This window comes from Kiloniellales bacterium (assembly GCA_030066685.1).
Lineage (GTDB): Bacteria > Pseudomonadota > Alphaproteobacteria > Kiloniellales > JAKSBE01 > JAKSBE01.
The window spans coordinates 1-57,671 of record JASJBF010000013.1; the positions used below are offsets into that span (position 1 = coordinate 1).

Below are 57,671 nucleotides of genomic sequence, written 5' to 3' on the forward strand. Positions count from 1 at the left end.
GCTTTTGCTGTCCGTCTCCGGTGGGTGGCGCCCTTCCGCCACCCACCGGCTCTTCGCTGAAGGTCCATGCCAGGACGTCGGGTAGCAAGCCTGGCGAGAAGGGTAGGAAGAGATGAGCGATAGGTTTGGAGTGTCGTTGGGTCTGGGCATTGGGATCGCCGCCGTCGTCTTGGCGGTCGTTCCGGTCCAGGCCTTCGACGACCAGGATCCGGGATGGAAAGCCCTTTCCCCGGCGGAGCTCGAGGCCCAAAGAGCAAAGGGCCCTGACGAGCTGCTCGTGGGCCCGCTCACGATCCAGGACAACACGATTCAGGCCGACGGCTCGATGGGCCTGAACACGATCGACAATTCTGCGTTCAGCGGCGCGATGGGCATGTTCAACGTGCTGCAGAACAACGGGCACGGCGCCATCCTGAGCAACGCAGTCGCCGTTGAGATCACGATGAACCCCGGGCCGGCGCCTTGAGGCTCCCTCCCGCCTTCGGTCGGAGATCCGCACAGGCGCAGACGGGCCCAGCGAGCTTGGACATGAAGTCGAGCAGAGCTTTCCTCTACACCTTGGTCGCCGTGGCTCTTTGTACTGCTCTGGTCCCGGGCTCTGGGGCAAAGGCCGGTTCCGTTTCCATCGAATCGACCGGCGGCAGCTTCAACGTCAAGGTCGCGAGCGTGCGCGAGGCCCGTTTCAAGAATGTCGTCAAGCAGCAGTACGACTTCAGCTGCGGTGCGGCGGCGGTCGCCACGGTGATGACCTATCACTACGAGCGGCCGATCGAGGAGGCCGAGGTGTTCTCCGCCATGTTCGAGGCCGGGGACAAGGAGAAGATTCAGCAGGTGGGCTTCTCACTTCTGGACATGAAGAACTACCTGGAAACCCAGGGCTACCGCGCCAACGGCTACGAGGTTCCGCTCGACAAGCTGGTCGAGGCGCAGATCCCGGGGATCGCGTTGATCAACACCAGGGGCTATATGCATTTCGTCGTCGTCAAGGGCGTGACGGCGGATCACGTGCTGGTGGCGGATCCGGCCATGGGGAACCGTGTCTATCCCCGCGAGGACTTCGAGGCGATGTGGAACGGCATCGTTTTCGTGATCCTCGACGACGACGAGATCGCAGCCGCGCACTTCAACCAAGAGCGCGACTGGCGGGTGCGGGCCAAGCCGCCGGTGGACCTGGTTCGGCGGATGCGTGACGAAAGCGGCTACTTCTCCCTGACCTTGCCGAGGCAGAATTATTTTTGAGATTTGGCAGCCAGAGGTTCGCAAAATGGTTAGACCTCGTAATCGCAGAAGAGTTCTTTCGGCTGTTTGCTTTGCCTTGGTCTCCAGCGTGCTGGCGACGAGCGCTTGGGCCGAGGCCGGCACCGAGAGAGTCGGCCCACCCGTGTCGCTCCTTCCTCCGGCGTTCTTTGGGGGCGCCTTGCCCGTCCCCGATAATCGGCTCGATGACCTGCGAGGGGGCTTCAGGTTCGCCAGCGGTCTCGAAGTCCACTTCGGGCTCGCGTTCAGGACTCAGTTCAACAACGAAACGCCGGTCATCACCACCTTCACCGAGGCCGATTTGATGAACCATAGCGGGGTCATCAACAGGGTGGTCGACCGGACCGTCACGGTGGAGCTCACCAATGCCGCAAGCGGCCTGATGAACGTGATCCAGAACAACCTGGACGGCGCATCGATCTCAAACATGGCGACCCTGTCGATCGATCTCTACAATGTCACCCAAGCGGCCCGGACCATGAACATGGGTCGCTCGTTCGATGCAAGGTCGCTGCTTGGGTACTAGCATGCTCGGCAAGTGAAACCCACTTGCTTCACGCGACAAGGGGGAAGGTCAAACCCGACGCTGAGGTGAAAAGCCCGATGTCTTACCGGCGAACACAGCAAAGAATGGCTGCGGGTCTTCTGTGGCCAAGTGTTTTTGTCTGCCTGATCGCTACGATCGTATCACTCGTGGGAGGAAGGCTGGCGCTGGCCGAGGAACCCCTTCGTGTGGCGGCCGCTAAGACCTCCGCGGTTTTCGACATGCCGCCGGTGACGGCCCGAGAACTGGAAGAGTCCCGGGGCGAGGGTCTCGAAGGCTCTAACGCCGGCAACATGGATACGGCCGTCATTCTCTGGGACGAAGTAAGATCCGGGCGACGGACGGGCGTCTCATCTCAAAGTCAGGGCACGAGCACGAACGTGCACAGCACGGTGTCCGGACAGCTCTTCTGATCCCGGGTACTTGCGGGAAATCGATACCGTCAGCTCGTGTTCAATTCGGCCGCCGCTCAGGCGGAGGCTCCCCGAGAAGCCTCGGCCGTCAGCCTATCTTTGGAAGCTTGGCGCGGACGCGCCGAGAGATTGCGGGCTGCCAGAGCATTTGGCTCAGGACGAACAGCGGTCTCCCGCGGTGCAACGCCGAATGCCTCGAGCACCCTCGGCACCGGATCCTTCGTCCGCCGGCACGGGAAAGCGCCATTGTCCTATCGGCGTCATCGGACGCCTTCGAAAGCCGGCGAAGCGCCGAACCGCTGTGGTTCTCCGAAGACGCCATCGCTGACCCATAGCCAACCCGTCATCGTTTGCCGGGAAGAAACACATCTCGCGCCTTTCGGGCTTGCCAAGAAAAGGCGCCTTCCTCCGCGCTCACTCAGACAAGCCAGAAAGATCAGAACCACCCGCCGCTGAGCAGGGTCATCGACATGGGCATACGGAGTAGCACCCGGGCGTCTGGCGCATCATCGGTCAGGCCAGCATTCACTTGCAGGTTCAACGATGTCGAATCGTTGACGCGATAGGAACCGCTGAGCAAAAGCGAGCCGAGCTGAAGATCCGAGTTCTGGACCTTAGTTCCGTCCTGCTTCGTTTTGAGCACGTAGTCGTGCTGGTAGCCAAGGCCAAACGAGGTCTTCTCGTTGAGCGCAACACCCATGCCCACACTGAAGCGGAGCGCATCGCCTGGGTCGATGTCCACATTTTCGCCGGTGGACTTGATATTCTTGCTCTCCTCGATGTTCCAAAGGTAGCCCGCTGTCCCCCAGAGCACGACCGGATCCGTGGGGTAGAGCATCGTGAGACTGGGTTCGATGCCCCAGAATCCGGAACCGGTCGGCAACTCATTCTCAAGCCCAGTGTTTTCGTCCAAATCGACGTCGAAGGGATCCTTGCCGGTCGGTGCCCTGGCGCTTAGATTGCCAATGAAAAAAGGCCAGCCGCCGGCGCCGCTGTTGAGCTGTAGATGGCCGGCAAACTGGATATCCCCCAGACCGTTTCCGTCCAAGTTGTCCGTTCTTTCCTCTTCGCTCCCCGTCCCAACGGGCCGCGCCGTCGTGTCCTGCTCCCGGTAAACGAAGGGGACATTGACGTCCACCTCGAACCTGTCGGTTATGCCCAGCCGCGCAGTGGTCGACCCGATCAACGTATCCCGGTCAACCTGCCGTATATCGATGTTGCCTACCGAGATAGCTGGGATGACGGTGAAACCTTCCAGAAGGACCCGGTTGCGCTGATCGTTGACGTACTCGAAACGGGGTTCCAGCACGAAATTGCCTGCCGGGGTCAATGCCCCGCTTTGGTCTTCGATGGCCTGGACCGCCGGCTGCACTTGCTCCCGCTCTATCCGCTTGCGCTGCTCCTCTAGCGGCGTCGGCTCTTTTTGTGCTTGCTCCGGCTCGGTATCGCGTTCAGCGATTTCTCTCCGCGCCGGTCGTTTGGGCTCTTGGCTCGTTGGCACCGAATTGGCCCCGTCAGGCGGAGAATTCACCGTGTAGACGGCAGGCTGTGTCGACCTTTGCAGGCCCGACTCCAAGGCATCGAGGCGCTGCTGCAGCTTCTTGAGCAGTCTTGTCTGCTCCAGATAGGCAGCCCGCAGCTGTCGGATTTCCTCGGTCCTGGGGTCGGGCTCGTGCCCGGCAGTTGCCATGGCCATGGATTTGGACTCGAGCTTGGCGTAGGTCTGCGCGGCAGCCCCGGCGACGGCTGTGACGGCAGGTTTTGCCGCGCTACTCGAGACCTTGACCACAAAGCATTCGAGGCCGCGGTTCTTGAGTTCCGAGCAGAGCTTATCGCTTGCTGCGAAGCTGGCCAGGGGCCCGGCACGCAGTCGGTAGACGACATCCTTTTCTTGGCCAAAGCCCGCGCTGACCACTTCGTGCGACAGGTCGCCCAGCAAGTTCTTGGCTGATGCCTCTACCGCCTTCCACCCGTGCTCGGCATCCTTCTCGCTCGAAAATGCGCCAAACTGCACTCGATAGGTGTTGCCCGTGCTTGGGGAATTTTCGGCTTTCACTTGTCCTGTGCGAGACCGGTCCTCGGCGCTCGACGTCTGGGCCACGCTCACGATTGACGCGATAACAGCGGCGGCCACAGAGCCGAAAATGTTTGCCATTCTCATCGTCGTTCCCCCTTGTGAAGTTGGGCGCCAAGTCGTTTGAGCTGACATGACTTGTCACCCGAATGCAGATCGAGGCGATTTCCCTGTGATCTTTGGCTGTTTCAACGCTTTCCTGTTTCGAGCTTTGCTGTTTCGCATTGGACCGCTTACGTGTGCCGCGACGTGCGAATGTTGTGCTTGCGCAAGTGGCGGTACAGCGTGACCCTGGAAACGCCCAGGTGCTTGGCTGTGTGGCTGACGTTGTGGTGATTTTTCTCTAACGCTTCGCGAATCACGCCGGCGTCAAGGATCCGCCGAGCCCGCGACCCGGCCCGCGATAGTCGCAGCGGATCGCCGTTTGCAATCGTCTCAAGTGTCGCGTCCAAGGCCGGCACGGGCGTCTGAGACCCCGGTTCGCCGGTTTGCCTTGCAAGACCGAGGTCGGCGGCTGAGATCCGATCGTCCTCGGCCATGACCAAGGCGCGCCGGATACTGCTGATCAGTTCCCGAACGTTGCCCGGCCAGGTGTGATTGTTTATCGCCCGGAGCGCGTCCGGTTCGAACTGCAGAGGCGGCAGGTTCATTTCGCGGCTGAGCCTTTGGAGGAAGTACCGGCTTAGAAGCGCCAGGTCTTCACCCCGATCGCGTAGTGCCGGCATCTCGATCGACAGGACGTTGAGACGGTAGAAAAGATCGGCGCGAAACCGGTCGGCACCGATGAGTCTCTCCAAGTTCTCATGGGTTGCGGAGATGACCCGGACATCGAGCTTGAGCGACTGATGTCCCCCAACACGCTCGATAGTCTTCTCCTGGAGAAAGCGAAGAAGGTGGGGTTGCAGCTCCACAGGCAGGTCGCCGATCTCATCCAAGAAAAGGGTGCCACCGTGGGCCGCTTCGATCCGGCCGATTCGGCGCTGGTGCGCTCCAGTGAAGGCGCCCTTTTCGTGACCGAAGAGTTCGGAGGCTATGAGCGTTGGAGGGACACCTGCGCAGTTAATCGCTACGAAAGGGCCGGTCCCGTATTTGGAGCGCTCGTGAAGCGCCAGCGCCGCCAGTTCCTTTCCTGTACCGCTCTCTCCTGTGATCAGGACAGGCGCATCCGTTGCTGCAAACCGCCGTATCGACTCAAAAATCTCTTGCATTGGCGGGCTAGCGCCAACCATGTGGGGCTCATCACCATCGTCCTCGGTCTTGGCCCAGGTGGATTTTCCTGTCGGGATGGCCTGTTCCAAGCGCTTGCTCAGCGCTTTGTTCGTCTTACTTTCCTCAAAGAGAATGTCCGCCAGGTGCTCGGCGCCAAGAGCTACTAGCTGGCTGCGGCAAAGGCCTGTTTCGCTTGCTTTGAGTTGCCCGCTTCCACGCCCGCTCAATCGAATGCCTCCCAGCTCAATGCCAAGCGCTCGACCATCACCTTCGAATGCACGGCCTGATCAATCGAACTTGGTCCAAACGCTCTTATGTCATGCCAGTTATTCTTCTCTATCAGGTCCGATGACAGTACGAGCCGTGTGCTTTAACCGACCATTTAATCTCGACCCTCAACGCGGATGTCGTGGGCTGAAGTCGAGAGGCACAGCAAATTCGGGGAAAATTTCTCTGCTCACTCGTCCGACGCGGAGAGCGACTGCAATCTTCCGATTCCCCAATTCGACTTAAACTTTGCCCTTGAGCGTGCGACGCAGCTATTGCCGCGGGATTTCGAACTAGATTTCGCCTGCCGCCTTGGCGAGCAGAGACGGGATCTCATCAGCAGCTCAACGATCGTGAGCCGTCCATGACCTATTCAGATCGCGCTAAAGGGCCGTCTATGCTGTAAGCATCATGTCTTTTGGTCGTGCCTCCCCTTCTTGAAAAAGACTCTCAATTCCTTGCTTTGCACGGAATGATAAGAATCGATTTCACCGCCCCCAAGACCTTGGAGTCTTCACAGGAATCACTCATTGCCCGATCTTCAAGACCTTTACATTATGGCCAGCGGAGCGGGCTCGGCATTAAAGAATCTTAAGTTTTAGGAAAAAATTAGTTTTCGAAGCCTGCGACCTGGCGAGATCCCAATCGTCACCTGCGGCTACTGGAGAAGCGCGGACGCGGGGATGGGTGGAGCAATCACCATGGTGTCTGGCAACCGGGCGCTGGGAGGCCCGGATCAAACGGTCAATAGCGTTTCCGCCGCGTCGATTGCCGGTCTCGAATAGCGGTGCCGCAACACAGGGAAGAGGCGACGGCGCTTGAAGCACGACAAGGAGCAATAGGCAGATCCGGGCTTGGCATAGCGGACACGATCCACCGAACCGGGAATGCAAACCGCATGAGATGAGAGGTTTGGCGTAAGAGTCTGCACTGCACGGTGAGCTTGTACTTCGAAGCCTCGGACAATATTGTAAAGAAAATAAGAGCAACGGGGCAGCCATGACGAGCATAAAGGTACCCGGTTCCGAGGTGCGCCTTGACCCGGACAAAATCACACGTATCGAGATCTCAGCAAAGAACAGCCCGAATGCGTTCCTCAAGATATCACTTCGAGGCCGGGCAGGCTCCACGGTCGTGATGTTCGCCAGCAGAAAGGAGGCAATTGAGTTCTACGAAGCTATCTGGAAACAAAGGCACTCAAGTGCAGAGCAGATCGTCAAGGTCGGTGAGTTTGGCTAGGCCTTCGAAGTCGAGAATCCTGAGCCGGCCGCGCCTAAATAGAAGCAGCTCTTGCTCCCTGAGCTGCTTCAGCGTTTGACTAACGTAGACGCTGGTCAAACCCAACGCTTCGGCGATGTGGTGTTGGGTCAAGGGGATCTCGACCTCCCGGTCGCCGACCGCAGGGCCTGGGGGACGAAGGCGCAAGCTCAATTCGAGCAGCAGGTGGCAAATTTTGCCACTGGCGGTGCGGGACCCGACATTCGTCAAGTGATCACGCGCGATGGCAACGTCCTGCGCGATCATCCGAACCAGTCGGGCCGACAGACACGGGTTCTTCTCGACCAGCTCGCTGAACTGCTGGCGGGGGAAGACACACACCGCCACGTCGGTGACGCATTCCGCGCCATGGAGCATTGGCGCAAGCAATTGAGCCTGATAGCCGAGGAAAGAGCCCGGTAAGCAGAAATCGAGAATCTGGCGACGTCCAGATTCGGTGATTCGGTACAGGCTCACCCAGCCGTCTAGCAGATTAAAGAGCTCTGTGCAGATTTCGCCCGGGCGATAGAGGTGACTGCCCGCGGGGAGAACGCAATCCCCCTGCTTAAACCGCTCGACGATCTCCAGACGGTCGCCCTCGAGAGGCTGACAAATGGTCTTTGTCCTGATGTGACATTCCTGGCAACCCACCGGAACCGCAGGTGGGCGGATTCTCCGCTGTGCCACGACCCCCCCAATTTGGATAATCAATCAATGCCACCTTCGGTGGAAACCTAAGCATAGGAAGGGGCGAAGTCCCAAGGGCTTTCGCGACATTCAGCGCCTTCGCTTTGCTCCCGATTTCCTTTAGATTTCCCGGCGAAACGCTGGTCAGAAGGGGTTTTAAGGGGATGTTTGGCAGCTTTGGTGGCGGACTTGTGTGTTTTCTGTGACAGGCTGTCATCTGGCTGTGGTTCACGGCGCGATGATGGTTGCGCAGCGCCGGTTGTAGACGGTGGGCGAGACGACGAGGTCGGCGGCATTGCGCGACGGGCCGTAGCATAGGGCGCACGCTTGCCGTAGATGCATTTCATGGCGAACAACACCGCCTCGACCGGCGCGCGGCAGCGCGCGATAAGGTCGTTGCGGCGGTTCTGCCAACGCGGCAGCTTGGGCAGGCGCTTGTGGCGCCGATGCATGACGTGGTCCCTGATGCCGACTGCCCCTCGCGTTGCGCGCCGCTCCTTCCACTTGTTGGGCATGATCACCATGAGCCATGCTGTCGAGAATTGCATTCTGCGGGTCTGGAGCATGGGCGTGAAGTTGCAATTCTCATGGTCCAGCAACCCAAGCGCCAATGCGCTCGTGGGTCTCTCAACGGCAAGATCCAAGCGGAGTGCATGGATCAAACCAAGCGTTCGAATTCAGAAACGGGTTTAGCTTGGCGCCTTCATGGATAGGACGGAGCACTTCAGGACCTGGGTGCAGATCGGCCGACACAGACGCAGCTTCGGGCAATCGCGCTCCCAGGTTTGGAGTTGGCTAGTTCGCCCCGTATTCTGATCTGCTGTGCCCGATCAGAATACGGGGCGAACTAGCCATGATTGGACATTAGCGTTGTCTAGATACGTCAATCGGGATCATCGACAACGAATAGTGATTGGCCAAGACTGCCATCCTCGGAAACCTAGAAAACACTGAAGGAACTTGCGGCGAGATTTGCAAAAGATGGGAACATCCGAGACACCAACTCCAAGGCGGGCATGAAAGAATAAGGGACACCATCAAAGCGTCACTTCGTCCTTCCTAAGCTCATTTTATATCGATAGATTGCAGGGGTCGGTTGTGTGAGAAAGAACACCAATAGAAAGCGTGAACTAAGGACCTAAAGACCCTTGGTCCGAATAATAACTGACATTGCACCAGGCAAACTCCTATTTCAGGTGCCTACTACGTCAGTCATTCAAATTTAGAGAAGTCCAAAGTCAAAGTTGGTGACGGAAGTGCTCGGGTATAGGAGTTTTGGTGTATTCCTAGGTTATCTGTTCCCCACAAAAGGCCATAAATCAGGTTATTCTAAGCCGGATTGAACGATTCCAAACTTACCACGCCAGAGTCTGAATCTCCGAGCATAGCCTGAGTGCTTTGAGTGCCGTCGGACCACGGATCAAAACAATTTGCTCAATCATCCGCAGAGCTCCGCAGCAGAAGCCACCTTGCGCGGGGGCTTCAACCGTTGCGTTCACGAAAGTGACAGGACCAAATATCAGTCCGGTTGTTCGTCCTGAGGATCGAACGGGTTCCAAAGGCATCAGTGGAACACCTGGATCACCGGCCGCAGACGCCCCGGTTCTTTCAGTGCCAATATCTCGGTGACTTCCCGACGTTTCCTGTGGTGTGCTTTCAACTTTCGTCGCATCGACCGGATTTATTGGTGCTGTGCAGTTTGCTGCAGCGTGTCCCGATACTCATCCGTTTCCAGACTGCCGAGGATCGTCACCCAACCCTGGGTGCCACACAGCTTCACCAAGTGGGGCGAGGGCACAACCATCTGAGAATTGGGCACAATGCGAATTCGTCACAAACACTGAACCGCTCCGGATTTGCCGGAGGCTCCCACTCTTGAGAGGATGGAGCGATGGAGAAACGAGGCAACGCTGATCCACAGGCGAACTGGAAACCTTCGGGCGGTCCAGCTGCTGCTGGGGCATCCCAAAATCGATAGCACCGTCAGGTATCTCGTCATCGAGGTCGATAATACTCTCACCATCGCCGAGCAGATCGGCGTTTGATCCTGAGGGCAGAGCGGACATGTTCTGCCGGATGGATACTACGGACAAGACTAGCAAGCGACAGTCACCCGGCATTGTCGTCACCCCATTGAAACCGCCAGCCAGGTTCCAACCGGAACTGGGTTCGAACACAAGCTACTGGTCATAGCCAGTTGCTCGATGTGACCGCTTTGGCGCGATCACTCTATTGCGTGCCTGCCGAAGGTCATTTTGCTCGAGGATCCGAAGATCGCCCGTGGTCGAAGGTCAAGGCGCCCCGGCATGCTGCTCTGGCGCGCCCTATTTGCTGCTTTGTGGTCGTGCCTGACCCCGGGATTTGGTGCCCGAACTGATTCCGAAATGCAGGGAAGGGGCGTGAGAGAAGGTTGAGGCGCTGTTGCCGGCCAGGCTCAAAAGCGCAGATTTCCATATTCTTGATGACGGACAGTGGTCTTTCGTGAAGGCTCTGATCGGTTTAGCAAACCGCCGCCTTGAGCCACTCAGCAAACCAGCGAGAGAACAAGAAATGAAAATGACTGTGCTCACTTTTGTGCGCGCGCCTCCTCCGTTTGTTCGGCCTGATCCGGGCTTTTGAGGGGCTGAGACCCCCAGAAGTGCGAGAATCTTGGACTGCTGATGGTCGACGTGGGGAGGAATGATAATCCGCCTGTCGGGGGTTCGAGTCCCTCCCCCGCTACCAATATCCTCAAAAGCTTGGCAACAGAGCGCGGTTCCTCGGCTCAGCCGCGGCCAGCCTTGGAGTGCGAGAAGCCTGGACCTGATGTGGCGGTATGCCGTCCGGCGAGCGGCGGGCTCGGATCATCGGGTCCCGAGCCCTTGCTCGAGCCAGACCCCTTCAAGGTCCGAAGATCGCCGGTCCGCGCGGGTTTGGGACGGCAGGGCCATATCTGCAGGGAAAGGGCGCCTGGGAACCCTGTCATGCGCTGCGCCGCAGCGCCGCAGCGGGACGGTCTCGCCGGGCCCGGTATCCCTTCGGACGGAACGCCGGATTTCCTTCGGCGCATCGCCGCTTCGGATCGGCCCGCAGTCGCGGGAGTGCGATTCCTGCCCTCAGCCGCCTCGCGACCGGTAATCCGCTCGAGACGCCCTCGAGTCCTTTCCGAACCTCCTGGCGCCAAATGGCAGGCGTGTCCGAGCTATGTCGGCTAGCCATGCGGGAAGAAGGAACTCGGGAGGATGACCTATGCGAGCCGACGCTCCGATAGAAGCGCTGCCGCCCCACCTGCGCGATGCGGTCCGCTTCATTATGGCCAATCTGGCGGAACCCTTGTCCCTGGACAGCGTCGCCGCCGCGGCGGGAGTCAGCAAGAGAACGCTGAGCCTGTCGTTTCAGATGAACTTAGGCCAGGCCGTCATGGCCTTCGTCCGTCAACGTCGCCTCGAGCTGGCGAACCAGAAGCTGCTCGCCGCCGATGTGAAGGCGACGACCGTGACCAACATTGCCATGAACAGTGGGTTCCAGCACCTCGGCCGCTTCTCGTCGGTCTATCGGCAGTGCTTCGGCGAGTATCCCTCGGAATCCCTGCGCCGCCAGTGAAACGACGGCCGCCCGCCCTTCGACGGACGGCGGAGCGCCATCCTACCTGAGCGTCCGGGCGAAGGCGCGGATGTCCTCCACCAGGAGTTCCGGCTCCTCCATGGCGGCGAAGTGGCCGCCGCGCGGCATCTCGGTCCAGCGGGTCACGTTGTAGACCCGCTCGACGTAGCTGCGCGGCGGCCAGGACAGGAGCTCTTTCGGGAAGAGGGCGCAGCCGGTCGGCACCTCGACCCGCCGGCCCTCGGGCGAGAGGACGCGGCCGCCTTCCTCGCGCCGGCCGTAGTAGATCCAGCTCGCCGTGTTGAAGGTCCCGGTGACCAGATAGACCATGATGTTGGTCAGGATCTGGTCCTTGGAGTAGACGCTCTCGATGTCGTCGCCTTCGGTGTCGGACCAGGCGTTCCACTTCTCGACGATCCAGGCGGCGACGCCGACCGGGCTGTCCATCATCGCGTAGCTCAGGGTCTGTGGCTTGGTCGCCTGCTGGGTGCGGTAGCCCATCTCGGGCGCCTGCTCTCGCTCGAAGCGCGCGGCCCAGGCCTCTTCCTCCGCGCCACGGGGTCCCTCGGGGTGGCGCATGGTCATGATGTTGAGGTGGATGGCCCGGCAGGCCGGCGCGTGCTCGTAGCCCAGCCAGCTTGAGATGGCGCCGCCCCAGTCGCCGCCCTGGGCGAGGTAGCCGTCGTAGCCGAGCACCCCGGCCATCAGCTCGGCGAAAAGGCCGGCCATCGCGCGGGGGCCCAGGGGGCGTCGGGGCTTTCCCGAGAAGCCGAAGCCGGGCAGCGCCGGGGCGACCACGTCGAAGGCATCCTCCGCGCGGCCCCCGAAGCGCTCGGGATGGGCCAGCGGCTCGATGATCTCTGCGAACTCGAAGACCGATCCGGGCCAGCCGTGGCTGATGATCAGCGGCAGGGGCGACGGCCCGCTGCCCCTCTCGTGGATGAGGTGGATGTCGAGGCCTTCGACCGGCGCGGTGAACTGCGGCAGGCGGTTCAGCGCGGCCTCCTGCGCCCGCCAGTCGAAGCCTTCGAGCCAATAGGCGCAGAGTTCCTTCATGTAGTCGAGGTTGGTGCCGTAGGCCCAGCCGCCGTCTTCCGGCATCTCGTGCCAGGCGTAGCCGGCGACCTTGTCGCGGATCCGCGCCAGGGTCGCCTCGGGCACTTCGATGCGGAAGGGCCGAAGGCCCGTCATGTCGGTCTCCCGGTTTGTGTCGCCTCGCCCGGCAAGACTATCACGGTGCTCCGAAGCGGATGACGGGAGCGTGGTGTCGCCGCCTTCGCTCGGGCGCAGCGGAGATCCTTTTTCTACCGCCGGTTCGTTGTTCGTGTTTTGTTCTTATCATAGCCTCGTGACATGGTCGAGGTCGATGAGCGGAGATTCAGCCTTTCCTTCGCCGCTTGGAAGGCGAGCCGCTTCCTGCCGAGGGGCCGCGGCCGCGGCGAGGGCGTCGAGGCATACGACGTCTTCGTCCTGACCTTCGAGAAGGAGATCGAGCTGGCCGGCTATCGGATCGTCAAGGCAAAGCCGGCAGCGCGCCCGCATTCGAGCGGGGATTGAAATCCCACGACACGGAGCGCGACGGCAAGCTCGTCCGGCACCGACGGATCCGGTCTCCGAGATCACGTCGAGTGAAAAGGCCGGACGAAGGCTTATCGGTCCCGGCCGCCCCATCGCTGTTGAAAATCGATTCTGTGCTGTCTACGGTATTCACGCCAAGATGTTACGCCATAAAGTCAAAGACAGCACCGGCGGCCTTTGGGGGGAGAATGACTTGGGTTAGCTCTGATGGCCGGCGAAACTTGCCGACATCGGCGACCTTGCTTGCTTGCTCGTTGTTCTCTGCCGCCTCTGCGACGACCGCCCTTGAAGGCGTCCGTTCCACCGCCGAGATCGACTGTCCGTCGAGCCATCGACGGCCCTTCAGCCTGCCGGGAGGCGGCCTAAGGGCCGCTCGAAGACGCGGAGGGCCGCCTCGCCCTCGAAGCCGCCGGCCCGGGCAAGCCGAAGGCCGGACGCGTCTCGGCCGGGTTCCCATCCGAAGCGATCAGGAGCATTTGACTACGACCGGCGCGCCCGACGTTCTGGGCGCGTGACCAAAGAGACCGAGGGAGGAGAAGGAAATGTGGAGAATGCTGGCCGTCGTTCTGGCGGTCGTGGTGGCGCAGCCGGCTTTGGCCGATCCCGTCGCCAAGGAAATACAGTACTTCCGGGCGATCGACGTCGTCTTGATGGACAGCGCCAAGGACTGCGGCATCACCGACCCCAAGCTCTTTCAAGACCATCTCCGAACGAAGCTCGGGCAGTTGGGCATCAAGGAGAACGCCAACAGGTTCGCCCGCGTGAAGGTCGACGTGGCTGCGCAGACTATCCCCAACACCTCTCTCTGCGCCATCCATACGCTGGTCCGCATCAATGGTGCCCTCGGCAAGAAAAACATCGCAACGGAGGATCCCTTGATCAACGCGGCCATGTCGCGCCTGGAAGTTCTGCCGATCACGGTCTGGACCGGCTCTTCCCTCGTGGTGCGGCGGTACCAGCAGCCGGCGAGCGGAAAGATCACCGATCGTGCGACCAAAAGCGTGCTCGAGCAGCTCGACGCGATCACCGGCCGCTTGGCCGAAGCCCGGGCTCAGTAGCCGCCGCCTGCCGGCGATCCTTGTGGTACGAGGCTCGGACTCCGCCGCTCGCCTTGCCGGGCGCCGGGCCCCGAGCCCTCGGACCCTTAGCGGCCCGCTATATAGGTATTTGTTCCTGTATGCACTCGGGCGGCCGAGCCCTTCAGCTCCAGGAGCCTCCAGGTTTTCGCGGCCCCGGGAATCTTCGGCTTTTGCCAGCCCGTCCCCTTTGTTTCCGGCCGGCCAGCACCTATTATCCAGAGGTCGCCCGGGCGGCGGGGCGAGGGCGTGTCGAATGGCAGGGATCGAATGTCCGGAAGCATGACGCGACGGCTCGCCGCGGCCGTGATCGCGGTTCTGGCGATGACCGGCTCCGCCGGTGCACAGACCGCGCCCCGGCCCGAGCATCCCCTGTCGCTGGCCCTCGCGGCCGCGGCCCGGGGCGACGAGCGGCGGGCCGATCTCCTGGCCGCCAAGCTTGGCGATCCCCTCGCCCGCAAGCTGGTCACCTGGCGGTTTCTGACCCGCGACGACGCCGAAGGCCCCTTCGTGCTCGCCGACCGCTTCCTCGAGGACAACCCTGACTGGCCGAGCCGCGGGGCGGTGCAGTCCGCGGCCGAGCGGGACCTGCCCGCGGACTGGAGCGAGGCCCGGGTCCTGGCCTGGCTCGCGCGCCATCCGCCGGTGACCTACGAGGGCAAGCTGCGGCGGGTCCGGACGCTCTACACCCAGGGGCGCGGCGAAGAGCTGGTGGCGGCGGTGCGCCGGCTCTGGATCGACGACGATCTGCCCTACATCCAGCAGGGTCCCTTCCTCCAGCGCTTCGGCCGCTTCCTGCGTCCGGTCGACGAGAGGGCGCGCTTTGAGCGCCTGGTCCGGGCCCGGCGCTGGAGCGACGCGACTCGACAGGCGGTGCGCCTGGGCGGCGACTATCCGGCCTTCGTCCTGGCCCTGAACCGGCTGGCCGCCGGCCAGATCGACCTGGAGGCCGCGGTCGCCCAGGTGCCCGCGGCCTTCAAGACCGCGCCGGCGCTGCGCTACGAGGCGGCCCGCCGCCTGCGGCGGGAGAAGCGGCCCTGGGCGGTCTTCACCCTGCTCGACCACAGCGCCGCCGCGATCCCCCTGTCCAAGCGCTGGTGGCGGCTGCGCCACTGGACAGCGCGCCGGCTGCTCGAGGAGGACGCCCCGGACAAGGCCTATCGGCTCCTGCTCGCCCACGGCCAGGAGGACGGGCGGGGCTTCGCCGAGGCTGAATGGCTGGCCGGCTGGGTCGCGCTCAGGTCCCTGGAGCGGCCGGAGGTCGCGCTGGCGCACTTCCGGCGCATGTCGGCCAAGGTCTCGACCCCGGTCAGCGCGGCGCGCGGCGCCTATTGGTCGGCCCGGGCCGCCGCGGCCGCCGGCCGGCCCCAGGACGCCGAGGTCTACAACCGGGCCGCGGCGCGCCACGGCACGACCTTCTATGGCCAGCTCGCCGCCCGGCAGCTGGGCCGCACACCCGAGCTGGGGAGCCCGGCGCGCCGGCCGTCGCCGGTGCGCTCCGCCGCCTTCGAGCAGAGCGAGCTCGCGCGGGCGGCGCGCCTCCTGGCCGGGGCCGGCCAGCTCGAGCTGGCCCGGGCCTTCGTCGCCGCCCTGGAGCGCAAGGCCGAGGACCTGGAAGACAAGCTCCTGGTCGCCGACCTGGCACGCTCGATCGGCCGCCCCGACCTGGCGCTGCAGATCGCGCGGCGGCTGCGCAATCAGGGCGTGGTGCTGACCGACCGATTGTTCCCGCGTGGCGGCGGCCTGCCGAAGGTCCGCCACCGCCTCGATCCCGACCTGGTGCACGCGGTGATCCGCCAGGAGAGTGGCTTCTACACCAGGGCGGTGAGCCATGCCGGCGCCCGCGGCCTGATGCAGCTGATGCCGGCCACGGCGCGCCAGACCGCGCGGCGCGAGGGTCTGTCCTTCGCGCGCAGCAAGCTGACCAGCCAGCCGGACTACAACATGCGCCTGGGCACCGCCTATCTGACCCAGATGCTCGAGCGCTTCGACGGCTCGCTGCCCCTGGCGCTCGCGGCCTACAACGGCGGGCCCCACAACGTCTCGAAATGGATCGACCGCTTCGGCCCCCCGGGGCCCACCGAGGCGGAGATGATCGACTGGATCGAAAGCATCCCCTTCGCCGAGACCCGCAACTACGTCCAGCGCATCATCGAGACCATCGAGGTCTACCGCCTCCTCGACGGCTCGACCCGCCGCAGCGACCTGCTCTCACCGCGCGCCAATTCGGTCAACTAGGGGAACTGCCTCTAGATTGCCGGAGCAATTGCGGCTTGCGATCACCGCGTTACGATGCCTGTGGCCGCTGGGCAGCCTGGTCGGGCAGTCGTAGGCCGGATAGGGGTCACCGCGTTTGTTGTCGACACGCGTCAAGGAGTCGATCAAGACCGCCCTGGCGATGGTGATTGCCTATGCGATCGCCCTCTATCTCGGCTGGGAGAAGCCCTTCTGGGCCGGCTTCGCGGTGGCCATGATCAGCCTCGATACGGCGGGTGCGTCGCTCAACAAGGCCGCGATGCGGATGCTCGGCACCCTGGTGGCCGGGGCCGCCGCCCTGACTTTCATCGCCCTGTTTCCGCAGGAGCGCTGGGCCATGATCGCTGGCCTGTCGCTCTACGTCGGCTTCTGCGTCTACATGCTGACAGGCGATCGCTACAGCTACTTCTGGTTCGTCAGCGCCTTCACGACCCTGGTCATTATCATCGATACGACGCCGGCCGACTCGCTGCAGGCCTTCCGGATCACGGTCGCGCGCGTCGAGGAAACCGGCATGGGGATCCTGGTATACTCGCTGGTTTCCGCCTTTATCTGGCCGCAGGACAGCCGGGGCGCACTCGAAGCGGCCAGCCGCGATCTAGCCGCGGCCCAGGAGGAACTCTTCCGAAGCTATCGCGCCTTGATGGCCGGCCAGGGCGAGGCGGAGGACAGCCGGCCGCTGCGGCTGCGCGAGGTCCAGCTCGCGGCCCGCTTCAGACAGGCCCTCGATGCCGCCGAGACGGACAGCTACGAGGTCTGGGAGCTGCGCCGGCAATGGCGGCGCTTGCGGCAGTTGTCGAGCGAAGTCATGGAAACGCTCGAGCAATGGCGCGAGACCTTTCCCGAGCTTCAGGACGTCGAGCTGAACAGACCTCTGCCGAACCTGGAGGCATTCTGCGCCGAGCTGGAGGCGCGCTTCCTTGAGATCCGTCGCCTGCTGGCCGGAGAGACGCCGACGCGCTCGTTCGACGCCGTCACCCTGCAAGTTGACCGCGACGAGGCCCATGCCCTCGGCCATTTTCAAAGGGCAGCAGGGGCGCTCGCCAAGGCCCGCCTCGATCGCCTGGAGACGCTGTCCCGCCACCTGCTCGACACCGTGAGAGACATGAGGGGCCATGGCAGCCAGGCAAGGGAGCCCTCGGCGGAGGCTCTGCCAGGGAAAGGGATCCAGATCGATCCGGATCGGCTCGGCGCCGCAGCGACGGTCGTGGCGACGCTTTGGATCGGTTTTCTGATCTGGATCTACGTCGACCCGCCGCAAGGCGCGCTGTTTGTCTTCATGGCGACTCAGTGGACGATGATTGCCGCGCTCGCGCGCCAGAGAGTGACCGTGCTGCCGCCCGGTTTCCTTTTTGGCATCCTGTTCGGCGGCGCGCTCTACATCTTCGTCATGCCGCAGCTCTCGGGCTACACGCAGCTCGGCGCGATGATCTTCTGCGCGACCTTCGCGATCTTCTATCTCTGCTGGGCACCGCACCTGCGGCTCGTCCGCAGCGTCCTCTTGGCGCTGGTCAATGTCCTGATCGCCATCGACAATCAGCAGAGCTACGACTTCGCGAGCTATCTGAACACCTCGGCGACGATCCTGCTGTCGCTCACGCTGGCGATTGCGACGTCCTACTTTCCGACGTCGCCGCGACCGGAGAAGGCCTTCCTGCGCCTGTTCCGCCGTTTTCTCCGACAGGCGGACTTCATGCTGTCGCGCCTCGCCCTCGACAGGGACCAGGCAAGGGGCTGGGCGGTCCGTTGGAAGACGGCGCTCTACAGCCGCGACCTCCTGGCGCTGCCGAGAAAGCTGGAAGCCCTGGGTCGGCAGATCGACTACGCGCTGTTGCCCAATGACACGCCCGAGAAGGTCCAGGCCTTGGCCCTCAACATGCAGGCGGTCGCCTATCGGATCGAAGAGCTCTTGCAGGCCCGCGAGCTTCCGCATTCGGAGTCGCTGGTTCGGCAGTTCCAGGAAGAACTGCGGGCTTGGCGCCAAGTCGCCCAGGAGCAGCTGCGCCTCTGGGCCGACGATCCGGTGGCGGCGACGGCTCAGGAGCTCGACATGGAGGGACGCCTTGCCGCACGCATGGCCAGGCTAGACGCCCGGATCGACGAGGCCTACGGCCAGGCCGAGACCGCTGCGCTGAGCGCCCGCGACTTCGAGAACTTCTTCCGCTATCTCGGCGGACTTCGCGGCCTCTCGGAATCCGGCATCGGCTTCATCAGGGTCGCCGAGACGGTCGACTGGGCGCGGTGGCGCGAGGCCAGGTTCTGAAGCCGGAACCCGGGAGGCGCACTATGGTACCGTGGCGTGCGAGCCGAGAGAACGAGATGAGAGAGCAGGCATGACCTTCATACCCAGCGAGTTCGCCATCGGCGGCGTCTACTTCCCGCCCCTGCTGATCGCCGGCTTCCTCGGCGTGGTGGCGGCCGTGCTGACGGCCTACCTGCTCAATCGCTACCGCCTGTCCCGCTTCTTCTTCTATCCGCCCTTGGTCTTCCTCGCGCTGGCCGTCATATACACCGGCGTCATTGGCACCTATGTGATCCCGTCATGAAGGCGCTGAGCACCGTTGCGAAAGTTCTGCTCACGAGCGCCGTGGTCCTGGTCGCGGTCGCCGTGGTCGCCGTCAAGTACTGGGACTACATCGTCAACCCCTGGACCCGCGACGGCCAGGTCCGCGCCCAGGTCGTTCAGATCACCCCGCGGATCTCGGGTCCGATCGTCCGGCTGCCGATCGAGGACAACCAGTTCGTCAAGGCGGGCGACCTGCTGTTCGAGATCGACCCGCGGACCTTCGCGGCGGACCTGGCGCTGGCCAAGGCCAAGCTCGACCGGACGCGCGACCAGATTTCGGCCCTGGAGAAGAACGTCACGGCGGCCGAGGCGACGGTCGAGCAGTACGGCGCGCTCATCAAGGCGGCCGAGGCGACGATCCGGAAGAACGAGGCCGAAGTCGAACGCACCAAGATCGACGTCGACCGCGCCGAGATACTGCTCAAGCAGGGCAACGTCACCAAGCGCCGCCGGGACGAAGCGATCGCGGACTTCGATTCCGCCGTGGGGGCGCGGGACAACGCGGTGGAGAACAGGAACCAGGCGCGCGCCCAGAAGCTCCAGGCCGAAGCTGATCTCGCCGAGGCCCAGGCCGATCTCGGGGCGCCGGGCGAAGACAACGCGCGCCTGCGCGCGGCCAAGGCGGAGGTCGAGACCGCCGAGCTCAACCTGGAGTTCACCAAGGTCGTAGCCCCGGTCGACGGCTACGTCACCAACCTCGACCTGCGCCTCGGCGACCAGGCCGTCACGAACAAGCCGGCCCTGGCACTGGTCGACGTCGACAGCTTCTGGGTCCACGGCTTCTTCAAGGAGAACTACATCGAGGGCATCCGCGCGGGCGACCGCGCCATCGTCACCCTCATGAGCTATCCCGACAAGCCGCTGCAGGGCCGCGTCCACAGCCTCGGCTGGGGCATCGCCCAGGCCGACGGCAGCGCCGGCTACGAGCTGCTGCCCAACGTCAGCCCGACCTTCGAGTGGATCCGCCTGGCCCAGCGAGTGCCGGTGCGAGTCCACATCGACGAGCTGCCCGAGGGGGTCGACCTGCGGGTGGGCACCACAGCCTCCGTCCTGGTGATGACCGGGACGGCCGGAACCGACAGCGATGGCTCGGTGCCCGCCGCGCCCAGGCCGTTGCAGTAGGGCCGCGGTTCGAGGGGGAGGCCTGAGCCTGTGGATCTCTTCGTCACGCTTGCCGTCCTCCTGGGGCTGACCGCCCTGTTCAGCTTCGTCAACGAGAGGCTTCTCCGTCTGGAGACCACCATCGGGCTGATGGTCCTGGCGCTGGCGATGTCCTTGACGGTCTGGGTCCTCGACCTCGCCGGCGTCATCGATCTGCTCGACGAGCAACGCGCGCTGGTCTCGAAGCTCAAGCTCGACGAAACGCTCCTGAACGGCGTCCTCTGCTTCATGCTCTTCGCCGGCAGCGTCAACGTGAAGATAAGACTCCTCGCCGAGGAGAAATGGCTGATCGGATCGCTCGCGATCGGCGGCACCCTGATCGCCTGGATCCTGACCGGTCTGCTGCTCTGGGGCGTGACGCGCCTCTTCGGCCTCGAGATTTCGCCAATCTACGCCTTCCTCTTCGGCGCCCTGATCTCGCCGACCGACCCCATCGCCGCGCTGGCCATCCTCGGCAAGGTCGGTTTGCCCGAGCGGCTCGAGGCGATCATCGGCGGCGAGTCCCTCTTCAACGACGGCGTGGGGGTCGTGCTCTTCACCATGTGCCTGGCGATCGCCGTGAGCCCGGAACAGCCGACCTTCGCCGATGCGGTGGTCCTATTCCTGCGCGAGGTGCTGGGCGGCGTCGCGCTCGGCCTCGGCGCCGCCGGCCTGATGCGCTGGATGCTGGTGCGGTCCCGGGACTACGGCACCCATCTCCTGATCACCTTGGGCATCGTCGCCTTGAGCTATGCGCTGGCCGAGGCGGTCGAGGTCTCCGGACCCATCGCCGCGGTCGTGACCGGCCTGGTGATCGGCAACGTCAGCGAACCCGCCGAGGCCGGGGGCGTGCACCGGCTGGTCCGCGACTTCTGGCACGGCATCGACGAGACCTTGAACGCCCTGCTCTTCGTGCTCATCGGGCTGACCGTCGTGCTGGTCTATCCGGTCGAGAGCTTTCCAGCCGGTCTCTCCGCGATCCTGGTCTGCCTGATCGCGCGCCTGGTGAGCGTCTACCTGCCGGTCAGCATGCTGGCGCGCACCCCGGCACTCCAGGCCGACGCCTGGGGCCTGTCCAAGCTCCTGACCTGGGGCGGGCTGCGCGGCGGGCTGGCGCTGGCGCTGGCCCTGTCGATCCCGGCGGTGCCGCAGAAGGGTGCGATCGTCTACATGACCTTTGCGGTGGTCGCCTTCTCCGTCATCGTCCAAGGTCTGACGATCAGCAAGATCTTCAAGCCCGAGGCGCTGAAGCGCCTGATCACGTGACGGTGCGGTGAGGTCATGGACAGGATTCTCGTCAGCGCCTGCCTGCTGGGCCAGCCGGTCCGCTACGACGGCCGCGCGAAGGAGATCCGGGATGCGCTGCTGACGCGATGGAGAGGCGAGGGACGCCTGGTGCCGATCTGCCCGGAGGTCGGCGCCGGTTTCGGGACCCCGCGGCCGCCCGCCGAGATCATGGCCGGCTTCGACGGCCGGGACGTCCTGGAGGGCAAAGCCCGCGTCTTGGAGGCAGGCGGCGCGGACGCCACGGCGGCCTTCCTCGAGGGCGCGCGGCTGGCGCTCGAGACCGCGAGGAGAAACGACTGCCGTTTCGCCCTTCTGACGGATGGAAGCCCGTCCTGCGGTTCGACCTTTATCTACGACGGCGGCTTCGACGGCCGCGCCAAGCCGGGCCCTGGGGTGGTCGCCGCGCTGCTGTCGGCCGAGGGGATCGCCGTCTTCGCCGAGACGCGGATCGCGGAGCTCGCAAAGGCGCTCGAAGGCGGCGGCGGTTCATAACCGCGGCGTCCCTGCCTATACTCCCCGGCAAAGGGACAGGGACGGGACCATGGCGATCGACGCGGAGACCTTCGACCAGCTTCTGGAGACCGTCGGGCGCTTCGTCGAGGAGCGGCTGCGGCCGGCCGAGGCCGAGGTCGACGCCGAGGACCGGGTGCCCGAGGGCATCGTCGAGGAGATGAAGCGGCTTGGGCTCTTCGGCCTGACCATTCCCGAGGCCTACGGCGGCCTGGGCCTGGAGGCCGAGGAGGAGGTCCGGGTCGCCCTGCTGCTGGGCCGCAGTTCGCCGGCCTTCCGCTCGGTCTTCGGCACCAATATCGGGATCGGCAGCCAGGGCCTGGTGGTCGACGGCACCGAGGCGCAGAAGCGGCACTACCTGCCGGGCATGGCCTCGGGCGAGATCATCGGCTCCTTCTGCTTGACCGAGCCTGACGCCGGCTCCGACGCCGCGGCCCTGCGCACCACGGCGCTGCGCGACGGCAACGGCTACATCCTCAACGGCACCAAGCGCTACATCACCAACGCGCCGCGCGCCGATGTCTTCACCGTCATGGCGCGCAGCGATCCCGAGACGCCCGGCGCGCGCGGCGTCTCGGCCTTCATCGTCGAGGCCGACACGCCGGGCATCCGGCTCGGCAAGCCGGAGAAGAAGATGGGCCAGAAGGGCGCCCAGGTCTGCGACGTGGTCTTCGAGGACTGCCGGATTCCGGGCGACGCCCTGATCGGCGAGGTCGAGGGGCAGGGCTTCAAGACCGCCATGAAGGTGCTCGACCGTGGCCGCCTGCACATCTCGGCGGTCTGCGTCGGGGTCGCCAAGCGGCTGATCGAGGAAAGCTTGAGCTATGCGATGGAGCGCAAGCAGTTCGGCAAGGCGATCGCCGACTTCCAGCTGGTCCAGGCGATGCTCGCCGACAGCGAGACCGAGGCCGCCGCGGCCGAGGCCCTGGTGCTCGACGCCGCGCGCCGGCGCGACGCCGGGGCGGGCATCACCAAGCTGGCCGCCATGTGCAAGTACTTCGCCTCCGAGATGGTCGGCCGGGTCGCCGACCGGGCGGTGCAGATCCACGGCGGCGCGGGCTACATCGCCGACTATCCCGTGGAGCGCTTCTACCGCGACGTCCGGCTGTTCCGCATCTACGAGGGCACCTCGCAGATCCAGCAGCTGATCATCGCCCGGGAGATGATGAAGGGGGCCGGATGAACCCGGACGCCGATCCGCAGGCGGCGGCCCCCGCGCCGGCCCTGCCGCCGGACCGTTTCCGTTGGATCACCGATCCCCTGGACCACTGGGCGGCCGCGGCGCCGGAGCGGATCGCCGCCGCCGACCCGCTGGCCCTCCGCAGCTACGCCGGCCTGCGGGAAGAGGTCGAGGCCCTCGCGGCGCTGTTCCGGGCCGAGGGCGTCGAGCCCGGCGACCGGGTCCTGATCCTGCTGGAGAACAGCCTCGCCGGGGCGGCGGCGATCCTGGCCGCCGCCCGGCTCCGGGCCTGGGCGGTGCCGCTGAATGCTCGGCTCTCGGCGCGCGAGGTCGACGCCATCCGGGCCCACTGCCGGCCGCGGGTCTCGCTCTACACCGCCGGCGTCTCGCCCGAGGCCGCGGCGCACGCCCGCCGCCACGGGGCGGCGACGCGGCCGGCGCTAGAGCCCCTGGGCGCGGTGCTCGCGGCGGGCGGCGAGGCCGCGCCGGAGCCGGTCGCCGAGGACCCGGCGGCGCAGGTCGCGGCGCTGATCTACACCACCGGGACCACGGGCGCCCCAAAGGGCGTCATGCTGACCCACGACAACCTGATGTTCATCGCCGGGCGCTCCTCCCGGCAGCGCGGCGTGACCGCCGCCGACCGGGTCTACGACGTGCTGCCGATGAGTCACGTCTTCGGCCTGTCCTCGGTCCTGCTCGGCTCGCTCTACCAGGGCGCGCGGCTCGACCTCGTGCCCCGCTTCGATCCGGAGGCGGTGGCCCGCGCCCTGGCCGAGGACGGGGTGACGATCTTCCAGGGCGTGCCGCAGATGTACGCCCGGCTCCTGGCGCGGCTGGAGGCGGGCGCGGGCTTGCCGGCGCCGCGGCTGCGCTACATCTCGGCCGGCGGCGCGCCCCTGGAGCCCGACCTCAAGGCCCGGGTCGAGGCGCTCTGGTCCCTGCCGCTGCACAACGGCTACGGCCTGACCGAGACCTCGCCGACGATCTCGACCACCGAGCCCGACCGGCCGGCCGCCGACGACAGCACCGGGCCGCCGCTGCCCGACGTCGAGGTCCGCATCGCCGGGCCCGAGGGCGAGGCCCTGCCCACCGGGGAGGTCGGCGAGATCCGGATCCGCGGCCGCCTGGTCATGAAGGGCTACTACCGCGATCCGGAGCAGACCTCGGCGGCGGTGACGTCCGAGGGCTGGTTCCGGACCGGCGACCTCGGTCGGCTGTCGGCCGAGGGCGAGCTCTACGTGGTCGGCCGCCTCAAGGAGCTGATCATCCGCTCCGGCTTCAACGTCTATCCGCCGGAGGTCGAGGCGGTGGTCGCCAGCCATCCCCGGGTCGCCCTGGCCGCCGTCCTGGGCCGCAAGGTACCGGGCAACGAGGAGGTCGTGGCCTTCGTCCAGCCGCCGCCCGGCGGCGAGATCGATGTGACGGCCCTGCGCGCCTTCGTCGAGCCGCGCCTGGCGCCCTACAAGCGGCCCTCCGACTACGTCGTCATGGCCGAGCTGCCGGCCAGCGCCACCGGCAAGCTGCTCAAGCACAAGCTGCGCGACCTTCTCTAGAATTCGCTCGCACTTTTCGGAGAGTCACCCCCTCCCGACCCTCCCCCATCAAGGGGGAGGGCTTTGGTGGGCGGAGGCCGTGGCGTCCTCCCTCCCCCTCGATGGGGGAGGGTCGGGGAGGGGGTGAAACGCCGAAGTCTGCAGCAGATCGGGACTAGGCGGCCTGCGGCCGGGCGCCTTTGGCCCGGATGATCAGCAGGCCCGGCAGGGCCAGGGCCAGGCCGATGCCGGCCATGGCGAGATCGCCGAGGCCCGGCAGCACCCCGCCGGGGGCGGCGAAGAACAGTCCGCCGGCGACCAGCAGGGCGCGCGGCGCGATCCAGGCCGGGCCCTCGCGGCAACGGCCGAAGCCGGCGACGTAGCCCTGCAGGCCGCTGCCGATCAGCCAGATCCCGACCACCGCGCCGATCAAGGTGAGGACGATGTCCGGGGCCGGGCCCTCGCCGATCAGGGCCGGGTTGAGGACGAAGAAGAAGGGGACGAAGTAGATGATGCTGCCCAGGCGCATGGCCTCGAGCCCGGCGCCCAGCGCGCGGGTGCCGGCCAGGGAGGCGGCGGCGAAGGCGCCCAGCGCCACCGGCGGGGTGATGTAGGAGACCATGCCCCAGTAGAGGATGAAGAGGTGGACCGCCAGGACGTTGAGCCCGGCCTCGGTCAGCGCCGGCGCCAGAACCACCGCCAGGAAGATGTAGCAGGCGGTGACGGTCATCCCCATGCCGAAGACGAAGGCGGTGACCGCGCCCATGATCAATAGCATCACGGTCGAGCCGCCGGCCAGGAAGATCAGGTCGTTGACCAGGGTCCCGGCCAGCCCGGTCGCCGAGAAGGCGCCGACGATCAGGCCGATGCCGAGCAGCACCGCAACCAGCTCGGCGAGCGCCCGGCCGACCGCGAAGATCAGGCCGATGAAGCCGTCGAGGGAGAAGCGGTGGCTCGGCGAGAGCTGGTTGATGACCAGGAGCAGGCCGGTCGCGTAGAAGGGCGCCCAGGTCTCGCGCCGCAGGACCAGCATGAGGACGATCAGCAGGAGGAAGACGAAGAGGTAGTACCAGCCCTCCTTCAGGGTTCGGCGGAGCGAGGGCAGCTCGGCACGGGTCAGCCCCTTGAGGTCGTGGCGCGCGGCATAGGCGTCGATCTGCACGAAGAGGCCGAAGTAGTAGAGCACCGAGGGAATGGCCGCCGCGACGGCGATCTCGATGTAGGGCCGGCCCAGGAAGGAGGCCATGACGAAGGCGGTGGTGCCCATGACCGGCGGCATCAGGACCCCGCCGGTCGAGGCGCAGGCCTCGGTCCCGGCGGCGTAGCGGGCCGGGAAGCCGCTGCGCTTCATGGCCGGGATCGAGACCGCGCCGGTGGTCAGCACGTTGGAGATCACGCTGCCCGACATCGAGCCCATCAGGCCGCTGGCGAAGATCGCGACCTTGGCCGGGCCGCCGCGCAGGTGGCCGACCAGGGCCAGCGCCAGGTTGTTGAAGAAGGCCCCGCCGCCGGTGTGCTGCAGCGCCGCGCCGAAGACGATGAAGCCGATCACCAGGTTGCCGAAGGCCCGCATCGGGATGCCGAAGGAGCTCTCCGAGGAGATGATGTGATAGGGAATGGCGTCCCAGAAGGGCTGCGCAAAGCCGGAGATCGGGCCGGGCATACGGTCGGCGAAGACCGGGTAGAGCGAGAAGAAGACGACGATCGCGAAGATCACCGGCCCGCCGGCGCGCCGGGTCGCCTCGAGGATCAGCAGCCAGAGGACCAGCGAGGCCCAGCGCGCCGCCTCGGGCGGCGCGTACTCCCAGCCTTCCTCCAGGCTGAGGTCGGCGGTCCAGACGAAGTAGCCGCTGACCGCAAGGGCCAGGACCGCTAGGGCGCCGTCGAGCCCGAAGCTGGCCCGGCCGGCGCCGCGGTAGGGCGGAAACACGAGAAACCCGAGCGCGAGGAAGAGGCCGGCCAGGAGGAAGAGGTAGCGGCCCTCGAGGACGACCAGGCCAAAGGCCTGCAGGTTGAAGAGCTGGTTGATCGAGAGGGCGACGGCGAGCGTGGTTGCGATCACGAAGACCAGCCGCAGCCCGCCGGTCAGCTGGTTGCTCCGGGCGTTCTCCGGCCCGTCCTGGGTCTTGGTCATGGCGCGGCCCCTGTTCCGGCGCGGGGAAGCGGGGCGGCGCGCGCCGCCCCGCGGCTCGCGTCAGAACACCGGCTCGAAGCCGGCCGCCTCCAGGGCCGCGCGCCGGGCGGTGGCCCATTCCGTCTCCCAGGCGTCGTCGTCGACTCCCTTGGCGTCGAGCGCCGACCAGGCCTCGGCCAGGACGTCCTGCCGGCGGATCAGGTCGTCGTTGTGAGCCTGCAGCTCGTCGTTCCAGACGCCGATCTCCTTGTAGTAGGCGATGGCGCCGGGGTGAAAGGGCACCACCCACTTGAAGTTCTGGCGCTCCAGGGCCCAGCCGCCGATCCCCGGCGCCTTGCCGTCGTAGGCCGGGAAGAGCTCGTACATGGCCTTGGTCATGTTGAGGACCATGTCGTCCTTCTGGTCCTCGTAGGCGATCAGGATCGGGTAGGGATAGGCGCCGCCCTCGTAGGGCTGCGCCTCGCTGATCCCGGCGCCGACGGTGGCCTTGTTGGGCTGGAAGAAGGGGGCGATCTTGTTGAGCCGCGACCAGCCTTCGCTGTCGTCGGCGGGCAGCGGCGGCCAGACGATGCCCCGCGGCGAGGCCTCCAGCTCGTAGGCCTTGCCCGAGTTGGTCGAGGCGAAGGCGGCGTCGACCTGGCCGTTGACCATGCCCTTCCAGGAGTCGCCGAAGCCGCCGAACTCGACCTTCTCGACGTCGTCCCAGGTCAGCCCGGCGAAGGCCAGGTAGGCGGTGACGTTGACGTTGAGCGCCGGCGCGCCCTTGACCCAGGCGACCCGCTTGCCCTTGAGGTCCTTGTAGGCCTTGACCCCGGTGTCGGCGGCGACCGCGACGGCCAGGTTGATGCTGCCGTTATTGGCCATCAGCATGCGGACCCGCTGCGGCCCCCAGCGCTTCTTGCCGAACTCGAAGGCGCCCTCCTGGGCCATGAAGCTGGCGCCGACGCCGGTCGCCGAGAACTGCACCTTGCGTTGGCGCAGCGGCTCGGTCCGGGAGACGTCGTTCTTGCCCGGCAGCACCCGCAGGTCGATGCCCAGCTCGTTCTTGAGCGCGCCGCCGATCGCGACCGACTGGTTGTAGCCGGCCGAGCCTGTGCCGTAGGCGGTCCAGGCGAGCTGCTTCGGCAGCTTGATGTCCGCCGCCGCGGCACCGCCGGCAGCGAGGATTGCTGTCAGGGCGCCGAGCAGCGCCGCTCTCGTCGATCTCATAGGCCGTCCTCCCTTGAAGTTCCGATGCTTCTCTCCGGCACCTTCTTGTCGAAGCCTGCAACTCTCACTCTGCAGCGAGGCTAGTTTCTTCTCCTGCGGGCGACAAGGGTCGCTGGCCCGCACGGGCCGCCTGCGCCCCCTTGTCATCACCAGGAAGTCAGACCTTTGCCCCTCGCAGGCTGCCATACTTCTTGGGCTGCAGGGAGGTGCCGATGTTCCATCCCGACCAAAGCCGCCGGTTGCTCGCCCGGATCGCCATGATTGCCGTCGCCGGCCTCATTGCTGCCTGCCAGACCTCGGCCGCGCCGGAGAAGAGCGCCGCCGCCGACACGGAAGCCGAGACCTTCGAAGATCGCCGCGGCGACGCCATGGGCGACGGCTCAGGCGGCGGCATGGGCAACTACTGAGCCCCGGGGGGCCCTCGGTATTCGATTAGGCATTCTGGCCGGGCGGCCGCTCCGCTAGAATAGGCCCCTTGGACGCTGGGCCGGAGGGGGCTGCGATGGAGCGGAAGGAGGCGCGCGAAGCGGCGGTCGCCGAGACCGTCGCCAAGGTGCGACGAATCGAAAACGAGCAGGGCATCACCCGAGAGTCTCTGGCCGAGATCCGCGCGGAACTGCTGCGCCTGGCGGCGCGCCGCGAGCTCTTCCCGCCCGAGGACTTCCCGGGGCCGGCCGACGGCAAGGACAACCGGCTCTACACCCTCTCGATGGACCCGGACAAGCGCTTCGCGCTCTATCTCAACCGGGGCAGCGCCCAGAAGGACACGCCGCCGCACAACCACACCACCTGGGCCGTGGTCGTCGGCATCGCCGGCGAGGAACGCAACAAGATCTACCGGCCCGTCGACGACGAAGACGGCGGTCCCGCGCTCTTGGAGGTGGCGCAGGAAATCATCGTCCGGCCCGGCACCGGGGTCTGCCTGCTGCCCGACGACGTGCACTCGATCCACATGCGCGGCGAGGACCCGAAGCTGCACCTGCACATGTACGGCAAGGCGATCAGCGAAATGCGCGAGCGGATGAAGTTCGATCCGGACACCGGCCGGCGCGAGCACTATCCGCCGCATCCGGACGCCAGGTGACGACCGCGACCATCGCGCCGGCCGCCTTGCACGCGGCGCTGCGCGCGGAGGGCGAACTGGCCCTTCTGGACTTGCGCGAGCAGGGCGTCTTCGGCCGCAGCCACATTCTGCTGGCGACCAACCTGCCGCTCAGCCGACTGGAGCTGCGCCTGCGCGACCTGGTGCCGCGCCGGGCGACGCCGGTCGTGCTCTGCGACGGCGGCGAGGGCCTGGCGGTGCGGGCGGCGCCCCTGATGGCCGCGGCCGGCTACGGCGACGTCAGGATTCTCGAAGGTGGCGTTGCGGCCTGGGGCGCGGCGGGCTTCGAGCTCTTCTCGGGGATCAACGTGCCCTCCAAGGCCTTCGGCGAGGTGGTCGAGCTTCGCCACGACACGCCGAACATCGGCGCCGAGGAGTTGAAGGCCAGGCTCGACGCCGGCGAGGACCTCGTGATCCTCGACAGCCGGCCCGTCGAGGAATACCGGGTGATGAACATCCCCGGCGGCATCGACGTGCCCGGGGCGGAGCTGGTCTACCGGGTCCGCGACCTGGCGCCCGATCCCGAGACCTTGGTGGTGGTCAACTGCGCCGGCCGCACCCGCTCCATCATCGGCGCCCAGTCTCTGATCAACGCCGGCCTGCCCAACCCCGTGGTGGCACTGCGCAACGGCACCATGGGCTGGCACCTGGCCGGCTTCGAGCTGGAGCGCGGCGCCGGGCGGCGCTATGGGCCGGTCAGCGGCGATGCGCGCTCCTGGGCCCGGATGGCCGCGGCCCAGGTCGGCGCGCGCTTCGGCGTCAATTGGATCGATGCCGCGGACCTGCGCGCCTGGCAGGCCGAGGCCGGTGCGCGCAGCCTCTACCTGCTCGACGTGCGCGATCCCGAGGAATACGCCGCCGGCCACCTGCCCGGATCGCTCTCGGCACCGGGCGGCCAGTTGGTCCAGGCGACCGACCGGTGGGTCGCGGTGCGTGCGGGGCGCATCGTCCTGATCGATGACAGCGCGGTGCGCGCGACCATGACCGCCAGCTGGCTCAACCAGATGGGATTTCCCGGCGTCGCGGTGCTTGCGGAGGGCCTGGAGGGCTGGGAGCTGGAGACTGGACCCGGCGGCGCCGAGGTGCCGGAGCTGGCGGCTGCGGCTGTCGAGGCCGTCACGCCGAAGGCGCTCGACGCGGAGACCTTCGTCGTCGACCTTGGCAACAGCCTGGCCCACCGCGGCGGCCACATTCCCGGCGCGGCCTGGGCGATCCGTGCCCGGCTGGACGAGGTCACGGAGGCCCTGGGCCGTCGCCCGAAGCTGGTCTTCACCAGCGAGGACGGACGCCTGGCAAGGCTGGCCGCAGCCGAGCTGGCCGTGCGGTATCCGAAGCTGTCGCTTGCCGCGCTCGATGGCGGGACGGCGGCCTGGACCGCGGCCGGCCTGCCGCTGACACCAGGTATGGAGACCGCGCTTCATCCGGAAGAGGACGTCTACCACCGCCCCTACGACCGCGACAGCGGGGTCGAGGCGGCGATGCAGGCCTACCTCGACTGGGAGGTCGCCCTGGCCGAGCAGATCGAGCGCGACGGGACCCTGGGAATTCCAGACTTCCCGAGCTGACGACTTAAATCCGAAGCGAGCATCCCAGGCCGGCTCAGTAGATTTCCGGCACGCTGTGCGAGAAAAACAACCTCTCGGGCGCGTCCTTGCCGCGCTTGCGGCGCTTGGGCACGGGCGGCATCTCGAAAGGGATCTCCTTATAGGGGATCATGCTCAAGAGGTGCGAGATGCAGTTCAGACGGGCCGAGCGCTTGTCGTCGGCGGCGACCTTGTACCAGGGTGCGTAGTCCGTGTCGGTCGCCCGGATCATGGCGTCGTAGGCCTTGGTGTAGTCCCACCAGCGCGCCCAGGACTCCACGTCCATCGGGCTCAGCTTCCAGTGCTTGCGGGGGTCCTCGGCCCGGGCGAGGAAGCGCTGTTCCTGGATGTCCTGGCTGACGTCGAAGAAGTACTTGATCAGGATGATCCCGTCCTCGATCAGCTCGCGCTCGAACAACGGGCAGATCCGCATGAAGCGCTGGTATTCATCCTCGGTGCAAAAACCCATGACGTGCTCGACGCCGGCCCGGTTGTACCAGCTGCGGTCGAAGAGCATGATTTCGCCTGCGGCCGGGAAGTGGGGTATGTAGCGCTGCATGTAGATCTGCGTCTTCTGCCGTTCGGTCGGGGCTGGCAGAGCCACGACCCGGAAGACGCGCGGGCTCACGCGTTCGGTGATGCGTTTAATGACCCCGCCCTTCCCGGCGGCGTCTCGGCCCTCGAAGACCACCACCACCCTCAGGCCTTCCTTTACGACCCAGGACTGGAGCCGGCAGAGCTCGACCTGGAGCTTTTCGAGCCTCTTGTCGAACTCCTGCCTCGACATTTTCTTCTTCTTAGGCTGGCCCTTCTCAGTCGCTTCTTTGTTGGACTTCTTCTTCGCCATTGCGTCCGACCTCCCTCTGTCCAATCGGTTCGTTTCTTCTGCGCGAAACCCTTGGCCTGGGCGTTGCCAAGATCATTCGGCTTCGCGTTGGAAATGGCGGAAGAGATAGTCGTAGATCTCCTCCAGGTTCTTGTTGAAGTCCTTGGTGAGCGGGCTGGCCTCCTTGGCTTGCCAGGAGTCCGAGCGCGCCGAAAGCGCTTCGGCGAGCTGCCACTTGTGGTCGAAGTCTTGGCCGGCCAGCGCTTCGACGTCCGCCGTGCGCTCGGGCCCGAGGTAGTCGCGGTCCAGCGACGCGAGGCCCTCGTCGTTCACCGCCATCCGGAAGATCTCGGCCGAGGCGATGATCCGCGCCTCGTCGTCTGCCTCCAGCTCGGCGCGGTCCCGCAGAGCGTCTCGGAAGGCGGCCGCCGAGACGATCTGCCGGTCGCGCAGCTCCTCGAAGGCGTCCATCGCGATCCCGGCTTGGGACAGATGCTCGACCACGGCGCCGGACAGCTGGTACCGGACCTCCTTGAAGACCTGCTGCTGGAAGACGTTTTGCAGGAAGAACAGGAAGAAGAAGCTGATCGCCGCCGCGATCACCGGCGTCAGGACCCAGCCCGAGCCGATGTTCCCCAGCACCCGCCACTTGATCTGCCGCGCGCCGGCCAGGCCGTAGGTCAGGCCGATCCCGATCACCGCGCCGATGACCGCCTGGGAACTCGACACCGGGATCAGAGGATAGGGCGGCAGGCCGAGGCTCACCACGAAGCTCAGCAGCTCGTTCGAGGAGAAGATGAACAGCACCAGGGACTGCGCCAGGACCACGACCCAGGCGCCGATCGGGCTGACCGGCATGATGCTGTTGCCCACCGTCATCATGACCGGCTTGGAGTAGAAGACCCCGACCGCGATCGCCAGGCCGCCGACCAGGAAGAGCTGCTGGATCGAGGTCAGGGTGAAGAGCCCGAAGATGTCGGCGTCCTCGAAGGGCGAGGACGAGACGAAGACGCCCATCACGTTGCCGATGTTGTTGGCCCCGAGGCTGTAGGCCCCGAAGGCCCCGGTCACCAGAAGGGCGATGCGGGTCAGGGCGTCCAGGCGGACCATGTGGATCTTCGCCCAGTGCAGGAAGGCGAGGGTCGCCTTGTAGAGCAGGAAGGCGAAGATTGCGCCCAGCACCGGGCAGATCACCCAGGTGCCCACGATCTTCGAAAGGCTGCCCATGTCGGTGAGGAAGCCGCCGAAGAGGTTCCAGCCGATGATCCCGCCTACCACGGCCTGCGTGGTCGACACCGGCAGGCCCGCCTTGGTCATGCCGTAGACCGTGACGGCGGCGGCCAGGGCGACCATGAAGGACCCGGGCAGGGCGTTGACCGCCCCCAGCTTGCCCAGGCCGTGGGCCGCGCCGGCACCGCCGAGGACGGCGCCGAGGACGACGAAGACGGCGCAGATCACCGCCGCCGTGCCGAAGAGAATCATCCGGCTGCCGACGGCCGTGCCGAAGATGTTGGCGGCGTCGTTGGAGCCGAGGGACCAGCCCAGGAACAGACCGCTCGACAGGAAGATGAGAACGGTGATCTCCATGGTGACGCGGCTCTACCTCGCTCGGTCCGTCTTCGAATGACCCTACGGGCGTCAGAGCGCGCGCTTCACGGCGAAGATCGCCATGCGGTCCCCGGCGTCGTTGGCATGGGAGGCGATGTCCCTGAGCTTCACCACCCAGTCAAAGAGCTGGCGCTTTCGTTCCAGGGGTAGGTCGGACTCGAAGATCCGCCGACCCAGCTGAAGCCCGGTGGTCGTCGCCTCTTCCTCGTGGAAGTCGATCTTGTGAACGTGGTTCCGCACGGCCTGGGGGTCCTTGAAATAGCTACGCGCACCGTCGGCCATGGCCTGTCCGGATTTGGCCACCTCGGCGTTGATCTTCTTGAATTCCTCCCGTGCGTCCGCCGGCAGTTCAGGGCGCTCGACCGCAAGCCCGATGACCACGTACGCGCAAGCGTCGAGAACGTTGTCGACCTCGTCGAGCAGGCTGAGGATGTCGCCGCGCGCGTCCGGCATCAGCATTTCCGCATACATCACGTTGGCGATGCTGCGGCGCAGCTCGTCGCCGCGGGCCTCGATGCCCCGGATCTGCTGAACCCTATCGTCCAACTGCGACTCCGGCCCCTTGTCGACATAGTCCGCCATCGTCTGCTCGAGAACCATGATGGCCTCGGAGACCTTGTCGACGAACTCGTCGATCTCGCTGATCAACAGCCCGGTTCTTTGGAAGGGCAGAATATTGGCCATCGTCTCGCCCCCGTGTCGAATGCCCGCCGCTAGCTTCGGAAGGCGCTTTTGCCTCTGGCCGGGCACGCCCGTGCTTCGCGCTTAGGCACATGTGCTAAGCCAACTAATCAAGGTATTGCGGCTCGAGCCTTCGGTCTATCCGCTTCGCGCAATGGCTTCTTTGTTCGATCGCGACTGTCTATGAGCCGACGTTCCCTCACTGGAAACGCTCCAGTGCTTCTCGTTCTAAGACCTGCGCTCGAACTTGCGGAGTTGATCTGCGCGAATCGGATAGACGGACAGCTGAAGGATCGGTTCTACTCCACATAGTTGCCGCTCGGTCGCTTCCGACCGGTGGCGTGATGAGCGAAATGTCCGCTGGGTCGGTCGTGAGGCGAAGCGAACATGGGGAACTGAGGCATTGCCCCCTTCACGGATGTTTTGCCACTATGACCGGGATGCTATGCGTCGCAGGTGCGGAGGTTTGCGGGTGCAAAGCTTGGTCGGATCAGCAGGCTCACTCAATGAGCCGCTGTTTGAAGCAAATCAACAGGAGGTCGCCTCTGGCCCCACCGAGGCCAGCGTGCCACCGTCAAGGAGCGATAACATGACCCGAAAGATCCGCTGGTGTAATGCGGTGGTTCTGGCAGCAGTCTTCAGCCTCGCTTCGGCGTCCGCCTCGGCGCAGCAGCTGTCCCAGTCCAGCTTGACCGATGCCGAGATCGATCAGCGGCTGCGCTTCCTGGAGCAGCGCCTGGACGACAGCAAGCTGCACGGACAGATCTGGCACTGGTCCTGGCTGACCGTCAACGGCGGCAGCGCGGTGGCGAGCACCGCCATGGCGATAGGCACGAGTGACCACGACGACACCGTGTCGCAAAGCGTCCAGGCCGCGCGCGCCACGATCGGCACGGCAAACATGCTCCTTGATCCGCTCGAGGCGCGGCACGGCGCCGACAACATCCGCGATCTGCCGGAATCAACCCGTGAGCAAAAGCTGGCCAAGCTGCGTCTGGCCGAGGACCAGCTGAAGCGCAACGCGGACCGGACCGACACGCGCTACGATTGGAAGCGGTATGCCGGCAATGCCTTCATCAATGCTGCGGCCGGCGGCATCATCGCGGGCCTGGCTGAGGAGGGCGAGGCCTTTCAAGTCGGCATCAGCGGCTTCATCGGCGGCCTCGCCATGCTCTGGACCGAGCCTTGGAACCCGAACAACGACTGGGAGGACTACCAGAAGCTGTCGGGCGGCAAGACCAGCGCGATCGACGTCGATGTCATGGTGGCGGCTCGGCCGGACGGCGGCGGTCTTGCCGTCCGCTTGTCCTGGTGAGGGATCGGAACCCTCCAGCCGACAATGGCGGGGCACGATTCGGCCGCCATCGAGCGCTCTCTTGGCCTCGATGCGCGGACCCGCGCGCTTGCCTGTCGAGGTGATCGGACGCAGCGGACACATCCATCGCGCCGCTGAGTCGAGAGGCCGCGAAGCGAAGGCACTGGCGGCGTTTGATGCTGTGGACTGGCATTCAATCCCGGTGATCGATCGCAGTTGGACTGCGGTTTTGGGTGACTGGCTGGCGAGGACGGGCCCTGGGAAGGCCGGTAGCGGAGGCGGCAATCTGCCATTGACGAACACCCTCGGCCAGATGCGCCAACAGTGAGGATGGTATCCCTGCGCCCGAGGACATCGAGCCTGTGGCGCGGCGGTGCTTGGCGACAAGGATGATGGCGATGGCATTCGAATCCAACCTTTGGCGGTCTCTCGCGCTGCTCTGCCTGATTGGCACGGCAACGGCCGGTTGTGACGAGAAAGACCCGGACGAAGCGGCGAAACCGCTCCCGCGCCCGGTCTCCTTTGTGGAGCTGGAGCTCACCAATCCGCGGCTCGACACGCTGGTCGCCGGCTCGGTCGAATCCTGGAAGAAGGAGATGATCGGTCTCCGGGTGGCCGGCCGTGTGAATTTCGTTCGCGAACCGGGTGAAAACGTCGTCGGCCGCATGTTCGACGAAGACGGCGAGATTCTGGAGCCGGGCACGACGGTCGGCTCGATCGACAACGATCGCTACCTCCTGCGCGTCAGGGAAGCGGAGGCGCAGGTCAGGAGCGCCGAGGCCAAGGCCGAGTCGATCCGCGTCGAGTTCGAGAAGACCATCCCCAACCTGCTGAGGGAGGAACAGGCGGAATACGACCGTGCGAAGAAAGAAGACGCGCGGCAACAACAGCTGCTGAAGGATGGCGCCGGGACGCCGAAGCAGGCCGATGTGGCGCGCGCGCAACTCAGGGAATCCGAGGCCCGGCTCGCCCAGGTGCAGTCTCAGAAATCCGAAGTCGAGAGCCAACTCGCGTCGGCTGAGGCCGAAATGGTGCAGGCCATGGAGGTGCTGCAGCAGGCCAAGGTCGATCTTGCCGACACCCAGCTCCATGCGCCCTTCAACGGGCAGGTCTCGAAGGTTCATGTGATCCCGGGCGGCTACGTCGAAAAGGGACAGCCCGTGGCCACGGTGCAGATGATGGATCCGATCAAGGTCCAGGTTGCCGTCTCGCCGGACACCGACCGCAGGGTGAACTACAACGATATCCTGAAGGTCTACGCGGAGGGCTCGGAGGAGCCGCTCAGTGGCTGGGTCTGGAACAAGGACGCCGTCGCCGACGCCTCGACGCGGACCTTCATGATCACGCTGCTGGTCCGCAACCGCCAGATCGAGGTCGATCCGCCCGAGCAGCTCGGCGCCGCGGATGCCTATCCGACCAGCGACATCCTGCCCGTCGATTCCGAGCATGACGATGGGCGGCCGCCGTACTTCGTCGACGAGTTGACCTTGCACAAGGACGAGCAGGGTTACTTCGTGTGGAAAGTGGAAGGCCTGACCGTCGCCGACCTCAAGGGCTCCTTCAACCCCTTGTTCAAGGTGACGAAGCACCGGGTTTCGCCCGGCACCCGGCGGCTGCCGTTTCTTCAGACCTTCACCTATCGAGAGCTGACGGATATCGGCGAGCTCGAGCCGCATCTGGATCTCATCGCCTCGAACCTGCCGGCCAAGGTCCAGGACGGCGATTCGGTATATCTCTCGCGGAAGCGCTGGCTCTTGCGGCCGGGAGAGCTGGTCAAGGTCGACTTGCGAAGCGGGCAGATCCCGCCGGGGTTTTACGTGCCGGTGCAGGCCATCATCAAGGAAGGCGGCGACCACCACGTTTTCGTCGTGGCCGAACAGGCGAACGGCGAAGCGCAGGCGAAAAGAGTTGCCGTGCGCGCCGGCGACAGCATCGGAACCTTCCAGGGCATCGAGCCCGTCACCGACGGCGATCTCGCCGAAGGCATGAAGCTGATCGTCGACGGCGCCCACTACCTGCGTGACGGCGAGGCGGTCAACGCCTTCCTGGAAGTGGAGCAGGCGCTGTGAACCTTCCGAAGTTCGCGCTCGAGCACAAGCCGATCGTCCTCGGGTTTGCCCTCCTTCTGCTCATTTGGGGCTTGAACGTCTTTCTGACCGCGCCGCGCCGCGAAGACCCCGAGTTCCTGATCCGGGAAGCGGTGGTGAACACCGAATGGCCGGGTGCGACCGCACAACAGGTCGAAGAACTGGTGACCGACAAGGTCGAGGTTGCCGCCGCCAACATCAAGCAGGTGCGGCGGGTGCAGTCGACGAGCTCGGTCGGGAAGTCCACGGTCCAGGTCACCACCATCGACGACGTCACGGATACCGCGGCGATCTGGGCGAAGCTGCGCGCGGAAATGGCGCTGATCGTTCCGGACCTGCCGGAAGGCGCTTCGCACCCGGCGGTCGACGACAACTTCGGAGATACCGCCGCCTTGATCCTGGCCATGTATCAGGATCCGGAATCCGCCGAACGGCGGCGCTACACGCCGAAGGAAATGGAGATCCTGGCGAGGCGGCTGCGCGACCGCCTGATGGACATTCGGCCGACGGAGACGGATTCGGACGGACGCATCGTGCCCATCACCACGGCGCCGGCCTATGTTGCGCGTCTCGATCTCTATGGCGTACAGCGTGAAGTCATCTACCTGGAAACCGATGCCGGTGTCTGGAGCCAGCTCCAGCTGACGACCGACGAGCTGCAGCAGCTCCTCGCCCAGCGCAACGTGATCGCGCCCGCCGGAACCTTCAACACCGCCACCGATCGGGTTCACACCCGGCTCTCCGGCAACTTCGACGCGGCGCGCGAGATTGACAGCGTGGTCGTCGGCCGGGTTGCCTCGGGCGCCGAAACGCCCGGACGTCAGACCCTTGCCGAGCTGAAGCGGGACATCGAGGCCGGCGAAGGCGTCGATGCGGGCCGCCCATCGTCCTTCGAAGTGCCGGTCTATCTGGACGACCTGCGGATCAATGTGACCCGCGGCTACGCGGATCCACCCGAAACCCTGGTGCGCTTCGCCAATAGCGATATCTCGGCCGACGCCATCGCGCTGTCATTTACCATGAAGTCGGGCACCAACATCACCTGGCTGGGTGATGAGGTCGCACGACTCCTGGAGACTCAACGCGACACCTTTTTGCCGCCGGACATCGTGGTTCATGTGGTCTCGGATCCGCCCTTCTTCGTCGAGAAGAAGATCAGCGACGTGGTGAACAACCTGATCGAAGCCGTCGTTCTGGTCCTGCTGATACTGGGCTTGCTGGCCGGTCCGCGGGTCGCCCTGGTCACCGCCGCTTCGGTTCCCTTGATCATGCTGAGTTCGCTGGCATTGATGCGGATCTGGGATGTCGAGATCGAGCAGATCTCGCTCGCGGCGCTCATCGTTTCCTTGGGACTGCTGGTCGACAACGCCATCGTCACCTGTGAGAACACCACCCAGTTCCTCAACCGAGGCATGGACCGCGAGCAGGCGGTGATCGAAGGCTGCAACCAGGTGGGCACCTCGCTGCTGTGGTCCTCGCTGACGACGATCAGCGTCTTCATCCCCATGACCTTCGCGCTGCCTGCCGATATCGGAGAATACGTCTTCAGCCTGCCGGTGGTTGTGACCCTGACGCTGACCGTCAGTTGGCTCTGTGCCATGACGGTGACGCCCATCCTCAACTACTATGTGTTGAGGCCCACGGACGGCCGCATGCCTCTCGTCGCCCTTTTCGCTTGGATCCGGGGCAAACTGGGTGGCAGCGGCAGCCGAGAAGAAGAAGCGACGAGCGTCTCGGACGAGGGCGCCGCGAAGCCTGGTGCCTGGTACGTGCCTCTGTGCCGCTTCGCCATGGCCGGCCGCATTCCGACCATCGGCGTCGCCTTCGCCCTGCTGGTCGGGGCCCTCGCGCTGCCGGTGAAGCCCTCGTTCTTTCCCTTCTCGGACCGTAATCAGTTCACCGTCGACCTCTGGGTGCCGACCACGTCGCCGATCTATCGGACCAACGAGGTGGCCAAGCAGGTCGAGACCCTTCTGCAGCGGCTGAGCAGCACGACCTGGCAGGATGGGGAATGGGTTCCCCTCACGGATGAGGACGGCGAGCCGGTCCAGCGCCTCAACAACATGCTGGTCTACGTCGGCACCGGCGGCGCGCGTTTCTACACCGGCCTCGATCCTGGACCGCAGACGCCCCGCTTCGCGAACATCATCGTCAACGCCAGGAGCTACGACGATGTCGATCCCTTCGTGGCCGATATCCGCCGGGGGGCCTGGGCCGGCGTCGGGGAGCCGGGCAGCGAGGACTACCTGCCGCCGATCGCGGGCGCCCGAGTCGTTCCCCGGCAGCTGGTCATGGGCACGCCGGTTCCCTCGCCGATCGAATACCGCCTCCACGGGCCGCGCCTGGGCAGCGAGAAGGTGTTGCGCTACTACGGCAACCAGATGAAGGACGTGCTCCGTGACAGCGGTTACGTCTGGGACGTGCACGACAGCTGGGGCGAACTCGGATTTCAGTATGATGTGAACCTGAAGTCGGCCGAGGCGAATATGGCGGGCGTCACCAACGACACGGTGGCGCACACCTTGAACGCCTACTACAGCGGCTTCCACCTGACGACCTTTCGGGAGGGCGACCGGCAGCTCCCGGTCATGCTTCGCCTGCCTCCGGAGCAGCGGCGCAAGCTCGAGAACGTCGAGAGCGCCTTCGTGGAGGGCTACACCGGAAAGGTACCGCTGAACTCGGTGGCCGACTTCGAGCTGACGCGGGTCCCGGTCGAGATCACCCGCTATCAGCGCGAGCGCGCGATGCGCATCAGGGCGCGGCCGGAACCCGGGCTCCTGGCGCGGGACATTCTGTTGCAACTGAAGCCGCAGATGGACGCGATCGAAGCGGAGCTGCCGCCCGGCTATCGCATCGAGAACGGCGGAATCGAGGAGGAGGCGCTGAAGGGCGAACGCGGCAACGCGACCTCGCTCATGGTCGGCCTCGTGCTGGTGGTGTTCTGCCTGCTGCTGCAATACAACTCGGCGATCAAGCCGTTGCTGGTCCTCCTCACGGTGCCGCTCTCCATCATCGGCGCGATGCTCGGACTTTGGATCCGCGACATCCCGATGGGCTTCATGGAGACCCTCGGGTTCCTCGCCCTCTTCGGCACGGTTCTGAATGCGGCTATCTTGCTAATCGATTTCACGGAACAGCTGATCAGGCAGAAGCTTGCCGACCGCGACGGCATTGCGCCGCCCGGCGAACGCTCCTACTGCGGCCTGACCCGCGAGGCCTTCCGCGCCACCTTGGCCGAGGCTGGGCGGGCCCGATTGATGCCGATCTTCCTGACGACGGCGACGACCGTCGCGGGCTTGACCTCGCTCATGTTCGGCGGCGGGCCCTTGTTCAAGGGCCTGGCGACGGCCTTCGCCTCCGGTCTGATCGTGGGCAGCGCGATCACGCTCTTCGTTTTGCCCGCGCTGATGGCCCTCTTCGTCGAGAACTTCCGCTTCCAGCTGGTGAAGCCGCCGGAACCGGAGGACCTCTCGCCAGAGCCCGCCCCGGCCGCGGCCGAATAGGGAAGGCGGGGCGCGGCCTTCCCCCGCAATGGGGCTGGGCCCGGGCTGACGTTGGCGTTTGTGTCGGCCTTCCGGATCGTCGCCGCCGGTGCTCGAAAAGGGTCTCGGGCTCTCTCGTCGTGCTCAGAAGAGCGGGATCTCGCCGCTGTCGACCCGGGTGAGCAGGTTCTGGATGCGTTTCCAGATCGCCTCGATCTCGAACTTGGCGAGGCCGAGCTGCACGGTGTCGCCGGAGATCCGCACGCCTTCGTTGGGATTGAGGTTCTCGCCCGGCGGGACCGAGCGATAGATGCCGCGCCTCCCCTTCTCCAACTGCGCGACGACGCCGAGACGGTCGAGGTCTTCGCGGCGCAGCTCACGCAAGCGCTCGATCGAGTCCCGACGCAGGGCCGGCACGAAGATGACGTTCCAGCGATCGGCCAAGGGAAGGCGGAAGAGCTCTTCGAAAGCGATGTCGTTGTCGGGTGCGAAGACCTGCCGCCGCTCGAGCTCCTTCGAGACCAGGAAGTTGCTCGGCGTCGGATCGGCGTAGTCGATGAGATAGGTGAAAAGATTGAAGTTCGCGAGGTAGTAGGCGTAGGTCGGGTCCGAGACGAAGCGGGCCTCCTCGTAGAGGCTGTCGTCGAACCCGGTGTCGAGCAGCCAAATCTGTATCAGCCCGAGCACGCAGTTCGAGCCCGGCAAGGTCGGCTCGGAGGGACCGGCGCCGCCCTGCTCGTAGCGCGCGCGCGAAGCGCAGAAGGCGAGGGCCGTCGGCACCACGTAGTCCTCCGGGTCCAGAAAGAGCTTCTGGATCTGGTAGGCCGCAATCTGCCGGCGCGGGCTGTCGTTGTGGGCGTCCAGGGCCGTGGCGTCGAGGGTCGCCTTGCGCGGCATGTCCTTCCACTTGAAGCGAACGACCTTTCGTTCGCCCGGAGCGTCGGGGAACTTCAGCTCGATCGAACGCGCGCCGGAGCTTCCGTAGGCGGTGCGCTCGTCCGAAACGACCTCGAACTCCATGGCATCGAGGTCCTTGAGCAATTTGGCCTCGATGACATCCGGCGGGTAGGGCCAGTTCGGGAAGGACTTGGCCGCCGCCGGCCGCTCGGCCGATTCGAACTCGAGCGGCATACCGGTGTTCGCCGGGATGTTCACGCATCCGACGAGGCAGAGACCGAGCGCGGCACCCGCAGCGGCCGCCGTGAAGCCGGTCGCGCGATCGCGGGCGCTCCTCTGCCAGGATCTCAGCCCAGGGTCGGGTGCCGCGAAGGACCGCGCACTGTGGGTCGCGCGGCCTTTACAGCTCAGGTTCTCGGACCACATGGCTCCACCTTCCTTCCTGTTTCGTCCCTTTCCTCCGGTGAGACCGTCGCTCCCTTTCGGTGAAGGTCATTGAGGCATATGAAAGTCGCTCTCGAAGCCTGCCCTCGATCACACAGCCTAAGTCGTGCCTGACGCTCCATCTATCCGCTTTGCGCAGGTTTCGCTTGCGGCCCGCGGCCGCGGATTCCGGGTCACCATTGTGCTCTTCGCCACATTGCGGGCGCGCCACACAGGTTAACTTCGAGGGTCTATACCTGCGCGGAGAAGCTCGATGCGCTGGATCGCCTCGCTTTCGGTCTTCCTCATCCTCGGTGCCGTTTTCGGCACGCCGGTTGCCGCCCAGGACTGTGCACGTGATCCCGAGCTGGAGACGGCGGGTCGCCAGAGCTTCAGCCTGACGTTCTTGGCGCGAAACAAAATCGACGGGGTCACCCAGCCTTCGGGTCTGGCCCTTGCGGGCGACTGCGGTGGCCTCTGGACGATCAGCGACAAGAAGAACGAGATCTTCAAGCTCGATCTCGAGGGCGAAGTGATCGATGACGAGTCCTTTGAAGGCCCGGTCGAGGAATTGGAGGGGATCGCGCTCGATCACAGCGGGGGCTTCCTGCTGGTGGTGGACGAGGACAGCAACGAGATCGTCAAGTTCGCGCTCGCCGATCAGGCGGTTGCAGACCGGCGCCGTCTCGATCAGATGGCGGGCTTCGACCAGGTCGCCGCCGCCTTCGCCCAAGGCGATCCGAACAAGGGCCTGGAGGGCATCGCGTGGAACGGTGATACCGGCACGGTCTTTGTCCTGAAGGAGGGCGAGCCGGGCCTCCTGCTGGAGATCTCGGCGGACCTAAGGACGATCCGAAGCCACAGGACCCTGGACGGGCAGAACGGCTTTCGCGACCCCGGTCTGGACGACGACGAGATCGATTTCTCCGGGATCTTCTATGATCAGAGCCGGAGGGCCTTCTGGATCGTCAGCGACAAGGCTCAGCGGCTGTTCCTCTACGATTGGGCGGGCAACGCGGTGGTTCAGTCTGCGACCCTCGGCTACGGCAGGGAGGGCAAGTATCGAGAGATAGAGAAGGCGGAGGGCGTGGCCGTGGACCCGAAGTCGAAGCGTCTCTATGTCGTCAGTGACGACGAAGAGCGCCTTTACGTCTTCGATATCCGTCCGTGAGCGGACAACGGGACGACCGGAAGACGGCCTCGATCGCTTCTCCGGCCCCGCAAGACCTCCCGGCCGCAGCGAAGCGGGCCGCGGCCGGCCCGTCTCTGGGATGTGGCGCCCCGTGAGGCCGCCGCTATTCCCACAGCAGGAAGTAGCCGTAGGCGACCAGGAGTGCGGGTAGGGCGCTGTAGAGGGTCGCCAGCAGGGCGGCCTTGGGCGCCAGGGCCAGGGCCGGGAAGAGGGCGTCGCCATCGTTGCTGATCGCGTTGCCGAGCTGGGCGGAGAGCGGCAGGCTGCCGTTCAGGTAGAGGGTCGTGACCACGATCTGCGGCCCGCAGCCGGGCAGAAAGCCGACCAGGATCGCGGCCAGGGGCACCAGAGGCCCCCAGAGCGCGAAGGCCGCTGCCAGGTCGAGGCCGCTGAAGTGCACGCCCAGCTCGTAGGTCAGGAAGGCGAAGACCACCCAGGCGGTGATGAAGTTGGTGTCGGCGACGATCCGCTCGCCGAGTCCCTCGCGGCAGGTGTCGCCCTGAGCGGCCGACGGGGCCTCGCCGCGGGCCGCCCACATGCCCAGCGCCAGCAGGCTGCCGGCGAGGCCGATCCAAAGGCCCGGCTCGAAGCCCGCGGGCAGCGGGACCAGGACGCCGGGCTCGACCTGGAAGGCGTCCAGCAGGCCGAGCGTCAGCCCGGGGACCATCAGCAGCAGCCAGAAGGTGGCCAGGGGATTGCGTCGGGCTGGCTTGGTCGGCGGGGCATTGCAGCGGCCGGAGGCCGCCTGCTCGGGATGGCGGACCCGCAGGAAGTCCTGGCCGTGCAAGGCGTCGACGATCAGGCCGAAAAGCGTACCCACGACCAAGCCCAGGGCGGCCACGGCGAGGCCCGTGCGTGGCTCCATGGCCAGCAGCAGGAACATGGCGTCGCCAATGGTTGCGGTCAGGGTCGCGACCAGGGTGCCGAAGCTGACATGGCCCTTGGTGTACTGGGTGACGATCACGATCGCCCCGCCGCAGCCGGGAAACGCGCCCAGCAGGCCGCCGGCCGCCACCTGCCAGCGCCGCAGCCCGGCGAGGACTTGGCCGATATCGGCCTTGAAGGCCCGCTCCAGCCCGTAGACCAGGGCCAGGGTGCCGGCGACGAAGACCGCGACGGTGAGGTAGGCCTCGCTCAAGGCTTCGGCCGCGATCCGCAAGGTCTCCTGGGAGGAGAGCGCGACCGCGGCCAGGACGGCGAGCGCAAGATAGCGGGGCACGGCGCCGGCCGGCCGGGGGCCGAAGGCCTTGCGGCCCGAAGCACTCAGGTTCAGGGCGGCGACGAGCTGGGACATTCGTTGGCCTGCCTTTCCCTCCGGAAGTCATCGCGAATTAGAATTATTCTAGATATAGGGCCTTGCGTTTTTAAGACAATGTCGATTGTCTGTATTGAAACCATTGATAGCTTCTATCGAAGGCGGGCGTGAACCTCAGGGACCTCAGATATCTCGTGGCGGTGGCGGAGCAGCGGCATTTCGGCCGCGCCGCCGAGCTTTGCCATGTCAGCCAGCCGACCTTGAGCGCTCAGCTGAAGAAGCTCGAGGCGGAGCTCGGCGTGACGCTGCTGGAGCGGACCAACAAGTCGGTTGCCGTCACGCCCCTGGGGGCGGCCGTGGTGCAGCGCGCCCGGGCGGCCCTCGAGCAGGCCGACGCCATCCTCGAGGTCGCCAGAGCCGGCCGCGATCCCATGGCCGGGCCGCTGATCCTGGGCGTCATCCCGACCCTGGGGCCCTACCTGCTGCCCTGGATTCTGGCCCCGATCGGGCGCCGTTTTCCGGCGCTGGAGCTGGTGCTGCGCGAGGACCTGACCGACCGCCTTGTCAAACAACTGCGGGCCCACGAGATCGACGCTGCGCTGCTGGCGCTGCCGGTGACGGATCCGGAACTCGCCGCCCTGCCGCTCTTCGAGGAGCCCTTCTGGGTCGCCTTCCCGCCCGGCCACCGCTTCGCCGGCCAGGCCCGGATCGCCGAGAAGGACCTGCGGGCGGAGGATCTCTTGCTGCTCGCGGAGGGCCACTGCCTGCGCGACCAGGCGCTCTCGGTCTGCGGCCAGCGCGGGACGGCGCCGGCGGACCGGATCGGCAACCTGCAGGCGACCAGCCTGGAGACCCTGCGCCAGATGGTCGCCGCCGGCTACGGCTGCACCTTGCTGCCGGCCCTGGCGCTTCAGGCGCCACGGGCCCAGCGCAGTCCGGTCGACGCCAAGCAGCTGCGCGCCGCCGCGGCCTCGCGGCGCATCGCCATCGTGCATCGCCGCTCCTTCCCGCGCGTCGCCGGACTCGAGCAGCTCGCCACCTTCATCCGCGAAAAGCTCCCGAGCTCCGTCCGTGCCATCGACTGATCCGGCATCGGCCGTCGACCCGGCGGCCGCTCTTGCTCAATTACTAAAATTTTAGTATTTTAGAGCCGAAGGAGGTCCAGTGATGACCCGGCTCCTGATTCTCTGGCTGCTCGCCGAGGGCCCGCTGCACGGCTACCGGATCCAGAAGATCCTCGGCGATCCCGGCCTGGCCTTCTGGTTCCGGATCGAGGACGCCTCGATCTACGCCATGCTGCGCAGTCTGGTGAAGCAGGGCCTGGCCCGGATCCAGAGCCAGGAGCGGGAAGGCCAGCGCCCGAGCCGGACGGTCTATCGCATCACGCCGGCCGGCCGGACGGCGCTGCGCCGGGACCTGGAGGCCGGTTGGCGCGGGTTGGAGCCGAGCCGGGAACTCTTCGCCGCCGCCTTGGCCGCCGCCGACGAGCTGGAGGCCGAAGAGACCCGGCAGCTGCTGGCTGAGCGCCGGGAAGCGCTGGGCGAGCGGCGCGCCCGGCTCGGCCGGGTGGCGCGCAGTGCGCCTTCGGGCCTCCTTGCGCGCCGCGAGGCGGCGCTGCTCGACGCTGAGATCGCCTGGCTGGCGCAGGAGATCGAAGGCCCTTTACCGAACCAGGGAGAAACGCTGCCATGACTGACGACGCTAAGTCCAAGGACCGGGTCGACATCCAGATCATCGCCAACCTGGTGGTCCGCAACCCCGCGGGCGAGGTGCTTTTCGTCCGCTACGATCCGGAGAACGAGAAGTGGTGGCTGCCGGGCGGCGACGTCGCGCCCTTCACCCACCCCGACCAGACCCGCGACGAGACCCTGCAGGACTTCGCGACCCTGGAGGTCAGCGGGAGCCGCCTGAGCTTCGTGGAGTCCTTTCGCGGCCGTCGCGGATGGCACCTGGTCTTCCACTACGACGTGCGGGCCCAGGGCGAGCCGGTCGGCCTGCGGGAGGCCGCCTGGTTCCCGCCCGAAAGCCTGCCGCGCTCCGTGCACGGCCAGTGGGAGAAGAGCGTGGTCGCGCGGGTGTGCGGCGGTTAGGCGCGGCGGCAGGATCCAGGCTTGCGAGGCGGTGTTCGGGGCGCTAGCACGAAGGTCTGCCGGACCAGCGCGGGAGCCTTGCCTTGACCAGCGCCCTGATCGTCATCGACATGCAGCTCGGGTCCTTTACGCCCCGCAGCGTGAGGCATGACGTCCACAGCGTGGTCTCGCGGATCAACCTGCTGGCCGAAAGGGCGCGCTCCGGGAAAGGGCTGGTCGTCTTCGTGCAACACGATGGCCCGCCCGGCGATCCGCATCATCCCGATGCGCCGGGCTGGCACCTGTTGCCGGAGCTCAACGTGCAGGCCGGCGATCGCTTCGTCCGGAAGTCGGCTTGCGACGCCTTCCTCGGTAGCGGTCTCGAGGACCTCCTGCGGTCGGCTTCGGTCCGGCGGCTCGCGGTCACCGGCTGCGCCACCGACTTCTGCGTCGACACCACGGTCCGAAGCGCTCTGGCGCGCGGCTACCGGACGGTCGTGCCGAAAGACGGGCACACCACGGCCGACCGACCCTATCTCTCCGCCGAGAAGATCATCGAGCACCACAACGCGGTCTGGGCCGACTTCATTTCGCCGGCAGGTCCGGCAAGAGTCTGCGCGAGCCGGGAGGTCGCCTTCGACTGACGGCGGCCTCCGCCCGGCCTCCAGGCTCAGGTCACTTCCAGGTGATGCGGTACTTCACGATCCGGTCGTTGCCGCTGTCGGCGATCCAGGCGGTGTCGCCGCTCAGCTCGACGCCCTCGGGCGTCCGGAACCAGTTGACGCCCTTGCCCGAGGCGCCGTCGCCAAAGAGGCCGACGAGCGTGCCCTCTTCATTGCGCGCGCTGTCGCCCTGCCGCGCGGCGCCGACGAGCGCCCCGCCGGCACCGGGGCCCGTGGTGGCCCTGCCGTCGCCGATGACACCCAGAAGCCGGCCATCCTCGGCGATGACCTTGACGCTGTGGCTGTACTTGTCGGCCACGACCAGGGTGCCGTCGGGGGCGACGTCCAGGTAGCGCGGGCCGCTGAAGTCGTAGGGCGCGCCCTCGAGGACCGTCTTGGTCTCGAGGTCCGGGCTCATGCGGACCATCCGGTCGTTGGCCGCGTCGGCGATCCAGAGGTCGCCGTCGGGCGCGAACTCCAGGTCGTGCGGCGCCGAAAGGCCGCTGGTCTCCTTCTCGACAGCGCCGTCCCGGTAGACCACCAGGTTGCCGGTCCCGGCGCCGGTGACGTAGACCCGGCCGTCGCGCCCGACCAGCACGCCCTCCGGCTTGCGCAGGCCGCCGGCGATCTCACCGACCAGCTTGCCCTCGGTGCCCTCGAGCTCGTAGACGGTGACGCGGTGGTTGTGGGTGTCGGCGACGTAGAGCCGGCCCTCGGCGTCGAAGTCGACGTCGTGGGTGCCGTCCTGGTGGTCCGCCCCGAAGTGGCCGAGCAGTTCCAGGCTCTCGGCGTCGAGGACCACGACGCGGTCGTTGCCGACGTCGGAGACGAAGAGCCGCTTTCCGTCGGGCGAGAGCTTCACGTCGTGGGGATTGTCGAGCTCGACCGTGCTGGCCGAAAGGAAGGCCGCCTCGAAGGCGGCCGCGTTCCACGGCAGCGTCCAGAGGCAGAACGCGGCAGCCAAGACCGGCCATCTCATTCCCGGATCCTCCGTCGGTTTGGTCTTGCAGTCTGAATGTAGGGCCCTGGGTAGAGGATGGAAGGTCCCGAGGCGGCAGGGTTCGGCGCTATCCGGCGATCAGATAGGGGCCGAAGATGAGCCAGGCCATGACCACGGCGCCGAGGGCGCAGATCAGGACGGCGGCCGCGGCGACGTCCTTGGCGCGCTTGACCGAGGCGTGGAAGTCGGGCGAGACCACGTCGCAGAGGTGCTCGAAGGCCGTGTTCATGGTCTCGGCGAGCCAGACCATCGCGATGGTCAGAACCAGCCACTTCCAGTCGGCGCCGTCGAGCCCCAGCGCGATGCCGGCGGCGATCGCGAGGAGCGTCGCCACGGCGTGGAGCCAGGCGTTGTGCTGGGTCCGCAGCATGAAGCCGAGGCCGCTGAAGGCGTGACGGAAGCTGCCCGCCCGCTCCCTGAAGCTGAAGCCTGCCAAGGTCCTATCCCTCCCGCTTGTCGTCCAGTCGCCAGGCCGACGCGCCGTCCCGCGCCCGGCCGGTGAGCCGTCGTAGGACGCCGAAGCCGAGCGCCAGGACGCCGGCGGTCACGATACAGCACAGCATTCTAGAAGCGCACCCGGAGCTCCGAGCGTCCGGCGAGCCGGACCGCGATCTTGGCCCTGCCCTCTGCGTCGGCGCGGCCGGATCCGGAGGCGCAGCCCTCGCAACGGAAGGCGGCCCCGGGGGCAAAGCCGGCCAGGGGCAGGACGAAGGTCCCATCGCCCCGGCCGGGGTAGAGCACGGCCCGCAGGCTGCGGTCCTGCCAGTGCGCGGCGGCGACCAGGCAGTCGGGATAGGCCTCGGTGTCGATGACCGGACCCGGCGTCGCGGCGGGCGGCCTGTCGAGCAGCCTGGCCAGGCCCTCGGCACTGCCGAAGCGCGCCATCAGCTCGACCGCATGCGCCCAGACCGAGGCCTTCTCCCGGTGGATGACGCCGCCGTGGGATCGGCCGGGACAGGCTGCCTCCAGGGCTGCCAGCGCCAGCTCGGCGACCTCCTTGTCGCCCATCTGCACCGCGGCGGCGGCGACCCCGGCATAGCTGGTGGCGCGCGAAAACCGGTAGTCGCCGGTGTCGATCGTCCAGAAGCGGCGGGTCTTCAGGGCGCCCTCGGCGGTCAGCATGTCCCGCCGGGCCAGGATCCAGAGCCGCAGCGCCTCTTCCGGCAGGGCCGCGCCGTAGAAGACGCAAGGGAATGCCTCGGCGACCGCGCCGCCGATCTGCGGCGCGGCGATCCCGGTATAGGTCGAGCGGAAGGGCACCAGCCGGCCCGCGGGCGTCGTCAGCTCGCGGTGCAGCGCCGCCCGGAAGCGCGGCGCGATCGCCGGCCAGGCCGCACGACCGAACTGCCGGTCGTGGGCCATCACCGCCGTGGCGCCGATCCCGTTGCACAGCGGATAGACCCAGTTCGGCTCGCAGGCCATGAGGAGATAGGGCGAGCGGCGCCAGCCCGCCTTGAGGGCGGCGATCAGGCCGTGGAAGTCGTGGGCGAAGGTTCGGCCGTCGGGATGGCGCAAGGCGAAGGCCCCGGGCTCGGAGAACCGCAGGTCGCCGCTCGCCGCCTGGTAGTAAGCGATCTGGGCGGCGACGAAGCCGGCGTACATGATGTTGTCCCGCGGCACCGGGTCGGCGCCGGCCCGCAGGTTGCCCCAGAGGTTCTCCCGGCGCCAGTAGCGCCAGACCCGGTGGTCGCGCTGCTTGTCGATCAGGTTGTGCTGGGCCCGGGCGAGGTAGCCGCGGAAGGCCGGCAGGTACCTGGCCTGCGCGAATGCCAGGGCGTAGCCGGCAAAGCAGAGCTGATAGCGGACCGCCGAGGTCTGGAACTGCTCGATCCACTGGAAGCCCTCGAAGGCGTCGATGGGCTGGAGCGCCCGGTCGAGCAGGAAGCGCAGGCGCGCTAGCTCGGCCTGGCTCAGCTCGGCCGGTCCCGGCGCGCGTGCCGCAGCCTTCAGCCGCTCGACCTGGGCCGGCCGCTGCGCCGCGACGTCGCGCGCGTTCCGGCGTCCGGCCCGCTTTCCCGATGTGCGCAGGACCGCTGCGCCCAAGGTGCCCAGTAGGATGAAGCCGGCGATGCCGCCGGGCAGCCAGAGGAAGGCGCCGGCTTCGCCCGAAGGCCCGCAGATCGCGGGATGGTTCATGGCCAGGGCGGCCAGGGCGGCGGCCAGCCAGACCAGCGGCGCGACCATCACGTTCCCGGTCGCGAACCAGATAAACAGGCCGAGCCCGAAACCGACGAAAGTGCCCAGCGTCAAGGCGATGTGGAGGGCGCTCTCCACCGGACCGCTGCCGGTCCGGGCGAGGAGGCCGCCCCCGGGCAGCATGAGGCCAAGCCCGAAGGCGCGCCAACCCGGCGCCGCCGCGGTCTGGACCAGCAGCAGCCCGGTGCCGAAGAGGCCGGCATAGACCGCAGCCAGCCGGGCCAGGCGGAAGCGGGTGGCCGGTCCCCAGGCTCCGAGATAGGGGCCTGGCCCTCGACAGTCATTCGCCGGCATGTGCTCCGCTCCTCGATGACAGGCCGCGCGACAGAGGTGGTGCCATCGGGGACCTTGTTCACGCCAGTGGTCTCGAAACCCCTTTTGACTGAGAATTGCTGGGCCAGAATTGCGGCCGGTTTCGTCTGGCCGTGAGACCAAGTGTGGCGCTTCTTGGCCTTTTCTTGCTACAGCCCGCGGCGTCGAAGGCCTAAACCGTAGCCAGGCTGCGCTTTGCGGCCGCCTCCTGGCGGGGCGGATCGCCGGGAGCCGACGCAGACTGTGATCACGGTAAGAAATAGGGGTTAGAGCAGCCTGCGTTCATTCGAACGCAGATGAGCTGCTCTATCTATCTGAAATAAATAGAATTATCTGCGCTCAATTGAGTCCAATCGAGCGCAGTTTGATCTAGGCCGCCTTGACCGACTCCAGGAACGCTTCGATCTCTTGGCGAAGCTTGCTGGCCTGCGCGGACAGATCGGAGGCCAAGCCAGACACCTTGCCGGCCGCCTTGCTGGTTTCATCCGTCGCCGCGTCGACGTTGGAGATGTTGTCCGTGACTTGGGAGGTCCCGTTGGCGGCGCGCTGAACGCTGGTCGAGATTTCCCGAGCCGCGGCGCCTTGCTCCTCGACGGCGCTCGAAATCGCCGTGGCGATCCCGGCCATTTGCTCGATCGTTCCGTTGACGGTTTCGATCGCGGTCACGGCCTGCTGGGTCGAGCTTTGCATCGCGGAGATCTGCTGGCCGATCTCCTCTGTCGCCTTTGCAGTCTGGTTGGCCAAGGACTTGACCTCGCCGGCCACCACGGCGAAGCCCTTGCCGGCATCGCCGGCGCGGGCCGCCTCGATCGTGGCGTTCAGAGCCAGAAGATTGGTCTGCTCGGCGATGTCCTGGATGAGGCTGACGACCGCGCCGATCTTTTCCGCCGCGTCGGCCAGCTCCCGCATCGTCCCGCTGGTCCGACCGGCTTCGTCCATGGCCTTGCTGGAGATATCGGTCGACTGCACGACCTGTCGCCCGATCTCGGCGATCGCGCCTTGCAGCTCCTCGGACGCGGCTGCCACGGTTTGCGTGTTCGAGGACGCCGATTCGGCCGAACTCGCCGCGGAGCTCGACAGCCTTCGGGTCGCTTCCGCTGCGTCGTTCATCTTCTCCGCCGTTTCCTCGAGTTGCGAGGAGACGGAGGTCACCGCGCCGAGGACCTGGCCGACGGTCGTATCGAAGTTGCCGATCATCGCCTCGATGGTGCCAGCCCGAGCTTCCTGGGCCGCGCGCTGTTCGCTGCGCTGTGCTTCCAGGCTCTCCCGTTCGATTGCGTTCTTCTTGAAGACCAGGACCGCGCGGGCGATGTCGCCGATCTCGTCCTTGCTCCCGACGGACGGTACGTCCTGATCCGTATCGCCGGCCGCCAGAGCGGTCATGGCTCGGGTCATACTCTTGAGAGGACGGCCGATACTGCGTCCGATCACGAGCGCCAGGGCGAAAGTGAAGGCGAGCACCAGCAAGCCGGCGGTCAGAAAGACGCTTCGGGTCAGACCGCGTGCCGACGCGAGAGAGGCCTCGGCAGCGACCAATCCCTCGGTCCCGGCCGCGAAGACATGAACGAAGTCCTCTCCCATGCCGGCGAAGATCTCGCTGAGCGACGCCGTCTCCTTCCGCAGCGCCAGAGAGGCCTTGGCCCAGGCGTGAAAGCCCTTCTGGTAGTCGTCCATCCGGGCCGACACCTCGTCCTTGAAGGAGGATGGCAAGTCGTTCGCGGCAAGCAGGGCATCGAATTCCTGGCGCCGCTTGTCTAAGCGGCCGATGTACTTCTCCGCGCCCCTGAGCATGAAATCCTTCTCGTGACGCCGCATCATCAGCATCTTGATGGTCAGCGCATCGAGGTTGGCTTCCTTAAGCTTCGCCTCCACGGCATGCACGGCGGCCCGGAGAGTCCCTTGCAGGCCGCTCTTCTCGTTGAGGCCGAGCTGCTCATGAAGGCCGACAACCGTCCGGAACTGATCCGCATGTTCGGAGACGCCTCCGATCAAGCGCTCGACTTCCGCGCCGACCGGCGCGGCGACAGCCATGGTCCTCATTTCCTGGAGCGATTCGAGGACCCCTGCGGCTGCCTCTTCGTACTTCTCCGCGTACTCGAGATCGCGCCGGAGGATGAAGTCCTTCTCCCTGCGGCGCATCTGCAAGGCGCCGATTTCCACCCGCTGCGCAGCCTGGGCCAGAAGCGCATGCTGGTGCAGGGTTTCGAAGGCTCGCCCGGCACTGACGTCGCCGTAGAGGTAGACGGCACCCAGGATGGCGACGCAGACGGCGCTCAAGGCGGACAGGAAACCTATTCGAATCGAGATCGGGAAGCGGTCCAGGAAACTTGGCAGGCTCGGCAACGGCATGTCAATCGCCCTACTCTTTGTGATAGATAATTAGTTATATCTAATTGGTTAAGCGCTGCTGAAGCTTCGCCTTATCAAACCGCTCTTCGGGTTTCCCGAAGGCTGGAGTCCGGGCGGAGAGAGGGTTCCGGTGCCTCACGAGGGACTGTCGACAAGCCGAGCGGCTTGACAGGCCGCGCCTGCCGACTAACAATAAACCAGATGGTTAAATATCGGCCACAAGACCTCGATGCCGTGTTTTCCGCCCTGGGCGATCCGACCCGGCGGGCGATCCTGGCCCGCCTGGCGCTGGGGGCGGCCAGCGTCGGCGACTTGGCGGCGCCCCACGAGATGTCGCTGCCGGCGGTCTCCAAGCACCTGCGGGTGCTGGAGACGGCGGGGCTGCTGCGCAAGGAGAAGGACGGCCGGGTCGTCCGCTGCCGCCTGGAGGCTGCGCCGCTGCGCGACGCCGCCGCCTGGATCGCCGAGTACCGGCGCTTCTGGGAGGCCCGGCTCGACGCCCTGGCCGACTATCTGGACGGCCTGGACGAGGGCGCCGGCGGCCCAAGCCCCGACAAGAAGAGAGGATGAGACCATGGGACAGTTCCACGAACAGCGCCTGCCGGGCGAGAGCGACGACTACCGGGCGGCGCGGGACCGGCTGCTGAAGGCCGAGATGGACCTGCGGCGCCAGGTCGAGGCGGTCGCCGCCCAGCGCCGGGACCTGCCGCGCGGCGGTGCTCTGAAGGAGGACTACGTCTTCGAGGAGGGCGGTGCCGATCTCGCCGACGGCGAGACGGTGATCCGGACCCGGCTCTCGGAGCTCTTCGCGCCCGGCATGGACAGCCTGGTCATCTACGGCTTCATGTACGCCCCGGAAGGCCAGCCCTGTCCGATGTGCAACGCCTTCCTCGACAGTCTGAACGGCAACGCGGCGCACATCGGCCAGCGGATCAACCTGGCGGTGGTGGCCAAGGCGCCGATCGGGCGGGTCCGCGACTGGGCGCGGCGGCGCGGCTGGCACAACCTGCGGCTCCTGTCCTCCGGCGGCTGCAGCTACAACGGCGACTACCTCGCCGAGACCCCGGCGGGCGATCAGCTGCCGATCGTGAACGTCTTCCAGAAGACCGAGGAGGGCATCTGCCACCGCTACGCCTCGGAGATGTTCTTTGTGCCTGCGGAGCCGGGCCAGAACCCGCGCCACGTCGACCACCTCTGGCCGCTGTGGAACCTGCTCGACCTGACGCCCGAAGGGCGCGGCAGCGACTGGTATCCGGGCTACGCCTACGACTGAACGGAAAGGACCCCAACATGACCACCACCTACGAAGGCGGCTGCCTCTGCGGCGCGGTGCGCTACGCCTGCGAGGCCGAGCCGGTGGCGACGGTGAACTGCCACTGTCGGGATTGCCAGAAGACCTCCGGCGGCCCCTACATCTCGGGCATGGTCATCCCGGCGGCGGCCTTCAGCTTCACCGGTGAGGTCACCTGGTTCTCGACCACGGCGGACAGCGGCAGGCGCTCTCAACGAGGCTTCTGCCCGACCTGCGGCAGCAGCCTCTTCGGCCGGCCCGAAGCCGGCGGCCTGGTCTTCGTCCACGCCAGCACCCTGGACGACGCCTCCTGGTTCAAGCCGGCGATCGACATCTTCACCTCGAGCGCCCAGCCCTGGGACGTCATGGACCCGGCGCTCGCCAAGTTCGAGAAGATGCCGTCGATGGACGAGGGGTGAAGCGGGAGGCGGGACGCCGGCGGCCGCCCCTGCGGTGCCGCCGCGTCCGGCCTTCCGACGGTGCCTTGACAAGCGGCCCGTTTGTTCCCTTTATGTTCTCATAATGTGGCCGCCGGGCCCGAGCCGCGGCCCAACAGCTTCAGTGACAGGCGTGCTGGAACCCTCGGCATGGCAGAGATCGCCTCCATCCTTCACGCGGACCTGGACGCCTTCTACGCCTCGGTCGAGCAGCTGCTCGACCCGTCGTTGCGCGGCCGGCCGATCGCCGTCGGCGGTGGCGTGGTGCTCGCGGCCTCCTACGAGGCCAAGGCTTTCGGAGTTCGCAGCGGCATGCCAGGGCGCCGGGCGCGTGCGCTTTGTCCGGGACTGCGCTTCGTCAGGGGCCGCTTCGAGGACTATCAACGCCTGGGCGATGCCGCCATCGGAGTGCTCGGCGATTTCACCCCCCTGGTCGAGCGGATCTCGATCGACGAGGCCTTTGCCGACGTCGCCGGCTCGGTCCACATCTTCGGTCCTCCGGAGGAGATGGCGAAAACCATCCGAAGCCGCGTGCGGGCGGAAGTCGGACTGCCGATCTCCCTGGGCGTGGCGCAGACCAAGCACCTCGCGAAAATCGCCTCGCAGGTGGCGAAGCCCGACGGCCTGGTCGTTGTCGCTCCCGGGACGGAGCAGGAGTTCCTGCGCGATCTGCCCGTCGAGCTGATGTGGGGCGTGGGCCCGGTCGCCAAGGCGCGGCTCGCCGACAGGGGCATCTTCACCATCGGCCAGATGGCGCAGACCTCGGGCCGGTCCCTGGAGCGTCTGCTGGGCCGGGCGGCGGGAGGCAAGCTGGCGGCCTTGGCGCGGAATCGGGATCCGCGGGAAGTCGTCACCCGCCGTCGGGCGCGCTCGGTCGGGGCGCAGTCGGCGCTCGGCAGGAAGCCGGCATCGGCGGAGGTCTTCAGGCCCACATTGCTCCATCTCGCCGACCGGGTGGCCTCGCGGCTCCGGACCAAGGTCCGGGCCGGTCGGACGGTGACGGTGCGGGTCCGCTTCGCCGACCTGCGCGCGGTGACCCGCGCCCTGACCCTGCCCGCGGCCATTTCCTCGACAGCGACCCTGGCCGAGGTCGCGGAGGAGCTGGTGCGGAGCGCCTTGGCCGATCATCCCGAGGAAAGGACCATCTCGCTGCTCGGGATCTCGGTGTCGGGTCTCGAGGCGGAGGCGGCGCTGCAGCTGGATCTCCCGCTTCACCTGGCGGACGAAAAGCGCCGGCCCGGATCCGAGAAAGGCGCCGCGCGCTGGGCGGTCGACCGTGCCGTCGATGCGGTCCGCGATCGCTTCGGGCGAGAGTCGATCGGCTACGGGTCGGTCGTCCTGGGCGCGCGACACGCCGTCCCCGACGCCTTTCGCGAACTCGCCGAGAAGGAGCTGTGACCGGATCATCGAAGCGGCGAGGCCGGCGCCTTTGCGAGGGTCGCCGTTAAGCTGGAAGGGTGATGCTGGCCAGGTCTTTGGGCGACCGAGTGATGACCTCCGGCCGCTCGCCGACGACGACCGTGTCGTCGACCCGGAAGCCGCCCAGGCCGTAGACGTAGATGCCGGGCTCGGCCGAGTAGACCTCGCCGGTCTCGAGCGGGCGCTCGTTGAAGGCCATGTCCTCCGGGTACTCGTGGCCGATCAGGCCGATGCCGTGGCCGGTGCGGTGGCGGATGTGGCTGCCGTAGCCGGCCTCCTCGATGACGCCGCGGGCCGCGTCCTCGATGGCCCGCACCGGCCTGCCCGTGACCATCTGGGCGATCGCGGCCTCGTTGGCGGCCAGGGCGGCGTCGTAAAGCCGGGCCTGCTCGTCGCTGGGCGGGCCGCAGAAGTAGGTGCGCTCGTTCTCGATCACCAGGCCGTTGAGGCGCGGGATCACGATGTTGACCAGGCCGTGGCCCTCCTCGATGCGCAGGCCGGTCAGCGCGCCGTTGCCGTGGGGCGAGGCCGAGGCTGGGCCGGTCAGGGTGTAGCCGCGGACCTCCAGGTGCTCGCCGGGAAAGCGCTGGGCGGCTTCCTCGAAGATCGCGGCGTGCATGGCGGCGTCGAGCTCCTGGACCAGGCGGCCGGGACGGATCGCCTCGCGGTAGCGTTCCTGCGCCCAGTCCGAAAGCGCGGCGGCGGCGCGCATCAGCTCCAGCTCCTCGGGATGCTTGCGCCAGCGCAGGGCGCGCAGCTCGGCGGTTCGGGCCTCGACCGCGAGCTCGGGCAGGTGCTCGGCGACGCTGGCCAGCGGCGCGGTCAAGGCATCTGCGCCGAGGCGTCCGGCCGTCAGGGCGCGCCGGCGCAGGGCCTCGGCCAGGATCTCGCTCCAGGCCGTGACCAGGCGCTTGGCGTTGGAGCGGCCGATGTGCTCGTCGTAGAAGACCGCCTCCTCGACCCAGAGCTGGCCGCGCTCTTCCGCCATGCGCCAGTGATGGGTCGAGAGCTCGTTCAGCAGGGCGAAGGGCGCGCCCGCCTGTGGGACCACCAGCGCGACCGGCCGCTCCCAGGTCTGGACGTCCAGGTTGAAGTTGCTCGCGAACTGGAGGAAGTCGGCCTGGGTAAAGACCAGGCCGTCGAGACCCTCTTCGATCATCAGGGCCTGCATGGCTTCGCGCCGCGTCTCGTAGACGGCTCTGCTCAAGAAGGCCATGGCTTGCGCTCCCCTGGTTCTTGCCCGAGCGGGGCAGGCTAGCAGAGCGGTTGCGGGGACAGAAGGCCGCGTGCCGCGGCGCGGACCTGCGAGGGTCCGGCCGCTGGTTTCGTGATGGGGATCAGCCGACGAAGAGGATGATGAAGGCGACGATCAGGGCGAAGAGGGCGATGGCCTCGGTGAGCGCGAAGCCCATCAGGCCGACCGGCTGCACCTTATCGCCGGCGACGGGGTTGCGGGCCACCGAGGATATCCAGTCGCCGAAGATTCTGCCGAGGGCGAGGGCGACGCCGAAAAGCGGCAGCAGGGCAATGGCCGCGGCCAAAAGCCTGATGCTTTGGTCAGTCATCTCAAGGTCTCCTTTCGTCGATGCGCGAAGTCTTCGCGGTCAATGGGCGTGCAGAGAATCGCGGAGGTAGATCGAGGTGATGAGGATGAAGATGTAGGACTGGATCACGAAGATCATGATCTCGAAGCCGTAGAGCACGGCCATCATGATCACAGGGAAGAC

49 protein-coding genes (1 of these 49 running past the window's edge) are annotated in these 57,671 nt (G+C 66.3%); 29 read left to right on the forward strand and 20 right to left on the reverse strand.

The window, feature by feature from the left end; genetic code table 11:
• Positions 1-112 precede the first annotated feature (112 nt).
• From QNJ30_09365 to QNJ30_09375, 3 genes are all read left to right on the forward strand, one after another.
• Positions 113-466 carry a hypothetical protein gene (locus tag QNJ30_09365; protein MDJ0943662.1) on the forward strand — a complete coding sequence of 118 codons (354 nt, stop codon included), beginning with the start codon at positions 113-115 and terminating at the stop codon, positions 464-466.
• A 62-nt stretch (positions 467-528) separates the two neighbouring features.
• Positions 529-1,239 carry a C39 family peptidase gene (locus tag QNJ30_09370; protein MDJ0943663.1) on the forward strand — a complete coding sequence of 237 codons (711 nt, stop codon included), beginning with the start codon at positions 529-531 and terminating at the stop codon, positions 1,237-1,239.
• A gap of 76 nt (positions 1,240-1,315) precedes the next feature.
• Positions 1,316-1,783, forward strand: coding sequence for a hypothetical protein (locus QNJ30_09375; protein MDJ0943664.1), 468 nt, complete (start codon positions 1,316-1,318; stop codon positions 1,781-1,783).
• An 867-nt stretch (positions 1,784-2,650) separates the two neighbouring features.
• Here QNJ30_09375 and QNJ30_09380 read toward each other — a convergent pair.
• The 4 genes from QNJ30_09380 to QNJ30_09395 form a co-directional block, all read right to left on the reverse strand.
• Complete coding sequence (locus QNJ30_09380) at positions 2,651-4,369, reverse strand: SPOR domain-containing protein (protein MDJ0943665.1); 1,719 nt, start codon at positions 4,367-4,369, stop codon at positions 2,651-2,653.
• 152 nt (positions 4,370-4,521) lie between these two features.
• Complete coding sequence (locus QNJ30_09385) at positions 4,522-5,724, reverse strand: sigma-54 dependent transcriptional regulator (GenBank protein MDJ0943666.1); 1,203 nt, start codon at positions 5,722-5,724, stop codon at positions 4,522-4,524.
• Positions 5,725-6,961: 1,237 nt separating this feature from the next.
• Entirely contained in the window at positions 6,962-7,672 is a 711-nt protein-coding gene (locus tag QNJ30_09390) for a Crp/Fnr family transcriptional regulator (GenBank protein MDJ0943667.1), read from the reverse strand.
• Between the two features lie 83 nt (positions 7,673-7,755).
• Positions 7,756-8,307: a hypothetical protein gene (locus QNJ30_09395; GenBank protein ID MDJ0943668.1), complete on the reverse strand. Its 552-nt coding sequence runs from the start codon at positions 8,305-8,307 to the stop codon at positions 7,756-7,758.
• Between the two features lie 2,629 nt (positions 8,308-10,936).
• On the opposite strand from QNJ30_09395, the gene QNJ30_09400 reads away from it, so the two are divergent.
• Positions 10,937-11,290: an AraC family transcriptional regulator gene (locus QNJ30_09400; GenBank protein MDJ0943669.1), complete on the forward strand. Its 354-nt coding sequence runs from the start codon at positions 10,937-10,939 to the stop codon at positions 11,288-11,290.
• A gap of 42 nt (positions 11,291-11,332) precedes the next feature.
• Here the strand turns inward: QNJ30_09400 and QNJ30_09405 are convergent, their stop codons facing one another.
• On the reverse strand, positions 11,333-12,481 hold the full coding sequence (locus QNJ30_09405) for an epoxide hydrolase (protein ID MDJ0943670.1): 1,149 nt from the start codon (positions 12,479-12,481) through the stop codon (positions 11,333-11,335).
• Positions 12,482-12,643: 162 nt separating this feature from the next.
• On the opposite strand from QNJ30_09405, the gene QNJ30_09410 reads away from it, so the two are divergent.
• The 10 genes from QNJ30_09410 (at position 12,644) to QNJ30_09455 (ending at position 24,436) form a co-directional block, all read left to right on the forward strand.
• Positions 12,644-12,847: a hypothetical protein gene (locus QNJ30_09410; protein MDJ0943671.1), complete on the forward strand. Its 204-nt coding sequence runs from the start codon at positions 12,644-12,646 to the stop codon at positions 12,845-12,847.
• A gap of 572 nt (positions 12,848-13,419) precedes the next feature.
• Positions 13,420-13,926, forward strand: a complete 507-nt coding sequence (locus QNJ30_09415) for a hypothetical protein (protein MDJ0943672.1) — start codon at positions 13,420-13,422, stop codon at positions 13,924-13,926.
• A 288-nt stretch (positions 13,927-14,214) separates the two neighbouring features.
• Positions 14,215-16,182, forward strand: coding sequence for a lytic transglycosylase domain-containing protein (locus QNJ30_09420; protein ID MDJ0943673.1), 1,968 nt, complete (start codon positions 14,215-14,217; stop codon positions 16,180-16,182).
• A gap of 118 nt (positions 16,183-16,300) precedes the next feature.
• Positions 16,301-18,463, forward strand: coding sequence for an FUSC family protein (locus QNJ30_09425; GenBank protein ID MDJ0943674.1), 2,163 nt, complete (start codon positions 16,301-16,303; stop codon positions 18,461-18,463).
• Positions 18,464-18,533: 70 nt separating this feature from the next.
• Positions 18,534-18,746 carry a DUF1656 domain-containing protein gene (locus QNJ30_09430; protein MDJ0943675.1) on the forward strand — a complete coding sequence of 71 codons (213 nt, stop codon included), beginning with the start codon at positions 18,534-18,536 and terminating at the stop codon, positions 18,744-18,746.
• Positions 18,743-19,888, forward strand: coding sequence for an HlyD family secretion protein (locus QNJ30_09435; GenBank protein ID MDJ0943676.1), 1,146 nt, complete (start codon positions 18,743-18,745; stop codon positions 19,886-19,888). The genes QNJ30_09430 and QNJ30_09435 overlap by 4 nt, the downstream gene beginning before the upstream one ends.
• A gap of 30 nt (positions 19,889-19,918) precedes the next feature.
• Complete coding sequence (locus QNJ30_09440; GenBank protein MDJ0943677.1) at positions 19,919-21,172, forward strand: sodium:proton antiporter; 1,254 nt, start codon at positions 19,919-19,921, stop codon at positions 21,170-21,172.
• A gap of 15 nt (positions 21,173-21,187) precedes the next feature.
• Entirely contained in the window at positions 21,188-21,685 is a 498-nt protein-coding gene (locus QNJ30_09445) for a DUF523 domain-containing protein (protein MDJ0943678.1), read from the forward strand.
• Positions 21,686-21,734: 49 nt separating this feature from the next.
• Positions 21,735-22,886, forward strand: coding sequence for an acyl-CoA dehydrogenase family protein (locus QNJ30_09450; protein ID MDJ0943679.1), 1,152 nt, complete (start codon positions 21,735-21,737; stop codon positions 22,884-22,886).
• Positions 22,883-24,436: a class I adenylate-forming enzyme family protein gene (locus tag QNJ30_09455; GenBank protein MDJ0943680.1), complete on the forward strand. Its 1,554-nt coding sequence runs from the start codon at positions 22,883-22,885 to the stop codon at positions 24,434-24,436. The genes QNJ30_09450 and QNJ30_09455 overlap by 4 nt, the downstream gene beginning before the upstream one ends.
• A gap of 154 nt (positions 24,437-24,590) precedes the next feature.
• On the opposite strand, the gene QNJ30_09460 is transcribed toward QNJ30_09455, so the two are convergent.
• Together QNJ30_09460 and QNJ30_09465 are read right to left on the reverse strand one after the other, a co-directional pair.
• Entirely contained in the window at positions 24,591-26,549 is a 1,959-nt protein-coding gene (locus QNJ30_09460; GenBank protein ID MDJ0943681.1) for a TRAP transporter fused permease subunit, read from the reverse strand.
• 60 nt (positions 26,550-26,609) lie between these two features.
• Positions 26,610-27,758: a TAXI family TRAP transporter solute-binding subunit gene (locus QNJ30_09465; protein MDJ0943682.1), complete on the reverse strand. Its 1,149-nt coding sequence runs from the start codon at positions 27,756-27,758 to the stop codon at positions 26,610-26,612.
• 212 nt (positions 27,759-27,970) lie between these two features.
• Between QNJ30_09465 and QNJ30_09470 the strand changes: the two genes are divergently transcribed.
• From QNJ30_09470 to QNJ30_09480, 3 genes are all read left to right on the forward strand, one after another.
• Complete coding sequence (locus tag QNJ30_09470) at positions 27,971-28,165, forward strand: hypothetical protein (GenBank protein ID MDJ0943683.1); 195 nt, start codon at positions 27,971-27,973, stop codon at positions 28,163-28,165.
• Between the two features lie 95 nt (positions 28,166-28,260).
• On the forward strand, positions 28,261-28,842 hold the full coding sequence (locus QNJ30_09475; protein MDJ0943684.1) for a cysteine dioxygenase: 582 nt from the start codon (positions 28,261-28,263) through the stop codon (positions 28,840-28,842).
• Positions 28,839-30,425 (forward strand): rhodanese-like domain-containing protein, encoded by a 1,587-nt coding sequence (locus QNJ30_09480; protein MDJ0943685.1) that lies wholly within the window; start codon positions 28,839-28,841, stop codon positions 30,423-30,425. Before QNJ30_09475 ends, QNJ30_09480 begins: the two co-directional genes overlap by 4 nt.
• Positions 30,426-30,459: 34 nt before the next feature.
• Here the strand turns inward: QNJ30_09480 and ppk2 are convergent, their stop codons facing one another.
• From ppk2 to QNJ30_09495, 3 genes are all read right to left on the reverse strand, one after another.
• Positions 30,460-31,230, reverse strand: a complete 771-nt coding sequence (gene ppk2, locus QNJ30_09485; protein ID MDJ0943686.1) for a polyphosphate kinase 2 — start codon at positions 31,228-31,230, stop codon at positions 30,460-30,462.
• Positions 31,231-31,362: 132 nt separating this feature from the next.
• Entirely contained in the window at positions 31,363-32,856 is a 1,494-nt protein-coding gene (locus QNJ30_09490; protein MDJ0943687.1) for an inorganic phosphate transporter, read from the reverse strand.
• A 51-nt stretch (positions 32,857-32,907) separates the two neighbouring features.
• Entirely contained in the window at positions 32,908-33,561 is a 654-nt protein-coding gene (locus QNJ30_09495) for a DUF47 family protein (GenBank protein ID MDJ0943688.1), read from the reverse strand.
• 469 nt (positions 33,562-34,030) lie between these two features.
• Between QNJ30_09495 and QNJ30_09500 the strand changes: the two genes are divergently transcribed.
• The 3 genes from QNJ30_09500 to QNJ30_09510 all read left to right on the forward strand — a co-directional run bounded on the left by QNJ30_09500 (position 34,031) and on the right by QNJ30_09510 (position 40,463).
• Positions 34,031-34,873, forward strand: a complete 843-nt coding sequence (locus tag QNJ30_09500; GenBank protein MDJ0943689.1) for a hypothetical protein — start codon at positions 34,031-34,033, stop codon at positions 34,871-34,873.
• A 398-nt stretch (positions 34,874-35,271) separates the two neighbouring features.
• Positions 35,272-36,942, forward strand: coding sequence for an HlyD family efflux transporter periplasmic adaptor subunit (locus QNJ30_09505; GenBank protein MDJ0943690.1), 1,671 nt, complete (start codon positions 35,272-35,274; stop codon positions 36,940-36,942).
• Positions 36,939-40,463 carry an efflux RND transporter permease subunit gene (locus QNJ30_09510; protein MDJ0943691.1) on the forward strand — a complete coding sequence of 1,175 codons (3,525 nt, stop codon included), beginning with the start codon at positions 36,939-36,941 and terminating at the stop codon, positions 40,461-40,463. The genes QNJ30_09505 and QNJ30_09510 overlap by 4 nt, the downstream gene beginning before the upstream one ends.
• Before the next feature lie 123 nt (positions 40,464-40,586).
• On the opposite strand, the gene QNJ30_09515 is transcribed toward QNJ30_09510, so the two are convergent.
• Positions 40,587-41,765 carry a hypothetical protein gene (locus tag QNJ30_09515; GenBank protein MDJ0943692.1) on the reverse strand — a complete coding sequence of 393 codons (1,179 nt, stop codon included), beginning with the start codon at positions 41,763-41,765 and terminating at the stop codon, positions 40,587-40,589.
• A gap of 271 nt (positions 41,766-42,036) precedes the next feature.
• Here QNJ30_09515 and QNJ30_09520 point away from each other — a divergent pair, with 271 nt between their 5' ends.
• Positions 42,037-42,933 carry an SdiA-regulated domain-containing protein gene (locus tag QNJ30_09520; protein ID MDJ0943693.1) on the forward strand — a complete coding sequence of 299 codons (897 nt, stop codon included), beginning with the start codon at positions 42,037-42,039 and terminating at the stop codon, positions 42,931-42,933.
• A gap of 124 nt (positions 42,934-43,057) precedes the next feature.
• Here the strand turns inward: QNJ30_09520 and QNJ30_09525 are convergent, their stop codons facing one another.
• Entirely contained in the window at positions 43,058-44,248 is a 1,191-nt protein-coding gene (locus tag QNJ30_09525; GenBank protein ID MDJ0943694.1) for a putative manganese transporter, read from the reverse strand.
• 128 nt (positions 44,249-44,376) lie between these two features.
• Between QNJ30_09525 and QNJ30_09530 the strand changes: the two genes are divergently transcribed.
• From QNJ30_09530 to QNJ30_09545, 4 genes are all read left to right on the forward strand, one after another.
• Positions 44,377-45,294: a LysR substrate-binding domain-containing protein gene (locus QNJ30_09530; protein MDJ0943695.1), complete on the forward strand. Its 918-nt coding sequence runs from the start codon at positions 44,377-44,379 to the stop codon at positions 45,292-45,294.
• 82 nt (positions 45,295-45,376) lie between these two features.
• The gene (locus tag QNJ30_09535; protein ID MDJ0943696.1) at positions 45,377-45,901 is read left to right on the forward strand and encodes a PadR family transcriptional regulator; all 525 of its coding nucleotides are present in this window, start codon (positions 45,377-45,379) and stop codon (positions 45,899-45,901) included.
• Complete coding sequence (locus QNJ30_09540; protein MDJ0943697.1) at positions 45,898-46,299, forward strand: hypothetical protein; 402 nt, start codon at positions 45,898-45,900, stop codon at positions 46,297-46,299. Before QNJ30_09535 ends, QNJ30_09540 begins: the two co-directional genes overlap by 4 nt.
• 83 nt (positions 46,300-46,382) lie before the next feature.
• Positions 46,383-46,922, forward strand: a complete 540-nt coding sequence (locus tag QNJ30_09545) for a cysteine hydrolase family protein (GenBank protein ID MDJ0943698.1) — start codon at positions 46,383-46,385, stop codon at positions 46,920-46,922.
• A 31-nt stretch (positions 46,923-46,953) separates the two neighbouring features.
• On the opposite strand, the gene QNJ30_09550 is transcribed toward QNJ30_09545, so the two are convergent.
• The 5 genes from QNJ30_09550 to QNJ30_09570 all read right to left on the reverse strand — a co-directional run bounded on the left by QNJ30_09550 (position 46,954) and on the right by QNJ30_09570 (position 52,797).
• Positions 46,954-47,919, reverse strand: a complete 966-nt coding sequence (locus tag QNJ30_09550; protein MDJ0943699.1) for an NHL repeat-containing protein — start codon at positions 47,917-47,919, stop codon at positions 46,954-46,956.
• A gap of 88 nt (positions 47,920-48,007) precedes the next feature.
• Positions 48,008-48,376, reverse strand: a complete 369-nt coding sequence (locus tag QNJ30_09555) for a diacylglycerol kinase family protein (GenBank protein MDJ0943700.1) — start codon at positions 48,374-48,376, stop codon at positions 48,008-48,010.
• Between the two features lie 4 nt (positions 48,377-48,380).
• The gene (locus QNJ30_09560) at positions 48,381-48,503 is read right to left on the reverse strand and encodes a hypothetical protein (GenBank protein MDJ0943701.1); all 123 of its coding nucleotides are present in this window, start codon (positions 48,501-48,503) and stop codon (positions 48,381-48,383) included.
• Position 48,504: 1 nt separating this feature from the next.
• Entirely contained in the window at positions 48,505-50,430 is a 1,926-nt protein-coding gene (locus QNJ30_09565; GenBank protein MDJ0943702.1) for a hypothetical protein, read from the reverse strand.
• A gap of 387 nt (positions 50,431-50,817) precedes the next feature.
• Entirely contained in the window at positions 50,818-52,797 is a 1,980-nt protein-coding gene (locus tag QNJ30_09570) for a methyl-accepting chemotaxis protein (protein ID MDJ0943703.1), read from the reverse strand.
• Positions 52,798-52,998: 201 nt separating this feature from the next.
• On the opposite strand from QNJ30_09570, the gene QNJ30_09575 reads away from it, so the two are divergent.
• From QNJ30_09575 to dinB, 4 genes are all read left to right on the forward strand, one after another.
• Positions 52,999-53,367: a metalloregulator ArsR/SmtB family transcription factor gene (locus QNJ30_09575; protein ID MDJ0943704.1), complete on the forward strand. Its 369-nt coding sequence runs from the start codon at positions 52,999-53,001 to the stop codon at positions 53,365-53,367.
• A gap of 4 nt (positions 53,368-53,371) precedes the next feature.
• Positions 53,372-54,070 carry a DUF899 family protein gene (locus tag QNJ30_09580; protein MDJ0943705.1) on the forward strand — a complete coding sequence of 233 codons (699 nt, stop codon included), beginning with the start codon at positions 53,372-53,374 and terminating at the stop codon, positions 54,068-54,070.
• A 17-nt stretch (positions 54,071-54,087) separates the two neighbouring features.
• Positions 54,088-54,507 (forward strand): GFA family protein, encoded by a 420-nt coding sequence (locus tag QNJ30_09585; protein ID MDJ0943706.1) that lies wholly within the window; start codon positions 54,088-54,090, stop codon positions 54,505-54,507.
• A 168-nt stretch (positions 54,508-54,675) separates the two neighbouring features.
• On the forward strand, positions 54,676-55,923 hold the full coding sequence (gene dinB, locus QNJ30_09590; protein ID MDJ0943707.1) for a DNA polymerase IV: 1,248 nt from the start codon (positions 54,676-54,678) through the stop codon (positions 55,921-55,923).
• A gap of 46 nt (positions 55,924-55,969) precedes the next feature.
• On the opposite strand, the gene QNJ30_09595 is transcribed toward dinB, so the two are convergent.
• The 3 genes from QNJ30_09595 to QNJ30_09605 form a co-directional block, all read right to left on the reverse strand.
• Complete coding sequence (locus QNJ30_09595) at positions 55,970-57,160, reverse strand: Xaa-Pro peptidase family protein (GenBank protein MDJ0943708.1); 1,191 nt, start codon at positions 57,158-57,160, stop codon at positions 55,970-55,972.
• A gap of 121 nt (positions 57,161-57,281) precedes the next feature.
• The gene (locus tag QNJ30_09600; GenBank protein ID MDJ0943709.1) at positions 57,282-57,509 is read right to left on the reverse strand and encodes a F0F1 ATP synthase subunit C; all 228 of its coding nucleotides are present in this window, start codon (positions 57,507-57,509) and stop codon (positions 57,282-57,284) included.
• A gap of 39 nt (positions 57,510-57,548) precedes the next feature.
• Positions 57,549-57,671, reverse strand: partial view of a F0F1 ATP synthase subunit A gene (locus tag QNJ30_09605; protein MDJ0943710.1) — the end only. The gene runs 645 nt beyond the window's last position; the window shows 123 of its 768 coding nt (coding positions 646-768); the start codon falls outside the window, past its right edge — the gene reads right to left on this strand; it ends in the stop codon at positions 57,549-57,551.

Coding starts and splice junctions, on each gene's coding strand:
- QNJ30_09410 (MDJ0943671.1), top strand. CDS start 12,644: ATGGTCGAGGTCGATGAGCGGAGATTCAGCCTTTCCTTCGCCGCTTGG.
- QNJ30_09445 (MDJ0943678.1), top strand. CDS start 21,188: ATGGACAGGATTCTCGTCAGCGCCTGCCTGCTGGGCCAGCCGGTCCGC.
- QNJ30_09595 (MDJ0943708.1), bottom strand. CDS start 57,160: ATGGCCTTCTTGAGCAGAGCCGTCTACGAGACGCGGCGCGAAGCCATG.
- QNJ30_09585 (MDJ0943706.1), top strand. CDS start 54,088: ATGACCACCACCTACGAAGGCGGCTGCCTCTGCGGCGCGGTGCGCTAC.
- QNJ30_09435 (MDJ0943676.1), top strand. CDS start 18,743: ATGAAGGCGCTGAGCACCGTTGCGAAAGTTCTGCTCACGAGCGCCGTG.
- QNJ30_09415 (MDJ0943672.1), top strand. CDS start 13,420: ATGCTGGCCGTCGTTCTGGCGGTCGTGGTGGCGCAGCCGGCTTTGGCC.
- QNJ30_09540 (MDJ0943697.1), top strand. CDS start 45,898: ATGACTGACGACGCTAAGTCCAAGGACCGGGTCGACATCCAGATCATC.
- QNJ30_09505 (MDJ0943690.1), top strand. CDS start 35,272: ATGGCATTCGAATCCAACCTTTGGCGGTCTCTCGCGCTGCTCTGCCTG.
- QNJ30_09470 (MDJ0943683.1), top strand. CDS start 27,971: ATGTTCCATCCCGACCAAAGCCGCCGGTTGCTCGCCCGGATCGCCATG.
- QNJ30_09465 (MDJ0943682.1), bottom strand. CDS start 27,758: ATGAGATCGACGAGAGCGGCGCTGCTCGGCGCCCTGACAGCAATCCTC.
- QNJ30_09580 (MDJ0943705.1), top strand. CDS start 53,372: ATGGGACAGTTCCACGAACAGCGCCTGCCGGGCGAGAGCGACGACTAC.
- QNJ30_09570 (MDJ0943703.1), bottom strand. CDS start 52,797: ATGCCGTTGCCGAGCCTGCCAAGTTTCCTGGACCGCTTCCCGATCTCG.
- QNJ30_09600 (MDJ0943709.1), bottom strand. CDS start 57,509: ATGACTGACCAAAGCATCAGGCTTTTGGCCGCGGCCATTGCCCTGCTG.
- QNJ30_09525 (MDJ0943694.1), bottom strand. CDS start 44,248: ATGTCCCAGCTCGTCGCCGCCCTGAACCTGAGTGCTTCGGGCCGCAAG.
- QNJ30_09370 (MDJ0943663.1), top strand. CDS start 529: ATGAAGTCGAGCAGAGCTTTCCTCTACACCTTGGTCGCCGTGGCTCTT.
- QNJ30_09455 (MDJ0943680.1), top strand. CDS start 22,883: ATGAACCCGGACGCCGATCCGCAGGCGGCGGCCCCCGCGCCGGCCCTG.
- QNJ30_09430 (MDJ0943675.1), top strand. CDS start 18,534: ATGACCTTCATACCCAGCGAGTTCGCCATCGGCGGCGTCTACTTCCCG.
- QNJ30_09405 (MDJ0943670.1), bottom strand. CDS start 12,481: ATGACGGGCCTTCGGCCCTTCCGCATCGAAGTGCCCGAGGCGACCCTG.
- QNJ30_09550 (MDJ0943699.1), bottom strand. CDS start 47,919: ATGAGATGGCCGGTCTTGGCTGCCGCGTTCTGCCTCTGGACGCTGCCG.
- QNJ30_09495 (MDJ0943688.1), bottom strand. CDS start 33,561: ATGGCCAATATTCTGCCCTTCCAAAGAACCGGGCTGTTGATCAGCGAG.
- QNJ30_09365 (MDJ0943662.1), top strand. CDS start 113: ATGAGCGATAGGTTTGGAGTGTCGTTGGGTCTGGGCATTGGGATCGCC.
- QNJ30_09520 (MDJ0943693.1), top strand. CDS start 42,037: ATGCGCTGGATCGCCTCGCTTTCGGTCTTCCTCATCCTCGGTGCCGTT.
- QNJ30_09565 (MDJ0943702.1), bottom strand. CDS start 50,430: ATGCCGGCGAATGACTGTCGAGGGCCAGGCCCCTATCTCGGAGCCTGG.
- QNJ30_09515 (MDJ0943692.1), bottom strand. CDS start 41,765: ATGTGGTCCGAGAACCTGAGCTGTAAAGGCCGCGCGACCCACAGTGCG.
- QNJ30_09380 (MDJ0943665.1), bottom strand. CDS start 4,369: ATGGCAAACATTTTCGGCTCTGTGGCCGCCGCTGTTATCGCGTCAATC.
- dinB (MDJ0943707.1), top strand. CDS start 54,676: ATGGCAGAGATCGCCTCCATCCTTCACGCGGACCTGGACGCCTTCTAC.
- ppk2 (MDJ0943686.1), bottom strand. CDS start 31,230: ATGTCGAGGCAGGAGTTCGACAAGAGGCTCGAAAAGCTCCAGGTCGAG.
- QNJ30_09475 (MDJ0943684.1), top strand. CDS start 28,261: ATGGAGCGGAAGGAGGCGCGCGAAGCGGCGGTCGCCGAGACCGTCGCC.
- QNJ30_09490 (MDJ0943687.1), bottom strand. CDS start 32,856: ATGGAGATCACCGTTCTCATCTTCCTGTCGAGCGGTCTGTTCCTGGGC.
- QNJ30_09460 (MDJ0943681.1), bottom strand. CDS start 26,549: ATGACCAAGACCCAGGACGGGCCGGAGAACGCCCGGAGCAACCAGCTG.
- QNJ30_09575 (MDJ0943704.1), top strand. CDS start 52,999: ATGGTTAAATATCGGCCACAAGACCTCGATGCCGTGTTTTCCGCCCTG.
- QNJ30_09400 (MDJ0943669.1), top strand. CDS start 10,937: ATGCGAGCCGACGCTCCGATAGAAGCGCTGCCGCCCCACCTGCGCGAT.
- QNJ30_09450 (MDJ0943679.1), top strand. CDS start 21,735: ATGGCGATCGACGCGGAGACCTTCGACCAGCTTCTGGAGACCGTCGGG.
- QNJ30_09535 (MDJ0943696.1), top strand. CDS start 45,377: ATGACCCGGCTCCTGATTCTCTGGCTGCTCGCCGAGGGCCCGCTGCAC.
- QNJ30_09560 (MDJ0943701.1), bottom strand. CDS start 48,503: ATGCTGTGCTGTATCGTGACCGCCGGCGTCCTGGCGCTCGGCTTCGGC.
- QNJ30_09420 (MDJ0943673.1), top strand. CDS start 14,215: ATGTCCGGAAGCATGACGCGACGGCTCGCCGCGGCCGTGATCGCGGTT.